Source organism: Pseudoalteromonas sp. H103 (assembly GCF_001469205.1).
GTDB lineage: Bacteria > Pseudomonadota > Gammaproteobacteria > Enterobacterales > Alteromonadaceae > Pseudoalteromonas > Pseudoalteromonas carrageenovora.
This window is the reverse complement of sequence record NZ_LOFG01000001.1, coordinates 519,043-576,713: the sequence shown is the minus strand read 5'-3', so window position 1 is coordinate 576,713 and position 57,671 is coordinate 519,043. Positions and strand designations below refer to the sequence as shown.

The window sequence follows — 57,671 nt, the reverse complement described above, 5'->3', positions numbered from 1 at the left end:
AGAGATGGCCTTAGCTGAGCTTTTATACGAAACTTCTAACGTTGATATGGATCTTAAAAAAATTACAGATGTTTTTGAGAGAGACGTAAACCTATCGTACAAGTTACTTCGTTATTCTAACTCAGCAGCATTCGCCCGACGCGCAGAGATAAGCACTATTAAACAAGCGCTTATTGTTTTAGGCGCTAACGAAATTAAAAAGTTATTATCACTACTGTTTGCCGCACAGGTGTCTGCCGATAAACCTGTAGAGCTAATTAGGTTATCACTTACTCGTGCTCGCTTTGGTGAGCTACTTGCAATATCTCATGGTCAATTTAAAGATACCGGTATGGCTTTTTTAACCGGCATGATGTCGCTAATGGACGCCATATTAGATGAAAGCATGGAAAGCGTAATGAAAAAACTTCCCCTTTCTAACGATATTAAAGCGGCATTATTGGAAGATGAAGGGTTACTAGCTAAATATTTAAATCTTGTTAAATATTATGAGCAAGCAAATTGGGAAGCAGCTAATGCGCTTACTAAAGAGCTTAACCTTGGTGATAAAGTACCCGACGCCTATCACGAAGCCCTAGGTTGGGTAAGTGAACAAATGCAGTTAATGGTTAACGAATAATAACCTGTAATTTGAAACTAAAAATGCCAGCACATTTGCTGGCATTTTTGTTATGGTTAGCTAAACACTTAAGCCATAATTACGCTTATAGACTTTCTAAGAAGTCTTCATCAAAGTCTTCAGGTTCTTCTTTAATCGGCGGGTTACCGTCATATAGTTCATAAATTTGACGCTGAAAATAAATATCTTTTACAAAAAGGTACGGATCAAGTGAATCATTTAATAAGCCTTCTTGAGGGATAAGTGACGCTCTAGCTTCTACAGCTTTTAATACAAACACTAAAATAGTTTGTGGTGTAGTAAGCGCGACTTCCGGTAAAACAAAGTTATCAACTACGTCACCTGTTAAGTTACGTGCAGTTGTTGGTCCCATTGCAGGCAGCATTAAATAGGCGCCGTCTCCTACGCCCCACACACCTAACGTTTGTCCAAAATCTTCATCTACATGATTCAAACCTAATGAACTAGCTACATCAAATATACCAAATATACCTACAGTTGAATTCACTAAAAAGCGGGCGAGGCTCACACTTGCATTGCCTGGTTTACCTTGAAGGCCAGCGTTAATCATGTCCACTGGTGCAGAAATATTATCAGTGAAGTTCACTATTGAATTCCTAACCGGGACAGGCGTTACTTCAACGTACCCTACAGCGACAGGACGTAGAATATAGGCATCAAGTACATCCATATTAAAGTCGTACAATGGACGGTTAATATTTTGTAGTGGATCTCGTTCATCCACTTTATTTTCTGGTACTTGCGCACACCCTGCAAGTATCAGTAAACACAAAAAAGTAAAACTATGCTTTAACATCTAATGTCCTTAAGGTATTAATGTATCAATTGTAAGTGTGTAGTCACTTACATTTTTACGTGTTAGTTTATCTGAATGCCCTTCTAGCTCACCCGAACTTGGCATAACCGATTCATCTTTAGATATTCGCGCAGATATAACGATATCTTGTGCACTTGATAAGTTTAACCCAGCAACCATTGCATTCGCATCTGTTAATTGCACGCTCATTGGAAAGCTATACTCTTTAAGCTTTACAACAGCCAGCGGCATGGGTGAGCCCTGCGCTGCTTTTGCAAACACAAATAAAATACCACTTTCTGGTTGTTGTTGTTTAAGCTCATCTGTCAGTTTTACTGTTACATTAATAACACTTTGTGTTGTAACGGGTAAAACAGAGCCTTCTGCTTGCATTTGCTCTTCAATATCAGCGATACGTCCTGCTATCATTTCATAACGTGTATCATTTTTTTGCATACTGGCAAGAAGCACTTCGAACGCAGCTTTAGCTTGAGGCCAATCTTTTCGCTCATAAGCTATTAACGCTAATAACGATATTGCATCTAAATTAGTAGGCTCAACTTTTAATACCTTCGAAAGCATACCCGCTGCACGGGTCATGTTAGCTTCGCTGCCCTCAAGCAATAAAACTTGGCTGAAGCTTATTAACACTTGCATGTTATCAGGGTTCATTTGCAGTGCTTTATCAAACGACTGCTGCGCCATATCAAACTCATTAAGTGACATAGCAACGCGGCCTAATAACATCCAAGCAACTTCATCATCGCCTGTTTGGCTAAGCTTTGTTCTAAGTGCTAAAGCAAATGCTTGTAGCTCATTTTGACTAAGTGGCTCTCCTTTTTGCATAACAGCACGTTCACCGTAATCAGCAAGATTGTCCATTGCATCATGCCATGCAGAAATTTGTTGCTCACTTCCGGTAAATGTATAAAACACACCGGTCAAAGCAATAACAAAAGCAGCACCCGTTAATGCAAATATACGGTTATTACCTTTGCTGTTTAACGATTTTTCAGGTGATAGCTCGTTAAGCAAACGGCGTTTTAACTCAATAACCGATTCATTATGATTTTTTAAATCTATACGTTGGTTATCTAAATCGGTTTGTAATTCAACTAAACGCTGCTCATATATACTGATAAGCTCAGCATTAGCGTTGTGCGTAATAGTTTGCACTCGCTCTTTTTGTAAAAAAGGTAACGCCACGAATGCGATAGCAATTAGTGTGAGTAAAGCAAAACACGCCCACATTAAAATCATTAACTTTGCTCCTGACGTTTGTTATCAGCGATTAGCTTTGCAAGCAATGCTTCATCGCTACTGCTCCACGTTTGCTTTACAGACGCTTTACGCTGACGAATTACAATAAAGCCAAAACCAATAATCACTATGAGTACTGGTAACACCCAAAGCACGAGCGTAGCCGGTGTAACAGGAGGATCGTAGTGAACAAAGTAGCCGTACCTATCAATCATGTAGTCAATTACTTCGTCTTTTGTTTTGCCCTCTTTTACAAGTACCAAAACTTTATCGCGTAAATCTTTAGCAACAACAGCATCCGAATCAGCAATATTCTGATTTTGGCATTTAGGGCAGCGAAGCTCTTTAGTTAACTCTTCAAAACGCACTGCTTGCTCATTATTATCAAACTGATAACGATCAAGTTCAGCGTTTGCGGCCATGCTTATAAAAAAACTAAGGCTTAATAGAAAAAATCTCATTAATTTAGCTCCTGCATAACGGGTGCAAATTTAGCGCGCCATACCCGAGGATTTATATCGCCCGTATGATGCAGTAGTATCTTGCCATTTTTATCAACTAAAAATGTTTCTGGCGCACCCGACACGCCTAAATCAAGCGAAAGTGTTCGGTGCAAGTCTAAAATATTAAATTGGTACGGATCACCCGCGCGACCAAGCATATCTGTTACATCTGTGCGCAAAGCCTGCATATCAAATGGGCCATCAAAGTCAGCGTCGTAACCTTGTACATAATAAAGGCCAATAATTTTAACGCCTTGCTCACGTAACTTAGTTAAATAGCCAAGCTCTACCAAACATGTTGGGCACCATGTGCCCCACACATTAAGTAAATACACCTCGCCTTTTAACGACTCGTTAGTCCAGCGTTTGTCGTCTTGCATTAAATCAGGCAGGTTAAACGCTGGCATATCTTGGCCTAGTCGCCCAGTTTGAATCTCTCGCGGGTTTGCAAATAACCCTTGGTATAAAAATACACATACAAAAGCAAACACTAAAAGCGGTGCAATAGCTAAAAGTTTACGATTCATAAAGCACTCTCCGATTCAGCCTTACGCGCTGTTTTAGCTGATGTACGATAGCGTTTATCAAATAAAATCATAAACCCTGCGAATGACATTAGTACACCACCAATCCAAATCCAGCGAACAAATGGTTTATGGTAAATTCTAAGTGACCATGCATCGCCACTAAGCTGCTCACCTAACGCTAAATATAAATCACGTTTAAAACCAGCATCTATTGCAGCCTCGGTCATAAATTGCATTCCGATGTCATATTTGCGTTTTTCAGCGTGTAAACGTGTTACTAGCTCATTATTTTTAAGAACTGATACAACGCCTGCATGACCACTGTAATTTGGCCCTCTAATAGTCTTAACGCCATCAAAGCGATATTCATATTCGTTAAGCTGAGCTATGTCACCTGGTTTCATTGATACATCACGTTCAACTGAATAAGCAGACGTAAGTGATACACCAGCAATAATAAATGCAATACCAATGTGCCCAAGCACCATAGCCCAATAACTTACAGTAAAGCGTTTTAAACCTTCAATTAAGGTGCCATGCACAGCTGCTTTGGTGTAAATATCAATCCCTGTTGATAAAGCAACCCAAACTGCAAGTGTTGTCGCTAATAATGTAAGTGGCTTTACGAGCTCGTAACTTGAGAATAACCAAGCGCAAGTTATTACTACACTCGCTAATACACCCATTAAAATTTTGTTTTGCAAAAAAGCCCATTTATTTTGCTTCCAGCGTAAAAATGGCCCTATTCCCATTAAAATAGCGAAAGGCACTAATAAAATTGCAAACATTTTATTAAAAAACGGTTCACCAATAGAAATGCTACCTAAGCCCATTTCTTTATGGACCATAGGTAATAGCGTACCTAACATAACAATTAATGTAGCAACCACTAAAAATATATTATTAAGCCACAACGCCACTTCGCGCGATACAAACTTGTACCGACCTTCGCTGTATACCTGCGATACACGCAGTGCATACAAGGCTAAGCCGCCACCTACAACAACACCTAAAAAAGCGAGTATAAATAAGCCCCTATCAGGATCTGTAGCAAAAGCATGCACCGATACAATAATGCCCGAGCGCACAATAAAGGTGCCTAACAAGCTTAATGAAAAACCAGCTATTGCTAATAACACCGTCCACGATTTAAATATACCGCGTTTTTCGGTTACGCTTAACGAGTGCAATAATGCGGTGGCTACAAGCCAAGGCATCAGCGCTGCATTTTCTACCGGATCCCAAAACCACCAGCCGCCCCAGCCAAGCTCCGAATAAGCCCACCAACTGCCAATAGTAAGACCTAGGCCTAAGAAACCCCAAGCGGTCATTGTCCATGGGCGTGACCATTTAGCCCATGTGTTATCAAGCTTACCTGTTAAAAGTGCGGCAATAGCAAAAGAAAAAGCAACCGATAGCCCAACATAACCCATGTACAGTAGTGGAGGATGAATAATCATTCCAGGGTCTTGAAGTAGCGGGTTTAAGTCGCGCCCTTCAACAGGAAAATAAGGTAATAAACGCTCAAAAGGGCTTGAAAGTAATAAGGTGTACATCATAAAACCTACACCTAAAAACCCAAGCACGCCCAATACACGCGCACGTAGTACCCACGGCAGCGATTTAGATCGCACAGCTACCGCTGCGGTCCACCCTGCTTGCATAACTAGCCACAATAAAATGGCGCCTTCATGGCCACCCCAGGTAGAGGTAACTTTATAATACCAAGGTAATGTACTACTAGAATGATACGCCACATACGATACGGTAAAATCATCCGTTAAACTGGCATAAATAAGCGCTGCAAACGAAAGTAGTACAAAAGCAAATTGCCCAACAGCTAATGAAGGGGCTGCACGCATTAAACGAAGATTACCGGTATGCGCGCCCCAAAGCGGAAAAATACACAGTAAAACGCTAAGCACCATGGCAAGCGTTAAAGAAAAATAACCAAGTTCTGGGATCATATTAACTACCGCTATCTAGGTTGTATTTTGGTTTTTCGTGCTTGATGCCTTTTACTGCTTCAGCAACTTCTGCTGGCATGTATTCTTCATCATGCTTTGCGAGCACCTCAAAGGCCTCAATTACATTTGGTTCAACTAAAACACCTTGCGCTACAATCCCTTGCCCTTCGCGAAATAAGTCTGGCAAAATCCCCTGATAGCGAACCGTTACTAATGGGCCTGTATCAATGAGCTTAAAGCTTACTTGTAAGCTTTGCTCGTTTCGCTCAACAGTGCCAGGCACGACCATACCGCCAATTCTTAACTTTTGACCTATATGTGGCTTTTCTTTGTTTGGGCCTTTACCGTCAATTAATTCACTTGGTGTGTAAAACAAGTTTATGTTTTCTTGTAGTGCATACAACACAAGACCAATAGAAGTACCTATACCAAACAGTACGGCAATAATCACTAATAGGCGTTTTTTACGTCGTGGGTTCATGATGTTTGTTCCTGCTTAGCTTTTTTAATTCTTTCTTCGCGTATTATTTGTTGCTCTACAGAGGCCATAATACGTTTAGTATCTCTAAGAGAGTTTAATAAAATACCGAGTAAAATAAGTGCGCATGTACCAAAAGAAAGCCATACATAAAATCCATAGCCTCCCATAGCAATAAAATCTGAAAAAGAGTCAAACTGCATAACTACCCCTTATTTAACAACGCTCGCACCCAAGGGCGATGCTTTTCACGTTGTAAAATTTCATTTTTAAGACGAATTAAAGTCACAGTACCTACAAATGCTGCAAACGCTAAAATATTCACCATTAGTGGCCAAAACATACTAGGGTCAATTGCTTTTGTGTCGAGTTTTGTAATAGTTGCACCTTGGTGTAGGGTGTTCCACCACTCAACTGAGTAATGAATAATAGGTAAATTAATAACCCCTACAATTGCTAAAATTGAAGCCGCACGGCCAGCTGATTTTTTATCTTCAAAAGCATGGTAAAGCGAAAGCACTCCCAAATATAAAAACAATAAAATAAGCTCTGAAGTTAAACGTGCATCCCATACCCACCATGCTCCCCACATAGGTTTACCCCATGCGGCACCGGTTATAAGTGCAATGGCAGTTATACACGCCCCGACTGGCGCAATAGCAATTACTGCAAGTTCTGCATTACGTAACTGCCAAACAAGTGCAACAATTGCGGCTATCGCCATTGAGGAATACGCGCCCATGGATAAAATAGCTGAAGGCACATGAATAAAAATAATACGGTAACTATCTTTTTGTTGGTAATCAGCAGGCGCAAAACCTAACCCCCAAACCCAACCAACAATCATAGTAATAACCGTAACGACGGCAAAATAAGGCAGTAACGTATTGCATAGCTGATATGCACGCTCCGCTTTAGCATAGGGATGTAACCACTTCCACATTAACTTACACTCACTTTTAAAGCTGACGATATGGCAATTGGCGCACTTATAATAGCAATAACTAACATGGCACCAAGAATGGCAAGCTGCCCACTATAATCCAGCGACATAGAGCTGGTGTCGATAGCAGACGTTGCAAAAATTAAAACAGGAATATACAAAGGCAATACCAGTAAACTCATTAAAATGCCGCCCTTTTGTAATCCTACAGTCAGGCCCGCACCTATTGCGCCTATAAAGCTTAATAATGGCGTACCTAATAATAATGTTAATACGGTTGCCAGTAATGATTGGCTTTCTAAATTTAGTAATAAGGCAAAAAGCGGAGTCATTAATACAAGAGGTAGCCCTGTTACAACCCAATGCGCAGCCACTTTGCCTAAAACTGATAAAGATAGCGGGTAAGAAGAGGCAATTAACTGCTCTAATGAGCCATCGTTATAGTCATCTCTAAATAACTTATCGAGCCCTAGCATGGTAGAAAGTAGCGCTGCAACCCAGATAATACCGGGCGCCATTCTCGCAAGTAGACCGGGCTCAGGCCCAATTGCTAACGGAAATAACGAAATAACAATCAAAAAGAATAAAATAGGATTAACTATTTCAGCACGCTGGCGAAATGCAAGCTTTACATCTTTACTAAACACCGCGCTAAATAGCTGCCAGTAAGAGTGTTGACGAATCATTAGTGACGATACTCCAACGTAACCGTTTGCAAGTTATCAAAGTGAGTGGTTAAGTCTTGATGGGTCGTTAATAAAATAGCGCCACCGGTTTTTAAATGCTCACCAAAGCGTTGCTGCAAGTAAGCTACGCCGCTTTTATCAAGGGCGGTAAATGGCTCATCTAATACCCAAAGTTTGCAATCACTTAGCCATAACCGCACCAGCGCCACGCGCCTTTGCTGCCCTGCAGAGAGCATTCTTACCGGCACGTCTTCAAGGCCAACCAAGCCAAGCTTTGCTAAAATAGGGTATAAATCGGGAGTGTCTTGATAGCCATTAATTTGCAACCAATATTGTACATTTTCAATTGCGGTGAGCTGCGTATTAACCCCAGTTTTATGACCGATGAATAGCAGCTCTTGTGCATACTCTTCATAGTACTTATTAATTGGCTGCTGATTGAATAAAACAGCGCCTTCGTCAGGCACAGAAAAACCCGCGACAATACGCAATAACGATGTTTTACCAGCCCCATTAGGACCCGCTAATTGCATGATTTGACCGCTATTAAGGCTAAAATTAAGATCCGCAAACAAACAACGATCTTGCTTGATGCAGGTGACGGACTTAATGTGTAACAAGATGACGATTCTCTATGCCAAAAATTAGGCGTTAGTCTACCATAATGATAGGGTAATACGAATATTGCTTTATAATCGATTAACGAAAACTTGATTTAAAATAATGAATACACCAACGCAAATAACATTATCTAATTCATTGGTTAACAATCAAACGACCAACAAGCACACTAATGAATTAACACAATTACCAGATGAGGTTATTGCGGCCAAAAACATTCAATTTAGTAAAAGCTCAATCACGCTTGATGTATTTGTAGATAAACATTGGCAAACAATTAGATTGGGCACCTCAAGTGAAGCACCAAGTACCCAAAAAATAGCAAGTGCAAATATTCAATTAAGCCTCGATGGTAAACAACTCACTATAACGCCAAATAATACAACAGTGTCATTAAACCAGCCTGCGCAATTACAGCGTTTACTTAATTACATAAATACAGGCACCGAGGTAGAAAGCAAACCTATGCCAGCACAAATAGTGCTTTCGCCTTCACCTAAGCTAGTTATTGAAAAACTCAATGCCAGTATTGCTATAAATAAAGACGTGGCGCAAATACTTTCATCGGAGCAACCTTTAAAAGTAATCGTGAGCACAAATAATAAAGGCGCTCAACTTAATGTTGTAAATCGTTTTGCAGATACCGTGCATTCACAGCCCTTAGCGCAAACAAAATTAGCTAAACTACTAACGGCTTTATTACCAAGTGCTGAGCTAAAAACAACACCCAAACTTGCTATTTTAACGCATCCACAAAAACAGGGCTCATTCACAATACCTTTAAATAACAAACAAGTGAGCGAATTGCCGAACACCCCTTTAAAAGTAGGCTTGTCCAATCAAGCCGACAAAGTTTTAATAAAAACACAAATAAATACAATGCAAGTAACCCTTAATAACTCATTTACTAAGGCGTTTAACAACATTGTGAGTGCTCAACCAAGCGCTTTACCATCTGAGGCTTTAAACAATACGCTAAGCCCTTTAGTTGGCACGAACAGCCCTATAAAGTCGTGGCTACAAACAAGCTTTAGTGATTTTAAAACCCGCATTAACGACGCTGTTAAATATTTTGAAAGCAGACCTTTTACTGACAGTTCAAAACTCTCATTGAGTGCTAATACCACTGAGCAAAACCAAACCACATCAACTCAAGATTTAAAGCAACTAGGTAAACCTTTAATTACGCAAATAAATATTACTGACCATGTAGATAACACACTAAATAAAGTTAAAAACCTGGAAGCACCACCACTACAAAAACACTTTAATCAACTACCTGCTTTAATGCAGTTAACACAATTAGTTAAAGCAAGGGTAAATGTTTGGCAATCCTCTTCACACACTGTTCAACCAAGTCAAACACCTTTAAATACGCTACAACACAACACAGTTCACACACCCGCAATAACTAAACCCGTTGATGAAAAAATTGCTGTTGAGCAAAAGGCCGCACCATTAATTACAAAAATCCCTGAACTGCAGCCTAAAACATTACAAGGCTTGCAAAGTCAGCTAACCGTTGCTGTGGCTGATAACCAAAAACCATCAATGTCACAGTCAACTCAAGCGAGCGTTAAACAATTTTTACCCGGAGAAATGCCTTCACGAAGCCAAATGTTACAGCCTATTGAAGCTAAGCTTTTCAGTAAATTATTAAGCTTACCAGTAACATCGCCAAATATAGTGACTGATAAACCTTTGCTAAGTAGCCAAATTGCAGAAATAGCACATAAAGCCACACAGAACACTCCTGATCTAACTCGCCTAGTTAATCAGGCATTTAATAGAATGGTATCGAGTAGCAATATAAATCCTGCGACTGTTCAACGTGAGATATTAGCAACCATACAGCCAACATTCCTTTCAAGCGAATCATTGCAAAGTAGCTTTAGTAAAGGACTTGAGCAAGTGGCTGTTAGTATTTTAGCTGCCCCTATTATTAGCCAATCAATCACGCCTTTGACCTTTAATAATCAAACTGGTTTAGATGCCCTAATGCAAGTACTCATCCCTACATTTAAAACAGGTAATACTGGCCCCAAAATACTTGAGCAATTACAACAAGCTCAAGTACAAGCATTGGCAAGCGAAATAGTACAAGTAAAAAACACGCTTACTCAAGTTAGTGCGCTTACTCCTAATCAACAAATTGATACAAACCCGCTAGCGCAGTTTTTGTTTCCTATGAAACTGCCACCAGAAGCTGGGCAAACCGAAATAACCCTAGGGCAATATAAAAAACCAAGTGCAGATAAATTAGAAGATAAAAATGTATGGTTTGTAAGGCTAAATTTTGATTACGCGCAACTTGGGCAACTACAAATAACGGCAGAGTTAATGGATAAAGCACTTGATTGCCAGCTACTCGCCTCAAGCCAAGAGGTAAGTGCTATTGCTCACCCGCATTTAGATAACCTACGTTCAAAACTGGCTAAGCACGGCTTACAAGTTGGTGAGCTAAATTTAAAAAGAGGCGATGCTAAACACAGCGATTTTTATAAATCTCACGCCATTATTAACATTAAGGTTTAATTATGAGCAATGCATCTAACGATAAATCAGCCATCGGCCTTTTATACGAAGCAGGCAACTCACCTACAGTCAGTGTAAAAGGTTTTGGTGAATTAGCAGATGAAATAATAGCAGCGGCTAAGCAAAAAGGGATTATGATCCACCAAGATGAGGCGCTCGCTAAAACACTCTCACACTTAAAACTTGGTGAAGAAATCCCCAAAGAGCTCTATTATGTGATTGCCGAGTTAATTGCTTTTTCGTATGTGTTAAGAGGGCAATTTCCACCTGGATGGCAAGACTTTCAAGGTAAGTTAAACGTAAAAGCATAAATAGGCGCTAAGCGCCTATATGAGTTAGAGCTACTTAGGTAAGTTAGTTATTTTTTTCTGCTCTAGCATTTCTTTCCAGTGCATAACTTCGCTTGGTAAAATAGGAGTTTGGCCTTCAAAACCAGCTACTTCAAGCATTTCTTCAATACTTACAATACCTTTTTTATTTTTAAACACACCTCGTACATATGCAACAGCATGTAAGCCACGCTCTGAATGAAACTTTTGTTCTATGTAAAAATATTTATGATCCCAGCCCACTAATTTAGTGCTTATTGTATAGCGCTGCATAGGCTTAATATCACGAATATAAGTAATAGCTGTGGCATTTAATATAGGAAACCAACGACGTTTCATTACTTGTTTTAATAAGCCAATTCTTTCGATCATCCACGTACGAGATAAATCCATCATCGCAAGATAGCGAGAATTTGTTAGATGCATATTAATATCGCAATCAGTAGGCAACGCTTTGTAATCAATATCTACTGTATCGAGTAAATCTTGATAATGCTGATTGCGTTTAATTTTAAAAAATAATAATAAAAGTCGAATATATAGGTTCACAACAAAGGTCTTACCAGTTAATTTTACACGAGTGTAGCACAGCCACTTGCTAACACGAATTTTCTAATTTAATCTTAAATCATTATTATAATAAAAAGTAAAATCATGAAATTAAATATTAATGTTATTGCTGGGATTGTGTTGTTAACACCTAGCTATAGTGCGCTTGCCGATTTTTCGTTACCGGGCAAAGGAACTGTAACTTACCCAACTGGCGTGGTTAAAGAATTTGAATTTGGGTTTAAATGGCAGCAACAAGCTGAAAAATTCAGTATAGGCTCAAAAAGTTACAATATGGAGCAAATTCCTAGCTCTTACTCTGTTGCAATCACACTTGCTAAAGATGATAGCCAAGTATGGGTACAGGAGTTTAACAACGGCTTTATTAAAGAGTTTGAATGGCACATTGGCGATCATAACGTTGTATTAAAAAAGCAGCAGTTTAGCGATCCGGTAAAAGGTGACTATGTTATTGAACTCAATGGTCGTAGTTACTTTTTTACCCGTAACAACGCAAGTATAGTGATGAACTTTAATGAAGGCGGTATAGAAACAATAGCTATAGATGGGGTTACTAAAAATATGGGCACTAAAAACTAGTGCCCATGAAACTTATTATTACACCTTTACACCTTTACGGTTTTACGGTTAATACCGTAATCACGCAATTTATTTGCCACTGCGGTATGGCTTAAGCCTAAACGCTTGGCCAACTGTCGTGAACTTGGATAAGCAGGATAAAGCTTACGAAGTAAAGTAGCTTCAAAGCGTTTTACTGCTTGATCTAAGGAGCCTTCAAAGTCTGATTCTAAATACCCTAGGTCATGAGTAAAAGTAGGCAATTGTAAATGCTCTACACGTAGCTCACTGTCATCCAACAATGATACTGCGCGGTAAATTGCATTTTCAAGCTGGCGTACATTCCCAGGCCAAGGATATTGCTGTAAAAAGCTTAAACACTCTTGTGAAAGCAATGGAATTGCATGACCATTTTGCTGTGCGTACTTTTGAATAAAGTGCTCAGCCAGCGGCCCAACATCAGCTTTTCGGTCTCTGAGTGGCGCTATTTCAAGGGTTAACACATTGATGCGATAATATAAGTCTTCCCTAAAGACGCCCTCTTGAACCATTGCTGGTAAGTCTTTTTGAGTCGCTGCAATAATGCGTACATTTACTTTAACTTCGTTTTCATCGCCAACTTTTCTAAACGTGCCGTCTTGCAAAAAGCGCAGTAACTTAGTTTGTAATTGAGTCGACATTTCGCCAACTTCATCTAAAAACACAGTACCACCATCAGCTTGTTCTAATACGCCACGTTTAGGCGCTGTGTTTTCTTCATATCCGGCGTAGCCAAATAATTCAGACTCAGCAACATCATCAGGAAGTGACGCACAAGAAAGCGCAATAAAAGGCTTAACAGAACGATTAGATGCATAGTGGCAAGCTCGAGCGAGTAACTCTTTACCCGTACCTGTTTCGCCAGTAATTAAAATGGGAGCTTCTAATTGCGCCATTTTACGTGCTTCACGCACAACTCGACGCATCGCGGTACTAAAATTGTGAATAGTTGCAAAGCTTTCTTGTCCGTAGCGCCTAAAGGCACTTACTTGCTGACCTAGTCGGCTTTGCGATTTAATATTAATAACTGCACCAGCAAGTACATCACCTTCGCCACCTTGCGGCACTGCGATAGGTAAAATGTCGGCAATAAAGTCTTCACCAGCAACTTCAACGCGTGTGGTTTGACCAAGCACCTCTTTGCCTTCTAACCAGCGCGTAAAGTTAAACCCTTTGAGCAAGTTATTAATATTTGCCCCGATAACTTCTTTTTCGATAAGTTGTAAGTCTTTACATGCGGCGTCGTTACATAAACGTACCCAACCTTTAGCATCAATTGATATAACACCATCGGGTAATGCACGCAGTAATGTATTTAGTTCGTTGTGCTCACGTTCTGAGGGCAAAAATGCAGTCGTACGCACATCATGAACGCCATCTATTAAACGTATCGAAGGCATGATTTTTTGAAATTGTTCAAATTCAATTTCAGGAAAGCTCACGTACATACGGCAATTAACAGAATCGACTTCAATCCCTTTTAAATCAACGCTGTAGTTAACTAATATATTAAGGATTTCTTGGGCAATACCCATTCGATCAGCACAGTGAATATCTAGACGCATACATCCTCAAAGAAGGAAAAACTATATTAGTCGAATAATACGCTAAGTCGCTGTGAGAAGGTAGCTTAATGTAAACATTTTTGGACAAAGAGGTATTACTAAAATCCGCTCACTCAAACAATACTGCCTTTTAAAAGTAGTGTTTAAGTGAGCACGATATTAATTACCTTGAGGGTACGCTGTCCAGTCACCGCCATCTAATTGTATGTATGGACGCTGATTTACATACATCATAATTGTATCGGCATTTTCAGCAACTTTAGGGGCTTTAGGTAGGTTTTCAAGTAAGTTAGCAACACTGTTTTTCCCGCCAAAAACATCGCTTTGTAGTGCCTTACTAACAAGCTGTGATAATGCAAAATAACTGGTTGAATCATCGACAACAATTTGTGAGTAGTTTTGTACGTCAGGGCCTATAAACTTAATAGCAACAGGCACCGAGACAATAGAAGGGCTCGGTATTTCACGCAAACCGGCAAATTGCACTTTATCACCCTTTAGTGCTGCGCCGTGCTCTGGCACTATCATTAGCATTACATTACGACCACGGCTCTCAAGATTTTTTACAAACGTATTGATATCACTAAACAAGTTTTTATGTCTTATAGGGTAACTCTGTTGGCTGTTCATACGAGCTCGATTAGCTAGTTGATTGCCATCATGTAAACTTGTTGTGTTGTAATACATAGCACAAGGTTTACAGTCTTTTGCTTGAGTGTCTAACCAACCATTTAGTACTGCACCATCAGAATAAATTGGACTGTCATCAAAACCATATTGAGCAACTGGCATAGAGTCTATATTAAACGGTGTACTATTTAAGCCGCCGTACTTATTAATCAAGCCTTTAAATTCATCAAAATGACCGTCATGGTTCATTACAACATTGTTTTGATACCCTAGTTTTTCTAAGTTTTTAAACAAGTAACATTGCTCTGGTGCGTCTTTAAATAATGCTGTTTGGCTTGTTTGTCCGCAACTTGCGCGTAGTAATCTAATTGCAGCAGGACCACTGTATGAGGTCGCTGAGTTAAAATCAGAAAATACCACATCAAAATCTTTATACATGTCTGTTATATCTACGCCAATAGCTTTTAAATCCGCAACTGCCATTGAGCAAACATTCAATATAATTACATCAAACAACTCACCACTCACCTGGCTTGGAAAGTTACTCGTTAATAAACTTTGTTGTTGATAAAAGTCAGCCAGTTTTTGATCTGGAGATTGTATAGCTTCAGTAATTACTTGTGCTTGCGTAGAACTTTGAGTTTGTGCCACTGCGGCAGAGTTTGGTGTATTACTCACAAGGTGTGATTGAGAATCGCCACTTTGCCAGCCCATCACTAAAAGTCCTACAACCGTTACTGTAGTAAAACGTATCCACTGAGATGTATACCAAAAACATATACAAATAACGAATAAAGCTAATATCATATCAACATTAATAACGCGGGTTATTAACTCTATAAAGTAACCAAAACTAAAATCTTTAACATTTCCCGCTTGCTTAGTTAATCGGTTAATTGGTGGCAGCCATGAGTCTTGATAAAGCAGTACCACGGATAACACACCACCTAATAGATGTTTGGCTTTTTCGATTAATGGCTTTTTAAACTCAATAGCTAGCATTGCAGCTAAAGCTGCATTTGTAAGTACGTTAAAATCTATTGCGCCATAATAATAAAGGGCAAATTTAACTAAAAAATAAAGGTTCCACACCCCTAAGCCTGACAATTTCACTGCTTATCCTTTTTTATTTTATTTGGTGTATAAGGTTCAAGTACTTCATGTTTAAAAGTAAGCTTATAATAATATTGTTTTATACGTGTGAGTAAGTGCGTACCAAACAAGCACAACACAACACCTAAAATCATCGCCAAAAAGGCTGTCAAAAAAAGTTGATTAATACTCATACACTACCTTTTAATTTCATTGTAAAAGGTTTGGCGTCTGCTCTGCCCTTATCAATAAACTCGGGTGTTTCTAAGTCATCTATAACGCTTTTAGCCATGTCCGGCGCAAACTTGTAACTATCATTTTCTGCCAATTGCTTAGAATAATCTACAAGGTTTTTGCCAGTGTAAAAGCGCCTGAGCTGCTTACACTCTTGTTGAATATAAAAATGATCAGAGATTACATTTTGCTGTGCAAAAAAATCACTCGTTGTTAATTTAAATAAATGCTTAATTGCATTATTTACATCATTTTCTCTACATGCATGTAAATACAAATACACAGTATTTTCTGCAATACTAAATACATCTCCTTCACGCTTAATATGAAATAAATGCAGGGGATGAATTGGATCTATTCTTGGTAAAAGCTCTAATTTAACTAATACCCCACTCACACCAAGGTTAACAGCGGAGTCACTGTGTATTTCTACTTGCTTAGTAAATTCGTTAAAAGGTAAATAACCCTTAGAAAACGTGTTTTCAGTGTATTTTAGCACATGCTCTACTGAAGGAGGCAGCGGCCTAGTGTACTGAAAGCCTTGGATTGATTGTACTTGCGATAACAACCTCGACGGCTCTGATGAGCTATATAAAATAAGGTTTACGCCAAGCGTTAAAAGTAAGCATTCATCTTGATGACGGATCACACCATCTACATTTTGAATAACTAACTTTAACCAACGGCCGCAGTTTTTTCTTAATTCAAAACATTGTTTGCCTAATAATGCTAAGTCGGTATAGCGTGTAACTGCAAAAATTAATGTCGCTGCTTCTACTTTTGGGCCTTTATTAAATAGCTCATTGTTATCTTTTAGGCTTTTATAATGAGCTGGTAACTTAGTCCCCTCTGGCACTACATTTTGAACTAGCCACACCTCATCCTCATCAGTAAAACCAGACTCTTGAAGTGTTTTATTTTTGTTATTTAAAGCTTCTTGTACTATCAATTGATGATTATCTATCGATAATTGAAACTGTTCACTCGCTAATATTCCTCGACTGTGACGCCAGTAGTCATATTCGAGTACACGCACTGCGGAGTCGTTATCAACAAACATCAATCCATCTAGATATTTATTTAAGCGCCTAAATAAAAAACGATAATTAGCTACATCAGGACCCGATATTAAAAATAATAATGTAACGCCCGTTTTTTGCGCAAACGTATAATAATCCCTCATTATTACTTTCAAACTAATATCATCAACACTATTAATTTGTGCAGTATTAAAATGAATAAATACAAGTGCCTTGTTTAGACGCTTATAAGCACTGATCTCTTTTATTATATTTTTATTAATATGCTGAGCACTATATTGTTGCGTGCTTGAGGAAAGTGAAAAGGGATGAACTCTATTTTTTTCATATGCTGAGTTTAACGCTTGAGAAAAGGAAGAGTCAAAAAATGATTCAATTTCTTGAGAAACTATAAATATATCATTAACCAAGCTAGGGTTAATTGAATGTAACGCCAGTTCAATCACAAAATTGTCTAAAGGGGCCAAAACAGCATAACTTGAAGCCGATTTTAACTCTTTTGCTGCAGGCTCTAATCCCGTTATGTTAAAGTTATGCACTTAAAACGCCCTATAAAAAAATACTTTTTTACTAGTTTTACCCGCTATTCTATATATAATAGCCAAATATTGTCCACTTTTAATAAAAATAATTAAAATATTATATAAAGGTTATGATGCGCAGTTTAGCTTATAAAGACTCACAAACGTTAACATCTAGTGACATAGAAAACTTAGCGCGCCGCTTTGGTGGCAAAAGCGAAGATTACATAGAGATTGTAAATAAACAAAAAAACACCCAAACAATCAATAAATATGCTTTATTAAAAGAAATAAATAGCGAACTAAACACATTAATAAGTTCAAATAATAGCGAGTAATGTAACGTTGCAAAGAGTTTTTGTTAAAGGTATCAAAGGTGGGTTGGGTAGCACTTCTGTTGTTGCTAACCTTGCGTGCGTATTAAAAAAATCTGATGCAAATGTTATTGCTATAGACCTAGATGCAAAAAGTGATTTGGGTTTACACTTTGGTCTACCTTGGAAGTCAACTAAGGGGTGGAGTAACGAAGGCAACTTTGAAGATGCACTTGTACACTTTCATCAAGATAGTGACGGAGTCATATTTTTACCTTTTGGTGATAATAAAGCTGACCAAAACGAAATTATCAGCACAATTAACAATTGCGAAAAGTTGGATTGTCCTCAAAATACTTGGTTCTTGTTCGATTGCCCTTCTTATATTTATTTAGAGCGTTTTCCTCTAAAACCGAATGATATAGTTATTGAGCTTATAAATTGCGATGCTATTTGCCACAGTCTAATTTACAAGCGACTACAAAAACTAAAAAGCTCAGAGTCTAACTGGAAGCATTATTTTTTAGTTAATCGTTATAATTCAGCTTCTGTACTCGAGTTTGACTTATTTTCACTTTGGCAATCAACTCTCCCTCTTATGGCACCATTTTTTATTAACAGCGATGAGGTTATTAAAGAATCAACTGCTTATAGAAATGTTGCACTTAACTGTGCGCCGTACAGTATTGCCAATGATGATTTTGAAACACTCGCTGGTTGGCTTGTTAGTAAAGCGGCTTTATAACAATGAGCTTTACTTTATTTTATAAACGCCCCATACACAGTACCTTATACATACTGTTGAGTATTTTATTTACCGATAAGCTTGTACGTTATATTTTATTTAAATTTCACAGCTACTTTAACCAACATAAAGTAAATGTAATTGAGGCTTTTCTAATGCCTTTCATTACTTTATTCAGTTCACTGTTTATAAATATCAAAAAACATAAACTTGATTTTGAATTGGTACTTTACAGTTACTACCCGCACTTGAGATTGCCTTACAGGACCTATATTTACTCAAATATAATACGCTTTATTATTCAAAGCCTGTTTTTAATATTTTTTAAAAATAAGCCCAAAGCAAGCTCGTACTCTATAAAGGAAACTGCAACAGACTACTTTTACGACCGAGTTAGCTATATTTTAAGGCAACTGCGCTGGTTCGATTTAAAGCTAGGTAAACTAATTAGACGCTTACTTTCAAAAAATAAAAAAGCTCCTAAAAAAAGCGCATTTAAAGCAATGTCTGAAGCGCGTATTTGGCAAAATAAACTCATAAAATATTTGATGCTCGCATTTATTTTATTTTTATTAGCCATTTTTATCACTATTCCATTTAGCCTAGAAGCGCAGGCCGTTTTTATCAGCTTTATATTACTAGTTGCATATGCCCTTAAGCGCGTAAAAGGTCAAATGGCTACCATTGTCATGATCACTCTCTCTGTAACAACTTCTTCTCGCTATTTATGGTGGCGTTATACTGAGACCTTAAATTGGGATGACCCTGTAGCACTTGCTTTAGGTGCTGGTTTATTACTTGCAGAAACCTATGCGTGGCTGGTGCTTATTTTAGGCTTTTTTCAAACTATAAATCCGCTTGAACGTAAACCTATTCCTTTACCTAAAAATACAGATTTATGGCCTACAGTTGATGTTTACATACCCACTTACAATGAGCCTTTAAGTGTTGTAAAACCAACTACTCTTGCGGCATTAAGTATTGACTGGCCTGCAGATAAATTAAACGTTTACATACTTGATGATGGTAAACGCCCTGAATTTGGCGAATTTGCCAAAGAAGTCGGCGTAGGCTATTTAACTCGACCAGATAATAACCATGCCAAAGCCGGTAACATGAATAGTGCAATGCGCTATACCGATGGCGAATATATTGCTATTTTTGATTGTGACCACGTCCCTGCTCGCTCATTTTTACAAATGACTATGGGGCAATTTTTAAAAGACAGTAAAGTATGTCTAGTACAAACACCGCACCACTTTTTCTCTGCTGATCCATTTGAGCGAAACCTTAATAACCATAGCCAAATCCCAAATGAAAACATGCTATTTTATGGACTTATTCAAGACGGTAACGACATGTGGGATGCCACTTTCTTTTGTGGTTCTTGTGCGGTATTAAAACGAGAAGCGCTTGAAGATATAGGGGGTTTTGCTTTTGAAACGGTAACAGAAGATGCACATACAGCACTTCGTATGCAGCGCGCTGGATATAAAACGGCTTATATAAACATTCCACAAGCTGCGGGTCTTGCTACAGATAGCCTTTCAGCTCATATTGGCCAACGGATCCGTTGGGCCCGAGGTATGGCACAAATTTTTAGACTCGATAATCCATTAATGGGTAAAGGCTTAAGTGTTCCTCAGCGTCTGTGCTACATAAACGCAATGCTGCATTTCCTCTCTGGTATTCCTCGTATTGTTTTTTTAACAGCACCACTGGCACTTATATATTTTAACGCATATATTATTTACGCCCCATTTTTAGCCATATTCATTTATGTTGTGCCAACACTTATCCAAATAAAAGCAACCAATTCGCGTATTCAAGGCAAATATAGATACTCATTTTGGGGAGAAGTCTACGAATCTGTACTTGCTTGGTATATTTTAAAACCAACTACCGTGGCACTTTTCAACCCAAATAAAGGTAAGTTTAATGTTACTGAAAAAGGCGGCCTAAACGATGAAGAGCATTACGATTGGGGTATCTCTAAACCTTATTTGATCCTCTTAATGATTAACTTACTTGGTATACTTGTAGGTATTTTAAGACTCGTTCTGGGCGATCCGAGCCAAATAGGCGTACTTGTAATAAGTATGGGCTGGGCTATTTATAATATTGTTATTTTAGGTGCTGCCGTTGCTGTAGCAGCCGAGGCAAGACAAGTAAGGCAATCACATCGTATTAAAGCTAATTTTCCGGCGGGTATTCGATTAGCTAATGGGCATACCTTAAAAGTTAAAATTACAGATTACTCCGATAATGGTGTGGGTATTGAAACTGAGCATGCACACTTATGTCGTGTTAACGATAAAATAGAGCTCTTAATGAGCCGCGGTAATAAACAGTTTTCGTTTACAACCCACGTATGTAATACCCGTAAAAAACAAATAGGTTTAACAATTAAAGATTTATCGCTTGAAAAGCAACGTGCCTTTATTCAATGCACATTCTCAAGAGCGGATGCATGGCTAGATTGGCAAAACAACTTTAGACATGATCGTCCGTCGTATAGCTTTAAAGAAGTACAAAAAACAAGTTTGAGGGGCTTTAGTAATTTATTATTTCATGCTCCAAGGCCGTTACAACCTATCATTAAGTTTATGACTAATATTGTCATTTACGTAAACTCATTCACTCCAAAAAAACCGATAGTGCATAATAATTATGATTAAAAAGCTGCTTAATACATTTCTGACATTGTTACTCATTAGTAGTGCTTATCAGGCTCTTGCTATAGAGCCGATGCATGATAAATCTATGTTTATAAATGGATATCCCGAGAGTGCGCAGGTTTCAAGCCTACGTTTAGATTTTGAGGCATTAGGTTTTAATGGCTACAAGCTAGATGGAATAAATAATAATTCACGCGTCGATTTTACAAATAGAATTGATAAATTAAGCACAAATTTAAAGCTTAATTTTTCATACACTAACTCGCCTTCATTAATCGCTAATGTGTCGCATTTAAAAGTTTATTTTAACGATAATCTAGTTACCGTTTTACCAATAAACGATAAGTTAAGTGTTGTTAAGAATACGGTTAACCACAGCTTAAGCCTTAACGCAAAATACGTTCAAGACTTCAATCAGGTTCGCTTTGAGCTTGTTGGTTACTATGATTTACAATGCCAAGACTACTTTAGCCGCTCTATTTGGACTGAAATAAACAAGTCGAGTAATATCACGCTTGATCAAAAACAATTAGCAATTGATAGCCGTCTTGAATATTTACCAGAGCCATTTTTTGATGCTAAAGACTACAGCAAATTAAATTTACCCTTTATATTTGCAACAACACCAGGTACTAAAGCCATTGAAGCAGCTGCTACATTATCTAGCTGGTTTGGTGCACAAGCAGATTGGCGAGGCGCGAACTTTCCGGTAGTGTTAAATAAAGCACCACAGCAGCATAGCATCGTATTTATTACTAACGATTCTAAACCTGATTTTTTAAAAGATTACCCTGATGTCGAAAAGCCAACCATAGAACTTATCTCAAGCCCTATCCATAGATATAACAAAATGTTGTTAATACTTGGCCGTGACGAAGAAGATTTAAAAACAGCAGTAACAGGCCTTGTGTTTGGGCACAAAATAATGACCGGCAGAAGCGCAAGTATAGAAGCAATAAACAAACTGCCCCTGCGTAAAGCATACGATGCTCCACGCTGGCTTCGAGGTGACCGCCCAGTTCACTTTGATGAATTAACTGACTACCCAACTCAATTACAAGCACAAGGCCTAAATAATGGCCCGATTAAATTAAATATTCGTTTTGCGCCCGATTTATTTACGTGGCGTGAAAAAGGCATTCCTATTACGTTGCAATACCGTAATACACCTGAAAGTGAAACCTTAGACTCGCGCTTAAATATGCTAATAAACCAAGAGTTTATTAATGGCTTTTTATTAGAAAAAGACGATTCATCGCTCACAACAACCAAAACATTACTGCCATTAATAGCCAATACAGATACAACTCAAAGTGCTGAAGATTTTTCTTTAGATGGCATTAAGCTCGCTAACCGAAACGAGCTTAACTTTGACTTTAGATTTGCAGTGCTGCAAAAAGGAGAATGTCCAGCCGCCCCTCCTGGTGGTGAGTTTGGCGTAATAGATGGAAACTCTAATATTGATGTGAGCGGGTTTGATCACTACATTGCATTACCGGATTTAAATGTATTTGCTAACAGCGGCTTTCCATTTACTAAATACGCTGATTTACAACAAACCCTCGTACTTATTGACGAGAAACCGACTCCAGAAGTAATTTCGGTACTGCTTAATTTAACAGGCCATTTTGGTGCAATTACAGGTTACCCAACGCATAGAATGAGTGTTGCACACTTAAATCAAAATGCTGACTTAGATGATAAAGATATTTTAGTGATTGCTAAAGCAAGCAGCGTTGCTAACGAACTTGATGAAAATGCACAAACTAATATCTTATTAAATGGCAATCAACGTGCTATTAAACAAGCTATTTACAACGGTGCCTATGATGAGAACGAATCTGAAAAAGTACAAGTGAGCATAAAAAGTAGCGGCGATATGGCCGTAATAACAGGCTTTCAATCTCCGTTTGATTCTGAGCGTTCGATTGTTTCGCTAAGCGCGACTTCTCATAATGGATTTGGCTTGTTAAATAATGCACTAATGAATTCACAAACTCTTGCCCAAATAAAAGGCAGTGCAGCAGTTATTAACTCACAAGGGATCAAAAGCATTAAGACTGACGAGCAGTACTTTGTTGGTCATATTCCAGTGCATACCTTAATCTGGTTCCACTTATCAGATCATCCATTTGTACTTGCACTGCTCTCAATTTTAACGCTGCTATTGATCTCATTTATTATATGGCGATTACTACAAGCGCTTACCTATAAACGCTTAGCTGAAGGAGATAAATAATGAAATCACTCATTAATATATTTTTAACTGTGATTGCATTAATAACCTTTAATGCCAGCGCGCAAATAGAACAATGTAAGCCATGGGGCGCATGGCAAACATTTAAAAATAACTTTATAAGCCAAGATGGACGAGTTATAGACTTAGGTAGCGAGAAAAACATAACGACTTCTGAAGGGCAATCTTACGCGTTATTTTTTGCTGTAATTGCCAACGATAAAGCAACGTTTGACTTAGTCCTGGATTGGACTCAAGAGCATTTATCTGAAGGCGATTTAAGTACGCGCTTACCTGCATGGCAATGGGGAATTAATAACGATAATGAGACCGGAATTTTAGATTCAAACCCTGCTTCCGACTCTGATTTGTGGATTGCCTACAGCCTATCGCAAGCGGCTATGCTTTGGGATGACCGTCGCTACAGTATTTTAGCTTCAGTGGTTGCACAGCGTATAATGCGTGAAGAAACAGCGTATATTTCAGGTCTAGGTTTATCACTATTACCCGCTCCATCAGGTTTTGAATTTGATAATGAGCGCTTTAAACTAAATCCCAGTTACTCTCCTTTATTTATTTACCAGCAGTTTAAAAAATTATACCCACATTCTCCTTGGCACCAGCTACATGAGGGCTCTGCCAAGCTAATTTTAGATACTGCTAAACAAGGCGTTAGCCCTGATTGGGTAATGTATGATGCCAATAATGGCTTTTACTATGATAAAAAAACAACTGATTTAGGTAGCTATAATGCAATTAGAGTGTATTTATGGGCTAGCATGATGGCAAACAACGCGCCTTATAAAAAAGAGCTATTAGCACAATTTAAACCTTTCATTGAAACTATTAATGAGCGTGGCTACGTGCCTTTAAATACTTTTGCTAAATCAGGGAAATCTGAAAAAAGAGGCCCACTTGGCTTTAGCTCAGCACTTATGCCTTTACTTGCTACAAGCAGCGATGACTCCTTAGTGATGGCTATTCAACAAAAGCTGATGGTCGATAAATCATTTACTCAAACACGTTATTACGACAGTGTACTTAACTTATTTGGTACTAGTACATTTAACAATCGTTTTTCAATAACAGCAGATGGGACGCTACAACCAGCATGGAGCACTGAATGCCGTTAAGGTTTGCCCTAGCATGCACATTAGCGCTTAGCTCTGGATTAAGTGCTAATACAGTCAACGATATTGATACACAGTCTGTTGATTGGTTGTTAAGCCAAATAAGCATTGGCGAGGCACAGCAAAACAAAAAGCTTGTTGAAGATAGCTTACGCAAGCTCGTAGCTATCGCGCCTGCTCGTATTGAAACACAATGTGCTGTTGCACGTTATGATTTTGCTAACGGCGAATCTGCAAAAGCCAACCAGCTGCTAAGCAAAATAGATAACGGACTCACAAAGCAAGCCCCTTGTGTTGAAAAGCTTAAAATACTTTCTCGTATTGAGAGTAAAGATAAATCTTTAATTCAACAAGCTAGGCTACTTTCTCGAGCAGGGCGTTACGAACAGGCTCGCGAAATATACAATAAAATTTTTAAAAACACCTACCCTACGCTTAATTACGAGCTAGAGCACTTAAGTTGGTATGGACAAGACAGCGAGCAATGGGCAAGTGTTAAAAAGGGTTATGAAAAGTTATTAAAAAGCTACTCTAATATAGGTTTGGTAGAAATAGCTTATGCAAGGCATCTACTTAGAAAAGACCCTAATGACCAAGTTGCAATAGAGCTATTAGGTCGATACGGCTCTACATCATCGTTTAGTAACGAAGTAGAAGAAATTTGGCTTAGCGCATTAGCTAGCATGCCAATAAATAGACAAACCGATAGTCAGTTTAAAAAGTATTTTTCTATTTACCCTTTTAGCAGCAAAGGGGAGCTTCAATATCAGGACTTCAAAAAAGATTTAAAAGCGCGTCAAACACTCCTTGCAGATCCTGCTTATCAACTATGGGTAAGAGGCGACAAGTTACTTGAAAAGAATAAACTAACCTCTGCTGAGCCTCTACTTTTAAGCGCGTTAAAAGGTCGCCCTAAAGATGGAGCTATTATGCGCAGCCTTGGAATTTTATACCTAAGGGTTGGTGATAATACTAAGTCATACAGATACTTTACTAACGCGCAAAAATATACAGCAGACTTTGCTGAACGTGAAACATTAAAAGGTTTAGCAAAAACTGCAAAGTTTTGGCTATATATACGCCAAGCTAAAGATGCAATTAATAATGAAGAGTATAAAACTGCAAAACTAAAGCTAGATTTAGCTGATTCTTTAGAGCAAGACTCAGATATCGTTCTTTATAACAAAGGCTTATTACAATTTGCTCAAGGTCAGTATTCACAAGCAGCACTGACCTATCAAAGCGTTTTAAAAAGCGATCCACTCAATAGTAGTGCGCTAATTGGTTTACTTGCAATAGCAGAACTTGATCAAAACGATCGAGCTCTTACCTCGTTTTATAACAGTTTATCGTATGCTCAGAAAAATCAAATTAAAGACTCATACTCAGTATCTTTAAGCAGCCAATACCGCTCAAAAGCGACCACTTTAGCTCAAGCTGGGGATTTAGAGCAGGCTGAAAAAGTATTAAAAGACGCCATTGAAATAGCACCACAACAACCTTGGCTCTATTACGATTTGGCGTTTATTTATCAGCAAAAAGGCCTAACTGAAAAGGCCCGCGCTTTGTTTAATAATGTGCTGTGGCAATTTCCGCTAAACTCGCAAATTCGATATAGCCACGCGCTTTTTTTACGCTCTATAGATGATTATCAAGGCGCAATTAAAACCTTACAATACATTCCTTTTAAAGCTAGGGATGAAGAGATCATTGCACTTGAGCAACAACTTCAACTTAGTCAGTCTTTAACTCAAAGTGAGCGCCATTTAGACACTAAAAATAAAGCTACGTCAATTTATCACTTAAGTAACTTAGAAGCGCAAAATTTAACGCCTGCGATGCAAGCCGAGTTATCACGTAGCTGGTACGCTATTGATGAGAAAAAACACGCCCTACAACTTATCGATAAAGCATTAATCGCCGAGCCTACGCTTTCATCATATTGGCATACGCTTTTCGGTGAGTGGCTTTTAGAGCAAGGCGACGAGAAAAAAACTAAACAGTGGTTTGAAAATTACGTTTTACCAGAGAGCGCCTCTGAAGACGAAAAAACACAATATGTTCAATTACAAAATAGCTATATTAACCAGTATTACAGTGGCAGCGATTTAATTGCGAAGCTTAACCAGCTTGACCAAAAGTATAAAAATACCCCTGCGACTACTACTGCACTTATTAATGCAAACCTAGCACTAGAGCAACGCGAAGCAGCAGTTATTCTATACCAACAAAAAGTTAAAAATAATCAAGTTATTGAACCTCAAGCATTACTTGCAGTTGCAAGTGCTTACAGAGAGCTTGGCAATGACTTTCAAGCAAAAGAAGTAACTAAGCAAGCAATAGTACAAACTACATCGCAAGAAGATTACTTACAGCGCCAAATAATGTCGTCACTCAATGAGTTTAATTATTCAGGCGATGCGCTTTTTTTAGCTAAGCAACTTATTAATAAATCCCCTAACGATCAAGAGCTTCGTTATTTGGGCGCACAGGTAGCTAGTAACTTTAATGAATCAGAGCAAGCTCAAACTTGGTATTCGCAAACGCTTTCACCTGATCGAACTCTAAACGATAAAGAGCTATATGGGTCCCTTTTAAAAATAGATGAAAACGACCCTTGGTATATAAATGGCGCTAAACGCGAACTAATAAATGAGCAAAACAAAAATCAAGCATATATAGCGATAGGCGTAAACTTTAGCGGCCAAACAAGTACTGAAAGTGACGCTACACTTGGCGCTGGCTCAGTACCTATTGAAGCTTACTTTCCGCTTTGGCAAGGCCAAGGGTTTATTAAAATAGACCCTACCAGTATTAGCGCACAAACCACACGTTTTGATGAACAGTTTGCAGGCAGCCGCTACGGGCAAGGTGCACTGTGTATTTTTACCTGTGCAATAGATGAAGTCACACCAGAGGAAAGCGGTGTAGATGTAGGCATTGGCTGGCAAAATGAAAATTGGCGCGTTGATGTAGGCACTACCCCACTTGGTTTTTTAATTGAAGATATTGTATGGGGTGTAAATTATGCAGATAGTTTTGGTGACTTTGGTTATAGCCTAGAACTTGAAAAGCGCCCTGTAACAAGTTCAGTACTCTCTTATGCAGGCCTTGAAGATATAAACACCGGTGAAGTTTGGGGCGGAGTTCGCTCTACTGGCATTACTGCTAATGTTTCACACGACTTAGGCGGCAATTGGGGATTTTGGTCAAGTGCTGACTTTACCTTATACAAAGGTCAAAATGTTAAGGATAACCAACGCTATAGAGTAATGGGTGGTACATACTACCGTGTAATTAGTAACCAAGAGCGTGAGTTTACTGTGGGTGCAAGCCTATTACATTGGGCTTATCAGTTTAATTTAAGTGAAGAAACTTGGGGTCATGGCGGTTATTATAGCCCTCAAAACTATGTAGGCTTGTCAGTTCCTTTAAGTTATGACGCACGGTGGGGTGATGATTTTGTTTATCGCTTAAAAACCGGTGTATCGTATTCACAAACCAAAACTCAAGCGATTGACTTTTTCCCTAACGATCCCGACCTTCAATTACAAGCTTATGAGAGAGAGCTAACCACTAGCGTTGATCCTGTGTTTGCAAGTGATGACAGCTCAGGGGTCTCGTATAATATAGAAGGTAGCTTTGAGTATCGTGTAACACCACATTGGTTTTTTGGTGGTTACTTAGCTATTGACCGCTCTGACTTTTACGAGCCGAACTTTGGCCAGCTGTATATCCGTTACTATTTTAACCCTGTATACGGTACATTAGAGTTTCCGGGCACGCCGATTATTCCTTACGCTGACTTTTAACGCGGTAGGCGGTGATACATCGCGAATGCTTCCCCTCGCACTAAGGTATATGTATACTTGAGCGCAATTGTAACTAGGATAAGGGTGTGTCTCTTACCTTGTGGTGTTACTACCATATAGCAAATCATTATCTTAGCTACAAATAATATACTGATGGTCGAGCATTTTAGTACGTACAAATCCTAAAATAGCTAAAGCAAAAAATTATAAGGCCATCAAAACAATACTTAAAGTTAGGAAGTAAATATGAGTTCAGCTCCAGATAGTGGCTGGTTTGGCCACCCTAAAGGACTTTCAACATTGTTCTTCACTGAAATGTGGGAACGAATGAGTTATTACGGTATGCGAGCTATGCTCGTATTGTTCATGACAGCAAGCTTACAAGAAGAAGGCCTTGCCTTTACCGTTGCATCAGCTGCTGCAATTTACGGCTTATACACAGGCGCGGTATACTTTTTAGGTTTACCTGGTGGTTGGCTTGCCGATAGATTATTCGGTGGCCAAAAAGCAGTGTGGTATGGCGGTATAATCATTATGATTGGTCATATTATTTTGGCTATCCCACATGATTATTCATTTTTTATCGGTTTAATATTTGTAGCAACAGGTACTGGTTTACTTAAACCAAATATCAGTGCAATGGTAGGCCAATTATACAGCGATGCTGATGAGCGCCGTGATGGCGGTTACGCTATTTACTACATGGGTATTAACTTAGGTTCTTTAATTGGTTACTACGTATGTGGTTACTTTATGGAAAACGTAGGCTGGCACTGGGCATTTGGCGCGGCAGCTGTAGGTATGGCTATTGGTTTAATACAGTACAAGCGTACACTTAATAATTTACCTGAACACAGCGCTTTACCTGCAAATCCATTAAGCGCTAAAGGTACAACTCGTACATGGGGTGCTATCGCATTGTTCGTTGCTGTTGTTACTGGCGTTACAGTCGCTGCGATGACTGGTGCAATTATTATAAACCCTTCAGTTGTAGCGGGTTATACAGCCGTTATATTTACTGTTATATTTTTTGTATATTTTGGGCTTATCTATTTCAAAGGTAATTTAACCGGTGAAGAAAAACAAAGAATGTGGGCACTATTTTTAGTGTGTGTTGCTTCTGCGTGTTTTTGGTCTGGTTTTGAGCAAGCGGGTTCATCACTAAACTTATTTGCCCGTGATTATACAGACCGTCTTATCGGTACATTTGAAATTCCAACAACATGGTTCCAGTCGTTAAACTCGCTGTTTATTATTGTTCTATCGCCGTTTTTTGCAGCGCTTTGGATTAACCTTTCAAAGAAAATGATATCACCAACTTACAGCGTAAAATGTGCATTTGGCTTGATTATTATGGCTTCGGGCTTTTTAGTTATGTTTATGGCTGCTCAGTACGCTGCTGAAGGTTTAAAGGTTGCACCTTACTGGCTTGTTACTACTTACTTTTTACATACTGTGGGTGAGCTTTGTTTAAGCCCTGTAGCATTAAGTGCAGTAAGCAAGTTATCGCCTCGTCGCTATACAGGCCAATTAATGGGTGTGTTTGTATTAACTTATTCTATTGGTAATGTTATCTCGGGCATACTAGCAGGTAACTTTGATCCGAATAACGTTCAAGAAATCCCTAACCTATACCTACAAATTGCATTATTTAGCATTGGTGTTGGTATTGTTTTAGTACTTATGAGCTTTAAAGCTAAAGTATGGGAAAAACAAGGCTTAGAAGAAAAAATCGCTTAATATTTATCTGCAATTCAAATAAATATTAATAAAACCTCCCCCATAGCTCCTATGGGGGAAATTTCCTCAATTTTCTATGTCACAGCGGTGTTAACTGGTATTATCTCCTGATTAATTTTTAACTAGATTCAGGGAAGCAGTACATGCGCTTGTTAACTTTATCTCGCACCACATTTTTGACTTTATTTATTCTTTTATTATCTGCCTGTGGTGGTTCAGATGATCAAGTTACAACTAATCCTAACGATCCAGTCGAGCCAGAGCCAAGCGAATTAACTGTATCTGCAAGTGCAGGCCTAAATGTAAGCCTTGATGAAGGAAGCTTTTTACTCACAGTACCTGCCAATGCAGTATCGCAAAGCACTGAACTTACCTACGAAAAAACCGTTTTAGATGATGCTAATGCACTGCTAAATATTATCTCTGATATACATGTACTCACTCCAAGTACAGTTTCTTTTAGTAACCCAATAACAATTACCATAAAAATACCAGATGATTACCAGCTAGGCGGACAGCTATTTATTGCTAGTCAATCGGGCGATTCATGGACAGTTATTGAAAACTCTTACGTTGAAGATGGATTTGTAAGCGCTCAAGTAACCACGCTTGGCACATATGCCATTATTATGCAGCGCAACGAAGCCTTTGGCGATATTGGCCCAACTTGTGATATTAACGCGACTGAGCAGTCAGTAAGATTTATTCATGTTGCCGATTTACACGCACGATTTGGTTATGAGGAGCAGTATTTTAGCCGCATAAAAGCCTACTACAACCAAGCGTTAGCGCAAACGCCGCACACCCTTTTTACCAACGGGGGGGATGACTACGAAAAAGGCACTGTTGCCGAGCAACTATCACAAGGCAGCGCAACTGAAGAAGCGATAAAAGCAATGCAGTTCGACTTGCGTGTTGTAGGTAATCATGACTACGCATGGGGGCCAGAAAAATTACTGAGCTACTCACAAGATGACAGCGCCATTGTACTTGCTAGCAATACCCGCTATGAGGGCGAACAGTTACAAGACTTTGCTGCGGTAGGCTTTGCTAAAGTGCAAGTAGGTTGTGTTACCTTGGGCGTATTTGGTATGACCTCAGTACCATGGAACGAGCTAGATGAACCTATAGACGATGAGCCAATTCCTGATTTTATCAAACAGTTTAAAATGAGCTGGCAGTGGCAACAAATAGCACAAAGTATAGTAAGCCAATACCAAGACGACGTTGATTATATGGTAATGCTAAGCCATTTAGGTGAAGGCCTAGATATTGATATGGCAACCGATGTTACCGGTATAGATTTAGTTTTAGGCGGACATACCCACGGCGGTGAAAGTTATACTACGCTCGAGAATGGGAGCGTTGTTATACAGCCAGATTTTTATGCAAAAGGTATTACAGACGTAACACTTACCTTTAACACTCAAGATAAAACGTCGCCTACAATTAGCTACAGCACAATTGAAACCGACAGCGTGACAGAACTTGATGAGCCGACTAAACTGGCAATTGATGAAATTATGGGCCGTTATGCCCCTGATGCAGATACAGAAATTGCTATTTCTGAAAACTATCCTGGTAGTTTAGAGCTTGCAGAAATAACCGCTTTAGCAGCTGCTCACTCGAGCAATATCACTGCGGCACTTTTAAATCCTGAACTTGTGCAAACCCGCTGGACACCGGGTACATTAACACAAGAAGACTTTCATAAAGCCTATTATGTAGAAAGGCAGCCTTCAAATACGCCTGGGTTTAATGCGCTATACAGCGTAACGGTTACAGGCCGCGATTTAAACACCATGTTTACCAGTCAACCAGATTGGTTTTTACTAAAGCCTGATGATATACAAGCCTCAAGCACATACCAGGTCGCTTTATTTAAAGGTGCTGCGCTTAATCCTGAATTATTTTTTAACGGTGTAACGTTTTCAAACGTAGAAGCAATTGACGAAGCATGGTGGTTACTAGATCAATACGCGCGCTTTAGAACAAGCCAATGCTTATACCTAGATACCGATAATCAATTATTTTCATGTAATGAACAGAACAACATCACGGTGTGGAATTTTGACGATGCAAATAACCCTTTAACTGCAGATTATGGCCCTTCAGTATTGAGCTACTTTGATCCAGAACAAACAAACTGGGGTCCTGAAGAAACACAATATAATACAACTCAAGCACTTGGTATTTCAGATTTAAGTGACGCAAGCTCAGGTGTTATGGCGTTTTCAAGGCATGCTCCCACTGAAGGGTTATTAATTACATTAAATACACCCGCTAATGGCGATTATGCAAGTGAAGGTATGGTGTCAGACTACACCTTAGTAATGGACTTATATTGGCCAGAAGAAGGGAGAGATATTTATCGCGCGGTTATGCAGGCAAATACCCAAGACTACCTAACTGATGATGCCGATATGTTTATCGACCCAAGTGGCGGCTACGGTAAATCAACCAGCGACAGCGGCTATTTTGGTGATACACAACCGCAAAATTGGCATCGTGTTGCATTTGTATTTTATACCGCACCAAGTAATGGCGTGTTTGAGGTTTATATAGACGGCGAGTTAGCTGGCGTAAAGGAAGATGGTGAAATTGATAGCACATGGGCATTAAACTCAGCCGTTTTATTATTTACAGACAATAACTTTGAAACAGAACCCGGTTATTTAAATGCGCTTTTATATGCCGGACGTGCAATGACCCGAGATGAAATTAAAAGCATGGGCAACGCGCAATCGAAACTTACTTTTGAACCTGCGACACGTGTGTTAAATCAAACTATTGAACGTCACTATCAAGCAGCCCCTGAGATAAAACCTAACGCATGGTTGGAGCAACGTAACAAGTTTTTTAACAGTGGTACACAAGCTGTAAATAATTAATTACAAAAAACGTCATAAATAACAATCACTAAAAGAGGTTTTAATCATTTAAAAACCTCTTTTTTATTTATATAAAACAATGAATTAAATCTAAGCCACACTGTTAGTCGCAGTTAATTTTGCCTCTAGTATTTCAAACCGTAATGTAAAAAACGAACATTTTAGTAAACGTCTTATTTAATTTACAGTTCGGTTATTTACTAAATATTGACCCCCTCTTCCCCAAACCTAAAATCTGGTTGATTATCTAGCTCAATACGACAACAACACATAATCGCAGTAGCAATATTTATTGCAGGAGTAATAAAAAATGAGTGAAGCAAATAATCCACTAGGTTTAGTTGGTATTGAGTTTACTGAATACGCAACACCTGACGCAGACTACATGGATAAAGTGTTTACTGATTTTGGTTTTTCAAAATTGAAAAAATTCAAAGGCAAAGATATTGTCTACTACAACCAAAACGACATTCACTTTTTACTAAACAATGAACGTGATGGCTTTTCAGCAGAATTTGCTAAAAGTCATGGTCCGGCAATCTGTTCTATGGGCTGGCGCGTTAACGACGCGCAGCACGCATTTGAAACAGCGGTAGCTCGTGGTGCAAAACCTGCAACCGATTCAACACACAAAGATTTACCCTATCCTGCCATTTACGGTATTGGCGACAGTCTAATTTACTTTATTGAGCAGTTTGGGGATAAAGGCACTATTTACCAAAGCGACTTTGAAGATTTAGCTACAGCAAACATCGTTGATGATAAAGGGTTTATGCGTATCGACCATTTAACTAACAACGTTTATAAAGGCACAATGGAAACATGGGCTAACTTTTATAAAGATGTTTTTGGTTTTACAGAAGTCCGTTATTTTGACATTAAAGGTCAAAAAACAGCGCTTATTTCGTATGCACTTAAGTCACCTTGTGGCACCTTCTCTATTCCAATTAATGAAGGTAAAGGCAACGACAATAACCAGATTGATGAGTATCTAGGCGAATACAACGGCCCTGGTGTTCAGCATTTAGCGTTTTTAACTGATGATTTAGTTAGCTCACTTGATAAGCTTGATAAATCGACCATTGCTACTTTAGATATTATTCCTGAATACTACGACACTATTTTTGACCGTGTACCTTGGGTTGCAGAAGACAAAGAAAAAATTCGTGAGCACCAAATATTAGTCGATAGCCAAAGTGAAAATTGCTACTTATTACAAATATTTTCTAAGAATTTATTTGGGCCAATTTTCATTGAAATGATCCAACGTGTTGACGATGGCGGCTTTGGCGAAGGTAACTTCCAAGCGCTGTTTGAATCAATTGAACGCGATCAAGAGCGCCGCGGCGTTTTATAACTTTTTTGAGTAAATTAAAAGCAGCGATTTTCGCTGCTTTTTGTCGTTTTAAATTTAAAAAGTATTGTGCCAAGCACTAGTATGATTAAATAAACCATACCTTGTCGCCATACAGTAAAAATAAAAAGGAAATGTAATGAGCCTTATTAACGAAACCCATGATATTAATTTAACGAGCTGGGTAAGCTCTGCAAATAATGCAGAGTGTGATTTTCCGATTCAAAATTTACCTTTTGCAGAGTTTCGCACCAAAGGCACTGATGAGGCCTTTCGCGGCGGTGTGGCAATTGGCGACCAAGTTATCGATTTAGTAAAATTAAGCCACTTAAACATTTTTACCGGTGATGCTAAAACAGCGCTTGATGCAGCAAGCGAATCTACATTAAATACGTTTATGGGGCTTGGCCAACAATATTGGTCTGCACTACGTTTAGCACTTTCAAAAGCACTTCGCGAAGGCGCACAACAACAAAAAGAAATTGAAAGTACATTAATAACCCAAGCTGATATAGAGTTTTCACTCCCGTGTCGCATTGGTGATTACACCGACTTTTACACCTCAATTTACCATGCAACAGCCGTTGGTAGCTTATTCCGCCCTGATAACCCATTACTGCCTAACTATAAATGGGTACCAATTGGCTACCATGGTCGCTCTTCATCTATTGATGTATCAGGGCAAGCATTTCATCGCCCTAAAGGGCAAACAAAAGCGCCTGATGCAGATGTCCCTTCTTTTGGCCCATGTAAACGCCTAGATTATGAGCTAGAACTTGGTATTTACTTAGGCAAAGGTAATGCACTTGGTGATGCTATCGCCATCGAGAATGCTGAGAATCATGTATTTGGTTTTTGTGTATTTAACGATTGGTCAGCACGTGATTTACAAGCATGGGAATACCAACCTCTGGGCCCATTTTTAGCAAAAAACTTTGCCTCAACCGTATCTCCTTGGATTGTAACCACTGAAGCACTAGCCCCTTATAGAACAAGCTGGACACGTGATGAAAACGATCCGCAACCTATGGAGTATCTAGAGTCTGCAGCTAACCGCGAGCAAGGTGCATTTGACATTCAAATGGATGTTAAAATTCAGACTGAAAAAATGCGCAGCGAAGGTCACTCACCTACCCGCGTATCAACCTCTAGCTTTAAGCACTCTTATTGGACAGTGGCACAAATGGTAACGCACCACACAGTAAATGGTTGTAACTTTATGCCCGGTGATATGCTGGGCTCTGGTACTCAGTCAGGCCCAACGCATGAAGAAGCGGGCTCTTTATTAGAGCTCTCTCGTGGTGGTAAAGAAAAAATAACACTCAGTAATGGCGAGCAACGCAGCTTTTTAGAAGATGGCGATAACGTGATTATGCGCGGCTGGTGTGAAAAATCAGGTTTTGCACGAATTGGTTTCGGCTCTGTAGAAAGCACTGTTTTAGCTGCAAAATAATTAAAACGTTAAAAAATTAAACTTTATAAGGGTTGCATAAGCAGCCCTTTTTTATTAAATTTTGAACAGTTACAATTTTTTTCTGGCTTTTTAAGCTCAGATTGATACATTAATTCGGTTAATAGCCAGTATTTATATGCCATGTCAGTATCTATAAAGTCTTTTTATAAAAAATTATTCCCAGCTAGACAGCTGCTTATTCGCCAAAACGGCGAAGTTAAGCACATTGTTTTAGCCTCTTGGTTACAACTTTTCGTAGTAATTCTACTTTTAGCGACTATTGCCTGGGTTAGCATTTCAAGTTTTCGTGTTTATACGCAAACGAACCAAATTTCTAATATAGAAAAAAATCAATTAAACAAACAAACTCTTTGGCAGCAAAAAGCCAGTGAGCAGCAAGCCTTACATGCAAAACAATTAGAACAACTCGCAGTGCTTGAGCAAAAACAAGCGCTACTGCAAAGCATGATTGAATCGCTCCCCGCTTCAATTAGTAAAGAAACAATTAAAATTGAAGATGAGCTTCAGTCGCCAATTAACGATGATAAAGGTGAGTTTCATGAGCCTTTAATTGATGAAGAACAAGAAAATAAGCATGCAAATTTAATAACTCCTATTACGTTTGCAGCACGTGCTCAGCAATTAACACAACATTACGAAAACAATTTTGCGCTACTTGATAGCGAAATAGATAAACGCCACAGTGCTATTTTAGCCATGCTTAAAGGCGCAGGACTTGAGTCTGCTTTAGAGCAACATTTAACATTAAGTGCAAAAACAGCTGCACAAGGTGGTCCACTGGATTTATTTGATGAAGCTAAAATTCCTACGCAATTTTTAGCGATTGCCGATAAGCTATTATTATTAAATAACCTAGAGAACTTTTTAACTGAGTTACCAAACTCATTACCTTTAGATGCCGCTAAATACTACATCTCAAGTAATTTTGGACTTCGTAAAGATCCAATGAACAGCCGCCGAGCATTTCATAAAGGGGTTGATTTAGCAGGTTGGCACAAAACAAAAATATTTGCTCCTGCGGATGCTGTAGTCCTTCGTGCTGGCCGAAACGGCGGTTATGGTAACTTTATAGAGCTTGAGCACAAAAATGGCTTAGTGACTCGCTTTGGGCACTTAAATAAAATTAAAGTTAAAAAAGGCCAAACCATTGCTAAAAATGATGTTATTGGTTTAATGGGTAGCACTGGCAGAAGTACAAGCACGCACTTACACTATGAAGTACTAATTGATGGCAAACACGTCAATCCTCTAAAAATAACAAAGGCGCTTTCTCTTGTTCGGTAAAAAAAAGCAAAACACAAATAACACTAGCTTAAAAAGAGTTAACCATACACCTTCAATTATATCTGAAGACGTGCGCTTAACGGGCACTTTAACAAGCCAAGGTGAAGTTCAGCTAGATGGCCGTATTGACGGCGATATTAAAGCTGAACATTTAGTTATTGGTTCAACAGGGATTGTTGAAGGCATAGTTGAAGCTAAAAGTGTCATTGTCAAAGGTAAAATTATTGGCTCACTTAACGCAAGCGAAGTTAAAATTCAAAGTAGTGCTCACGTTCACGGTGATGTATTTCACGATACGCTAAGCATTGACGCTGGCGCTATTATTGAGGGCAGCTTAAAGCAGCGGTTTGAAAAAGAAGAACCCGAATTAATTAGTAATGATTCAAAACCTGCAAAAGAAGTAAAGGCATTACTTGATGATAGCGATAGCGACTTGTCGTTTGTTAATAAACAAGCCGCAGACAAAACTAAATAGAGTTTAGAGCTACTTTTTTTCAGTAATATACATTGTAATATCTGCAGTGAACACCAGTTCATTGTGGGTATTGTAAAGCTTAACCGGCACAATTAAATCTTCTTTATCTACCCACACATGCGGTAAATCAATCTCGGCAATTGCTGTCACATCAGTATCTACTTTCGCTAAATATTGAACGGTCATCCCTTTTGGGATCCAGCGATGAGTTTTTACAGGTACAGTTGCATCAACCATTACGCCTGCACACAATTCAGCTAAGTTACACTGTGCAATAGCGTGAATAGTGCCAATATGATTGTGTACGCTGCGACGGTTTTTGACTACAGCGCTACAGTGTCCCTCTTTTAAATCAAGTATGTACGGTTTCATTGAGCCAAAATAAGGCGCCTTAAAGCATACCGCTTTACTAAACAACCAATTCCCACATGGCAGGCTTTTAAATTTTTGCCATGTTTTTAAAAGTGCGGATTTATTACTCATTATTATTTCCAAACATTTATATATTTTTCAAAATTAACACATCAGACCAGTTTAAAAAAGATAATTGAAGCGTCTATTTGTAGCTAATTAAGTAAAAAATACGAATGACGACGTATGCAGGGGTCATAAGCCCTTTCTTTTTTATGGGTGGACACCTAAAATACCCAGCAAAAGGAGACTCAATGCAAACACGCCCAGCTAAACCCAATTTAGTATTACTGCTCATTTTAGCGCTACTCGTTATTTTTTGCCCAATGGCAATCGATATTTACCTACCTGCCTTTCCTACTATCGCAGAGCAATTTGCTGTATCAGAGCAACAAGTACAACAAACCGTCGCTATTTTTATGTTAACCGTGGGTTTAGGACAGCTAATTGCAGGTCCACTTGCTGATAAATTTGGCCGAAAACCTGTCGCTATAGTTGGGGTTAGCCTTTATGCGGGTTCGGCATTACTCGCCTACTTTGCTCCTTCGTTTGAAATTTTAATGGTGGCACGTGCGCTACAGGGCTTAGGGGCGTGTGCCACATTTGTTGTTGCATTCGCTATTGTACGCGATAAATATGGCAGCGAACGCAGCGGACAAATGATCACCTATTTAAATGGTATTGTATGCTTTATACCCGCTATGGCCCCTATTTTAGGTGCGTGGCTAACCGTGCAATTTGGTTGGCGAATGAACTTTATGTTTTTAACTGCTTTTGCCATTGTAGGTTTACTCGTTACTTTGCTGTTTTTTAGAGAGACGCGCCCTGCCGATAGCCATTACCAAGGTCATATTTTAGATTTACGTCGTTTTAAACCTATTATCAAAACGCCCGTGTTTTTGTTCAATAGTTTACTGTGCATGGTCGCTATGTCAGCCATATTGGTTTATGTAACACTCGCCCCGGGCTGGATCATTACTTATTTAGGTGGCACCGTTACCGACTTTACTTTTTGGTTTACTTTAAATGCAGTACTGAGCATAGTGGCAAGTTTTATCACCCCACTGTACATAAAACGTAATAGCCAACGGGCTTTGCGTTTAGGGGTAAGCCTATTGGTTTTTTCTGGTATTTTAATGCTTGCCTTAAGCCATATAGAAACAGCTTTTGCTCTTATGTTACCCATTTTAATTTCAGCTTTAGGTTTTGCGTTAAGTTTGGGCTCAGCAGCAGGTATGGCACTTTCAAGCTTTCCTAAGCAAGCTGGTACAGCGTCTGCATTACTTGGAGCAATGCAAATGAGTGGAGCAAGTATGCTGGTATTTTTAACTCAATACTTAGGGTTAAGTACACCTTGGCTCATTGCATTTCATTTATTGCTGCTAGCACCGCTATGGCTTATTTTAATGAGTAAAAAAGCCCATACGTTACACCCTGCTAAAACATGATTAATCCCGATTTTTTAGTTTCTTTTTTATTGGCTAGCTTTTTAATGGCTGTCGCACCTGGGCCATCAAATGCATTTTTGATGGCACAAACTTTTGCCAATGGCAGAGCGGCCGGTATGCAAAGTGCTTTTGGCTTTGCTTTAGGTGGGGTTGTACATACCTTTTTTGCCGTGATTGGTTTAAGCGCAGTGTTAAAAGCCTCAGCCACGGCCTATAGCGCGGTGCAATATGCTGGTGCTGCTTACTTATGTTATTTAGGGTTTATGATGATCAAGGACACATTAAAGCGCACTACTTCCACAACCGACTGCGCTGGCAAAGAAAAACCACACATTAGTACAAGTAAAAAATCTAACGTGATGTTTCAGGCCATGATGACCGAAGTGTTAAACCCTAAAGTTGCATTGTTTTTTATTGCGTTTATACCCCAATTTGTAGATCCAACTTTATCATCAGCTACTTTTCAGCTCGCTTTTTTTGGTTTGCTCTATCCTATTTTTGCTTTTCCGATTGACTGCACGTATATTTATTTTGGCGATAAAATTGCCCAGTTTTTTAGGAATCACCCAAACAGTCAGCTTTGGATTGATAGAGTCACCGGTATAGTGTTTATTGCGCTTGCCATAAATTTATTATATTAATTACAAATAATTAGTATTGCTTAACTAATAATAAGATGCAGCATGGAACAAAAAACACAGTCGTTACCAGCAAATAAAAATATTGCCTTAGTTGCCCATGACGGTAAAAAAGCCGCATTAAAACTATGGTGCGAAAAGCACAAAAACGCTCTTAGCAAACACACTCTTTATGGCACAGGTACTACAGGACATTTAATTGAAAAAACCACCGGGCTTGATGTAATTCAGCTATTAAGTGGCCCAATGGGTGGGGATCAACAGTTAGGTGCAAAAATCGCTGAGCATGAAATTCATGTATTAGTGTTTTTTTGGGATCCGTTGGCATCGCAACCACATGACCCAGATGTCAAGGCACTGCTACGTTTAGCGGCTGTCTGGAATATTCCGGTGGCGTGTAATGAAGTAAGTGCAGATATGCTATTAAGTTCACCACTAATGGATACTGAACTTGAGCGTACATTGCCAGATTACGAAAAATACCTCGCAACCCGACAAATCAGTCTTTAAATACTCTTTTAAGCTACTTATAAAGCATGCTGGCCCATTTAGTTAGGCCGGCTGTAACACTACCAAAGTGATCCCCGTTCACCATTTTTATATCACCTAAGTGTTCACTTAGCGCCGCTTTAATTAAGGGCGATTGTGCGCTGCCACCTGTTAAGTAAATAACATCTGGTGTTGTTGCTGCATCAGTAATTGCTTGTTTTGCTAAAGTTACTATTTGGCTAATACTACTTTCTACAGCAACTGCTAAATCGCTGACCGATAAATTTTTATTAAGGCCACTATCTAAAAAGCTTAGATCACAATCAAAAGCATCTGCAGACGAAAGCGCAATTTTAGCCGTCTCACCTTGCTGTACAAGTTGATGCCCCTGCTTGTTTTGCTGTAAATGCATTAAACGTTTATAGAGCGCTGGTGCACTTACATCACGTAATTGGGCGCTTAATTCTCGGTAATGATTTTCGCTATAAAATTGGCTCTGTAAATTTACATCATTAATTTTACACGCTTGCCAAAATGGTTGATTAGGCAAAGGGAGGCCCGATTTAAACGTACTCCCTAAACCAAGTAATGGCATTAAGCCATGAAAGCTCAGCGCTATATCTAAATCGTTTCCGCCAACTCGTTTACCACTGTGGGCTAAAAAGTCGCTATCGCGCTCACTCTTACCTCTAAAACTAGGCCCCATTTGTACAAACGAGCAATCGCTTGTACCGCCGCCTATATCAATAACTAATACCTTTTGATCTTGGTTCAAATCACTTTCGTAATCGATTCCAGCAGCCAGTGGCTCATATAAAAACTCAACATCTTTAAAGCCTGCGCGTTTTGCTGCTCGATCTAAAATACCAACAGCTTGCTGGTTCGATTGCTCACCGCCAACGGCCTGAAAGTTAACAGGACGCCCAATAACAGTTTGAGTAAGCGTTTTACCTAAAGAGAGCTCTGCACGCTGTTTAATTTTTAAAATCATTGCGGTTGCAATGTCTTCAAAAAAATTAATTTGACCTTGTTTGAGGCCCGTTGCGCCAAAAAATGACTTAGGGGACTTAACAAAATAGCCTTCCTCAGGAAACTGTACATACTCACTAATGGCTTCACGGCCAATAAAAAGCGTTTCGTCCGAAGGTTGTAAATCAAGATCTGATTTAATACGAGGTAGTGTATTTAATAATGCTTGGCGCTGCGTTAAAAAGTCGTGCTCATGGGCTGTACCATGTATGTGCTTAGCAACAAAATCAACAACCAAAGCGCTGTGATGAGTGTAAAGCGTAGAAGGTAAGTAATGTTTTCCTTGCTCTAACGGTACTAATTGAACCTGACCTTCGTCCATAACACCCATAGCACAATTAGAACTACCGTAATCAAAACCTACAAACATACTTCACCACACATTACCAAAAAGGCCGCGCAATTTAGCACACTTTATAATAATTATAAACGCTATAAAGGCTCTCTAACTCTTAAAAAGCTCGCAAAGCGTGGTAAACCATTTTTTGTTAGGCCATGGTATCGGTACGTCACTGTACTGCCTATTAAAGGCGGACTTTTACGCTGCACGTCGCTAAAACCAGTACCTATTTTAAATTCTTGTCCGTCTGATGTTTTTACTTTTATAGCGCCAAGCATACCTTGATACTTTCCTTTACCAGGTAAATGCTCAATTACAACAGCCTCAGCGTCTAGGTAAGGCTTTAACTTTAATAGCGCATCAGAGCGTCCGCTTTTATACTTAGCACTTGCAAGATGAAGCATAACCCCTTCTGCACCTTGTGTGGTTACGCCTTTAAAATAGCTAGTTAATGATTGAAGGCTATTAAAGCTATGTTGTTTAACCGCTTTAATATGAGGTAAATTAAGCTCCTCAACTAATTGACTGTAATTTTGATAGCGAGTGCTAAAAGGAATGCTCGGATCTGGCATATCAAATACTTGATACGTAACGCTCTGCCAGTCGTGGTTATTAGGTATTTTGGTTCTTACGATACCGCTTACACGTGCAAAATTATTACGCTTTATCCAAAGTTCTCCATCAAGCCAAACCTGTGGCAATGCTTCAGTAAACCAACTAGGTGCATTAATAGCATTTCCTTTGCGAGTTACAAACTTATCACCGGTCCATATTGCTCTTACACCGTCAAATTTTTCACTGACTAAGTAATTTTCAATATTGCCATGTTTAGACTCGTCATATACTTTTGCTAAAAGCACATCTGGCTGAAGCGCATAAATAGCGTGTGTAAACACAACACTTAATAAAATTAAAAGGTACTTTATAAAAGCCATTACTGCATCCCTGCAAAGTAAATAAGGCTTAAACTATAGTTGAGATTGCACCCACTGCCAAAACTCACCTAAATTTTTCATGCAATAAGTCGCTTTGCTAAAGTCATGATCAACCGTATGGTGATTTGCAATCGCAACAACATGAACGTGTGCATTATTTGCAGCGCATACACCGGTAAAGGTATCTTCAACAGCAATCGCATGCTCTGGCGCTACATCAATATGTTTAAGCGCTAAAAGGTAAGGATCCCCTGCTGGCTTTGGGTTAGTTACATCATCTTTAGTAACCACAGTATCAAATAGCTCATAAAAGCCCAGCCCTTTTAATATAGGCATGGCTTCGCTGCGCGCACTGCCTGTAACCAATGCCATTTTTAAACCGCTTTTTTTAACGGCTTTCAGTGTTTGTTCAGCAAAAGGCATAATAGGAGGTAAATTACTTTTTACGTACTCACCAAATAAACGGTACTTTTCGTCTGCTAAAAACTGTGCACTTACTGATAAGTTGTTTTCATTTTTGATATCAATAGCGGCCTCGAGCGTTGGTCGCCCTGAAAATCGCTGGCAAAACTCATCCTCACTATAACGTATGTTGTAAGGCGCTAATAATTGACTCCAGCACACAAAGTGCATGCTTTCTGAATCTACTAATGTACCATCCATATCAAATAATACTGCGTTTAAGCTCATCCTCACTCCTTAAATTTTAGCGTTAAAAAAGGCGCCTAGGCGCCTTTTTTGTATTACTGTGTTAAGCCTGCTGGAGGCTCAGCAAATGCTTCTTCACCGGTTTCAATATCAACTAGCTCGTAACCACGAGTTTTGCGAACAACTTTAAGTACAGGCTTTTCAAACGCTGTGTTTAAACGCATTGAATCATCTTTTAACTCATCAAGCGTTGTACCAAAAGGAGCCGCACCTGTCTCAGACCAGTTGGTCACTTTACCGTTTAGGTTATATTCTACTTCGTGTATCTGATATTGCGCAGCTTCATCTTTCGTTGCTTCACAAAAAATTACACGGTAATTCCAAAATCCAGCCATTTTTTTATCTCTTTAAATTAATTAACGCTACTTTACCAGCTTTATAAAAACATAAAAGCCTGCACAAGGCAGGCTTTTAAAATTAATTTAAGTTAATTTTAGAAAAAGTTAACTTTAAATTCTGCACCAATGTAACGCTCTTCATTAACAATACCCGTATTGTTATTGAAATCTACTGCGCCAATTACTTGCTGCTCATCAAATAAGTTACGAACAAAAGCAGATACTTGGTACTCGTAGTCACCTTCAGCCCACTCATAACCTGCACGTAAACCTACTTCAGTTAATGCTTTACCTTCAAACTCAACAGAATCATATAAAAACATGTTAATTTCGCTACGGTAAGAAATATCACCTAATGCAAAGAAGTTACCGTCGGCAAGTTCTTTGTTGTAACGAAGCGTAAAGTTAGAGATCCACTCTGGAGCATGCGGTAAGCTGTTGCCGTCAAGAAATACTTTACCGTCTACTACAGGGTCTGTAATGTTTAACGTTGAACGACTTGGGGCTGCAATAGTTAGGTTATTATCTTTGATTTCGGTTTTATTGTAGCTTAAGTTGAATGTTGCATTAAACTCATCGCTTAATACCCACTCAGTATCTAGCTCAAAACCATAACCTGTAGTTTTATCAGCATTAACTAAGCGGTTAAAGTTAGCACCACCACCTACAGCTGTAAGCTGTTGGTCATCCATTGTGTAGTAAAATACAGTTGCATTTACACGGCCTTGACCGTCAAGTACATCTGACTTAATACCTGTTTCAAATGAAGTCACTGTTTCTGAATCAGCAGTTGTTACGTCATCACCAAACAAAATACGACCCTGTAAGCTAGGCGCACGGAATGTATTTGCAACACGGCTATACCAGTTTACATCTTCGTTTACTTTGTAGTTTGCAGATAAGTCCCAGCTTACATGGCTGTCGCTAACTTCTTTTTCTATGAATAAAGGACCAACGCCAAATACGCTAAGTGGACTGAGTGTACGGTCTGCCGAGAAATCTTTTTCATCATCAGAGTAACGCAGTCCCGCAGTTACTTTTAGCTTATCTGAAAAAACATAATCTACAGAGCCGAAAATAGCCCATGCAGTTGTATCTTGCTGCTGCTGAACGTAGCCATTTAAAGCACCATTGTTCGCCGTGTCATAACTAAAGTTTTCAATTGTTAGCTCTTCATCAAAGTAAAAAAGACCAACTTGGTAGTTAAAATCACCACTAAAGTTACTTGCAAGGCGTAACTCTTGAGTTAACTGATCGTGATCTGGAATGCCATCTGCACTTTCTGAAGAAAAAGGAATAACACCAGGCCCCATATCAACTGCAACATCATCTATTGTATAGCCGCCGTAACCACCGTCAATATCTGCACGAGAGTAAATTTCTGCACTTTCCCAACCTGAAATAGAAGTTAGCGTGTACTCATCGCTAATATCCCACTCAAGCTTTAAGCTTGCGCCTTCAGATTCTACTTGTTGTGTTGAACGTGAAGCAGCATCTTGATAAACAACATCGTGTTCGTAGTTGTCTACTAAGTCATTTGAACCGGCTTCAATAACGTTTGCACGAAACGCAATTGGTGAGCCGTCTAAATCACGTGTGTGATAGTTTAGTAGTGCAGTAAAGTCATCGCCTTCGTATAAAAACTGAATACGCGCTGCTTTTTCTGTGTAGCCGCCCTGCTCATCTTTAGCTTCAAAACCAGGCGCTTGGTTATCGATGTAATCGTCTTTGTCTTGCCACAGTAATGAAACACGTGCAGATAAACGATCTGTTAATGCGCCACCTACAGCACCTTCTGTATCTACAGCGCCACGACTACCGTAAGAAACAGCACCGTAACCTTCAAATTCTTGACTAGGTTTAGCAGTATCAAATTTAACTAGGCCAGCCGGCGTGTTACGGCCAAACAATGTACCTTGAGGACCACGTAATACTTCTACGCGTTCTACATCAAATACCGGGAAACCTTTTAAAATAGCATTTTCTTGAACTACTTCATCAACAACTAATGAAACTGGTTGTGAAGCATTCAAATCGAAATCGGTATTACCCAGACCACGAACATAAAAACGAGGGAAAGAACGTCCAAACGAAGATTCGATTGAAAGACTTGGAATTTTCGCACTCATAAAGCGAATATCCATACCTGCTGAGCTGTATGCATCTAAGTTATCGCCTTGTAATGCAGATACTGCTACAGGTACTTCTTGCGCATTTTCTACACGTTTACGAGCGGTAACTTGGATAACTTCTAGTTGATTGCTTTTTTTAGCGGTATCTTCTTCAGCAGCGAAAGCCGAAACGGATGTGCCAGCAGCAGATAATAGAGCAGCATTAATAATGGTCGCTATTGCAGTTTTTTTTAATGATTTCATGTCGGGTATTAACCTTTTGTATGCACTCTTGTTCAACGGTTTTTTGTGTTGCGCAATGTATTCATTGCGGGCTCGTACAATTTTTCGCGTCTTGCTATATGGCGCGCGGACCTCATCACCGAGAGTACAAAAACGGAGTAATAAGGCTGAACGAACGGTTAATATTATACCATTGTGTAATAATATTACTGCATAAATATGTGTAAAATTAGAAACTTTTTTGCAACATTTAACTACAAAAACATGCGTTTTTATCTGTTTTTAGATGTAAAAACCTAATAATGAGGACATATGTCCTTTATTGAAGTTCGCGAAGTAAAGTAGGAAAAATGGATTACTTTACATATTAACCCAAAATAGAAACATCATAATTGCTCATAAAAAAAAGTCACCCGCAGGCGACTTTTTATCAAAACTACGACTTTTTAAAAGCAATTTCGCCGTCTATATGAATATCACGCTGTGGAAACGCAATTACAACATCGTGCTTTTCAAATACGTCATAAAGGCTAAAGCGGATATCGCTGCGTACCTTTCTAAGCATGGTTTCAGACTCAGCACAAACCCAAAAAATGGCGTTAAACACTAAAGAACTATCGGCAAAGTCATCAAACATTACCGACGACTTTGGATTAGCTAAAATAGCGTCATGATCATCAAGCACTTGTTGAATGAGTTTTTTAACAAGCACTACATCTGAGCCATAGGCAACACCTACGCTTACCGACGAGCGTGCATTACCATCTATTAGTGTCCAATTAGTTACTGTGTTTTCTAAAAGCTGAGAGTTAGGTATAAGCATATGTACACCATCGTTTCGGCGAATACGTGTAGAGCGCGTATTAATAGTTTCAACTACGCCTTTTGCGTTTCCCACTTCTAAAAAGTCACCAATGCGAATTGGGCGCTCCCACATTAGTATCCAACCGCTGATAAAGTTATTAATAATGTTTTGTGCACCAAAACCTACACCAATAGCAATTGCACCGGATACAAAAGCAAATGCCGTAAGCGGGATGCTGAGCACTTCAAGCGATGTAAAAATTAAAATAGCGATACTTAAAATAAAGTAAATACGAGTAAACAAATGCACTGCGTCTTGGCTTATTTTTTTAGCGAGTAATGTTTTTTTAATAAGCTTGCCAATACGTGTGACTACAAACCACATAGCAAACAATATAAGTGGCACTTGAATTACTTTTGCTACCGTAATATTCACATCGTTGTAAGTGAATATTACAAAGGCTAAGTATTGATTAATTTGTTCGAGGGTCATAAGTGTTCCCAATATCTTTTTTGTTTGTTATTTGTTCACTAAAAATAAGTGTGGTTCAGTTTTCGCTAAGCTTAGCAAGGCATAATATAGCTAAAACGCCAAGTTAATAAGTTCAATATGAATTTTATGAACAATTTATTAACTCTTTATTGCACCGAGTGCTATATAAATAGTGTACAAGCACTGGAGATCACATATGACACAACTTACCTTAAATCAAAGACTCGCTACTTTGCAGCCGCAGGTAGATTTAAAATTGTTTGAAAGCAGCCTAGATTACCGAAATAAAGTTTTGTGCTTGCTAGCCGAACAAGAGCAAACTCTAGCAACTATTAATAAAGAGTTTGGACAGCAATCTAATAGCTTTGGCTCAGAAAGAAAATTTGTTCTTGGTTATAATTAACCGCCTTCAAAACACACAATCGTATAATTAAGTAGCTCTTACGTTTAATTTTAGAGCTACTTTTACCTACCTTAATACTAATTATTAGCTAATTTGCGTTCAAATCCCGCTTAATACCGATAAACTTTATTGTATAAACCCCCAAATTTGATAAGTTAACTAGGTTTTTCGACTCGCAAAGCCTATTTCGGCTAATCTTTTTATGGAGTTATTATGCGTAAAACCCTGATCGCCACTACTATTGCTAGTGCCCTAATCCTATCGGCTTGTTCTTCTAACGAACCTCAAGACATGGCAAAAGAGAGCGCAGCACAAGTGCAAGACATGAACGCAAACAATGTTTTATTCAAACCAAGCCCATTGCAGTACATGGCACCAGAGTTTGATAAGTTTGGTACAAAAGACTACGAAGCCGGCTTTGACGCAGGTATTGCTCAGCATACTGCACAAGTACAAGCTATTGCCAACAACCCAGCTCCTGCAACTTTTAAAAATACATTAGTTGAAATGGAAATGTCTGGCGAGCTACTAAACCGTGTATCGGCTGCATTTTATAACCTTTCTGGTTTAATTTCAGATGATGAATACCAGCGTATAAGTAAAAAAATGGCGCCGGTTTTATCTGCTCACTCTGATGACATTTACTTAAATGGTGCATTATTTAAGCGCGTACAAACAATTTACGACAACAAAGACTCGCTTAACGCTGAAGATCAACGCCTTGTAGATTTTTACTACAAGCAATTTGTAAAAGCCGGCGCAAAGTTAAATGACGCTGAAAAAGCAAAAATGCGTGAAATCAACTCGCAACTTGCAGAGCTTTCTACTGCGTTTTCTCAAAACATTTTAAAATCGTTTAAAGAAGATGTAATTGTAGTTACCGATAAATCTAAGCTTGCAGGCCTTTCTGAAGGTGAAATTGCAGGCCTTGCAGCCGCAGCTAAAAAAGCAGGCAAAGACGGCTACATGATCACTTTAGTGAACACAACACAGCAGCCAATTTTATCAAGCCTTGAAAACCGCGAACTTCGTGAGCAAATTTTTACTGCATCAGCTAACCGTGCAGCCGAGACCAACGGTCCAATTATTATTGAAGAAACAAACTTACGTGCTCAAAAAGCAGAACTACTAGGCTTTAAAGATTGGGCATCGTATGTAATGACTTCGCGTATGGCTCAAACAACTGATAACGTATACGGCATTTTAGATGACCTAGCACCAAAAGCAGTTGAAAAAGCTAAAATTGAAGCCGCTTCAATTCAAAAAGTGATTAACGATTCGGGCGAAAGCTTTGAGCTTAAACCATGGGATTGGGCTTTTTATGCAGAAAAAGTACGTGCTGAAAAATACGACCTAGATCCTGCGCTAGTTAAGCCATACTTTGAAATGAACTCTGTAATTCACGATGGTTTATTCTTTGCGATGAATAAACTTTACGGTATTACATTTAAAGAGCGCAAAGACTTACCGGTTTATCACGAAGATGTAACAGCCTACGAAGTATTTAACGCTGACGGCAGTGCAATTGGTTTATTTTACATGGACCCATATGCACGTGAAGGTAAGCGTGGCGGTGCATGGATGAGTGCATACGTTAGCCAAAGTGGCTTAAAAGGCACTAAACCTGTAATTTACAACGCACAAAACATTCCTAAACCGGCGGCAGGCCAGCCAACGCTAATGACCTTCGATGAAGTGTCTACTATGTTCCATGAGTTTGGTCATGCGGCGCACGGTTTATTCTCAGACGTTAAATACCCAAGCCTAGCGGGTACAGCTACAGCCCGTGACTTTGTTGAGTTTCCATCACAAGCACACGAAGATTGGATGATTGAGCCTACAGTACTTGCTAACTACGCTAAGCACTACAAAACAGGTGAGCCAATTCCTAAAGCATTACTTGATAAAGTACTCGCTTCGCAAAAATTCAACCAAGGTTTTGGTACCACTGAATATTTAGCCGCAGCTTTACTTGATATGGAATGGCACTCGTTTGGTTCAGATAAAAAAATCAGCGATGTACAAAAGTTTGAAAGCGATGCGCTAAAAGCACACGGTATTGATTACTACCCTGTACCACCGCGTTATAAGTCAAACTACTTTAGCCATACTTTTGCCGGTGGTTACTCTGCGGGTTACTACGCCTACCTTTGGACTGAAGTATTTGCAGCCGATGCATTTGCGCATATGGAAAACAATGGTGGTTTAACGCGTGAAAACGGTGACAACTTCCGTAAAGAAATACTATCTAAAGGTAATAGCCGCGACTTAATGCAAAGCTACATTGAGTTTAGAGGCCAAAAACCAACTACAGACGCACTACTTAAGCGCCGTGGTTTAGTTGAGTAAATAACTTAGTTTATTAAGCTCACTTTTTATAAAAGCCCGCTTGCGGGCTTTTATTGTTTATACCCTCACCTATAACAGATAAACTTAACTCAATATTTTTTAAAAGATGATGGTTATGCAGTACTTATTTGCAGTCACTTTGCTTTGGGCGTTTTCGTTTAGTTTAATTGGTGTGTATTTAGCAGGCCAAGTTGACGCATGGTTTAGCGTTTTAATACGTATAGCGTTGGCAACACTTATTTTTTTACCTTTTTTAAAACTCAAAAATACCCCAAAACCCGTTGCACTTAAACTTATGCTAATAGGCGCGGTGCAGCTAGGCGTAATGTACAGCTTTTACTACCATTCGTTTTTATATTTAACCGTGCCAGAAGTACTGCTATTTACAGTAATGACGCCTCTTTACATTACACTTTTAAACGATGGCTTAAACAAACACTTTAACCCCCGCTTTTTTATAGTCGCCTTAATAGCCGTGCTAGGTGCTGTGGCTATTCGCTGGGAAAACCTAAATAGTAACTTCATTATGGGGTTGTTACTCGTTCAAGGCGCTAACCTTAGCTTTGCGACCGGGCAAGTTACTTACAAGCGTTTAATGGCAAATAATAAACTTGATGATAAAACCGTGTTTGGCTGGTTTTTTATAGGCGCACTTATTGTGGCTACAATATGTTATGCGTTATTTGGTAATTCCAACAAATTACCAAGCACTTCTACTCAATGGGGCATACTTATTTACTTAGGCGTTATTGCATCGGGCCTTGGTTACTTTTTATGGAATAAAGGGGCAACCAAAGTAAACGTTGGTGCATTAGCGGTAATGAATAACTTGCTGATCCCAGCCGGAATTATAGTTAACGTACTCATTTGGAATAAAGATGCCGACATTATAAGGTTATCTATTGGTGGGGCTATTATGTTGGCAGCACTAATAATTAATCAAATAGGTACAAATAAACAGAACGTCACATCAATGTAGCTAATTTGTCATTAAATCTGGTTAGGGTTGAGGAAAATAACGTTAAGGAACAAACATGAAACATCTCACCCTAATAATGAGCTCTTTAGCACTTACGCTTCTAAGCGGTTGCGACGACGATGTAAAAGTAGTCGAAAAAGACGTTGTTGTTACCAACACCATCGTCGAAGTTGTCGAAGTGCCTACCCCTGTTATTGTTGAAGTGGCAAAAGGCGATACGCCAGACATTCAATTAGGGACTCGCGCCGATTACCTTATTAATGATATGGCACAGAGCGATTTAAAAACTAAATTAGAATCGTGTAAAGACGGCCCCTTTTATAAAACCGACTTTTCTATTGGGCATCGCGGCGCCCCTATGCAATACCCAGAGCACACTAAAGAGTCTTATACTGCTGCCGCGCGAATGGGCGCGGGTGTTATTGAGTGCGATGTTACATTTACAAGCGACAAAGAGCTAGTGTGTCGCCATTCACAATGTGATTTACACACCACTACTAATATTTTAGCCATTCCTGAGCTTGCTGCTAAATGTAGCGTCCCTTTTACACCCGCAGACTCAGCAAGTGGTATTGCCGCTTCAGCTAAATGTTGTACCAGTGATATAAGTTTAGCGGAGTTTTTAACGCTTGAAGGCAAAATGGATGGGGCTAATCCACAAGCCACTACTGTCGATGAATACATGCAAGGCACGCCCAGCTGGCGCACAGATTTATACGCCACAAGCGGTACTTTAATGACTCATAAGCAAAGTATTGAATTGTTTAAAGCGCTTGATGTAAAAATGACCCCGGAGCTTAAATCGCCGCAAGTAAGTATGCCTTTTGATGGCATGACGCAGCAGCAATATGCTCAAAAAATGCTTGATGAATACACCCAATTAGATGTACCGAGTAATCGTGTTTATCCGCAATCATTTAATCTTGATGATGTTAAATACTGGATAAATAACAACCCCGACTTTGCTAATCAAAGTGTTTATTTAGATGGGCGCGACAGCGAAGCGGGATTTGATCCAAGTAACCCAGATACGTGGCAGCCAAGTATGGAAGAACTGGTTACCGATGGCGTTAAAATTTTAGCGCCCCCTATTTGGATGATGTTAAGTATCAATAACAATAATGATATTGTGCCTTCTCAATATGCTATTAATGCAAAAGCCGCAGGCCTTGAACTTATAGCATGGAGCCTTGAGCGCTCAGGACCACTTAACGAAGGCGGTGGTTATTACTATCAATCAATAGCGGATGTAATAGATAACGATGGCGATATGATGACAGTTGTTGATGTACTGGCACAAGATGTCGGCGTTATGGCTATATTTTCTGATTGGCCAGCAACGGTAAGTTATTACGCTAGTTGTAATAAAATGCCAGCAAGCATTTAAAAAACCAGTATCAGTAGTCGTTTATTTTTTTGCGCTCAGTTACCATAACCTTATTAATTATTTAACTGAGCGCTTTATGATAGTCCAACACCATAATACCGACCTAAACACACCCACTGGTTTAATGCGAACCACCGTATACCGCCCACAAGCACAGGGCCATTACCCCGCTATTATTTTTTACTCAGAAATTTTTCAGCAAACAGCACCAATTGCTCGCAGCGCCGCTATTTTAGCAAGCCATGGTTTTGTGGTGTTAGTACCTGAGGTATTTCATGAGCTAAACCCTATCGGTACTGTACTTGCGTACGACGATGCAGGTAAAGATAAAGGCAATGCCGATAAGTGGGAAAAGCCACTTGAACACCACGATAGCGACACACAAGCGCTTATCGACTTTGTAAAACAGCAAGATTACTGTACAGGTACGCTAGGGGCTATGGGTGTATGTATTGGTGGACATTTAGCTTACAGAGCCGCGTTAAACCCACACATAAAAGCCGCATTTTGCTTATACGCAACCGATATTCATAGTGATACCTTGCCTGCTCAAGCGGGAAATAACTCATTTGAACGCATGGCCGATATTCAAGGCGAAATACACTTTATTTGGGGTAAACAAGACCCACATGTACCCAAGGAAGGCCGTAGCAAAATTTATCAACAATGTGTAGCTACGGATATTAACTACCAATGGCAAGAAGTAAACGCGCAGCATGCGTTTATGCGTGATGAGGGCGAGCGCTACGATGCCGCACTTGCAATCACTATGTATCAGCAAGCTGTTGCGTTATTTAGCCGCACGCTTTAACACAAAGCTTTTTAAACGTTTTTCAGCATGCCCAACGCGGTGTGCTGTTTTACAAAATACGCTTTTAAGTAATCAATAAACAGCCTAAGTTTTTTAGAGCCTGCTGCCCCTGGCGGAAACACACCATAAAGCTCTATATCTTTACTTTTATAGTCATCAAGTATTATTTCTAGCAGCCCAGCTTGTACTTTAGGCCCCGCGTCATAAAGCGGAATACGGCCAAGCCCGTGCCCTGCCTCTACAAATGCAGTACGAGCCGCCGCATTGTTAGTGCTTAAGCCGCCTTGCATTGTAATCTCGTGTTTTTTGCCCTCTTTTTGAAGGGTTAATGTTTTACTGCCCAATTGATAAACCACCCATTTATGAGCAGCTAACGCCTGTGGGGTATTAGGCTTACCAAAATATTCAAAATAATCTGGGGAGCCACATATGCAAGTGCTCATTGTGGTTAATTTAGTCGCTTGTAAGTTAGAGTCACTTAACGCAACACCACGTATGGCAAAATCAAAGCCATTTTTAATAATATCGACCACGTCATCGCTTAGCTGTAAGTCTATGTCAATTTTAGGGTATTGGCGTTTAAACGTATTAATCGCGGGCACTATTAATTGCATACCAACATTAACCGGGCAGCTAATTTTTAATAAGCCCTGCGGTTCACTTTTAATATTTTCTATTTGCTGATTAGCCGCATTGGCTTGCTCTGTGATCACTCTACAGCGCTCGTAATAAGCGATGCCGGCTTCGGTTAGCGCCATTGTGCGGGTTGAGCGGTTAAGCAATGTTACTTCTAACTGTGTTTCGAGTTTTTTTAAATGATAACTTGCCACAGCACGTGTTAAGCCTAACTGTTTAGCTGCGGCTGTTAAGCTACCCTGCTCTACTATTTGTGCAAACACCACCATACTTTTAAGTTGCTCAAACGACACTTTCATAACAAAATCCTGCTTTTGCCTATTCAATGTCATTATTGTATCAATTATTAAACCAATAAAGTTGAATTTATCATCGTTGTTTAAAGTCTTTTAAGTGCATATAGTATTTACAACGCTTTGGTGAAAACCAAACCTAATTAATTTACTCAATAATCGAAGGAATATTGTCATGGCTAAAAAAATACTTATGGTACTTACGTCACATTCGGAGCTTGGTAACACCGGTGAAAAAACAGGTTTTTGGGTAGAAGAATTTGCAGCCCCTTACTACGCATTTGTAGATGCAGGCGCAGACGTAACACTTGCTTCACCTGCGGGCGGTCAGCCACCTATTGACCCTACAAGCACACTTGCTGATTTTGAAACAGATGCAACTAAGCGCTACGATGCAGACAGCGCGGCACAAACTCTAATGGCAAATACTAAAGTGCTAAGTGAAGTAAATGCGAGCGACTTTGACGCGGTATTTTACCCAGGCGGCCATGGCCCGCTTTGGGATTTAGTAGATAACACAGATTCAATTTCTCTTATCGAAGACTTTGTAAAATCACAAAAACCAGTGGCAGCGGTGTGTCACGCTAGTGCAGCTTTTTTAAATGTTAAAGATGCAGACGGCAATGCCTTAGTTGCAGGTAAAAAAGTAACAGGCTTTACTAATTCAGAAGAAGCCGCAGTGCAGCTTACCGATATCGTGCCATTTTTAGTGGAAGACGAGCTAATCAAAAAAGGTGGCGATTATCAAAAAACTGACGACTGGGGTGTATTAGCGCTTGAAGATGGCTTAGTGATCACAGGTCAAAATCCAGCAAGCTCTGAACAAGCCGCTAAAAAATTATTAGCTAAACTTAGTTAATTAAACTTTAAAGAGCGGTAATCAGTACCGCTCTTATACTTTTATAGCACTGGCATTAAATCGCTTTTAATAGCTAAACCTAACTCCTATACTGGTACAAAATAATTCCACTAGGACGTTTAAATGGCCGCTAAGCCTTCATCGTATTCACTTATTAGTAGTACACGCTTTGCAATATTCAGTATTGTATTTATTTGCTTAATATTACAGGTAATTAATAGTTTACCGGGTATTACATTAAATGGTTTAGGTATCTATCCCCGTAGCGTTAAAGGCTTAATTGGTATTTTATGCGCCCCGTTTTTACACGGCAGTTGGTGGCACTTTGCAAGTAACATGATCCCCTTTATTGTATTAAGTTTGCTAATTTGCCAATACAGCGTAAAACGCTTTTACAACGTGTTTATATTTACCGCACTAGTTGGTGGCCTTTTAGTTTGGGCTTTTGGCCGTAGTAGCTTTCATGTTGGTTTAAGCGGCGTTATATATGGTTTATGGGGCTTTATACTTTGCTACGGCGTAGTTAGGCGCTCATTCAAATCTATTATAATTGCAATAGCAGTTGCTGTGCTCTACAGCGGATTTATTTGGGGCGTATTACCACAGCGCTTTCATGTCTCGTTTGAAAGCCACTTATTTGGTGCATTAAGCGGGTTCTTTTTAGGTTATAAGTTAGCAAAATCAGATCGCTTAAAAGGCAGGTAAGGTCTTTTAATTATCCTTTTAGCCCTTACTTATTATTTATCAGTCAATATTTTTCAACAATTGAGGTTTATATGAGCAATGATAACGGATACACACCGGCAAAAGTCTGGACGTGGGAAAGTGAAAGTGGTGGTAAATTTGCCAATATAAATCGTCCTATTGCAGGTGCTACTCACGACAAAAGCCTACCAATTGGTGAGCATGCATTTCAGCTTTACTCATTAGCAACACCCAATGGTCAAAAAGCAACAATCATGTTTGAAGAGCTTTTACAGCTTGGCTGCACCGATGCTGATTACGATGCATATTTAATTGATATTAGTGAAGGCGATCAGTTTGGTTCTGACTTCGTTGATATTAACCCTAATTCAAAAATTCCAGCATTAATGGATCATTCAACAACGCCCCCTACCCGTATTTTTGAATCAGGTTCAATACTTCAATACCTAGCTGAAAAATTTGATGTACTTATTCCAAAAGATTTACAAGCTAAAACGCAGTGTCGTAACTGGCTATTTTGGCAAATGGGATCTGCCCCCTATTTAGGTGGCGGATTTGGCCACTTTTATAGTTATGCTCCGAATAAAATACAATACCCTATAGACCGTTTTACTATGGAAGTTAAACGCCAACTTGATGTACTAAACCGCCATTTAAGCGAAAACGAATACATGGCAGGCGATGAGTACTCAATTGCCGATATTGCAATTTGGCCATGGTATGGCTCACTAGTACTAGGGGATCTTTACGATGCAGCCGAATTTTTAGATGTAGCTTCGTATACGCACGTTATGCGCTGGGCTAAGCAAGTATCGCAGCGTCCTGCTGTTAAGCGCGGACGCCGTGTAAACCGTGTTTGGGGGCCTGAAGAAGAACAAATGGCAGAGCGCCATAACGATAGCGACTTTTAAAAACTAAATCGTATAGTCAATTTTTTAAAGGCCCATAGTAATTATTATGGGCCTTTTTTATTAACGACACTTTTTTCTTTTAAGCTCATAAACTATATTTATTTTTATACCAATAATTAGCACCTTGCGAATAAAAGTGTTTAATACATTTTTATCACTAAAATAAGGTGTATTTTCTTCAAAGCTACAATATTAATAAACGTAGCTTTTGCATAAGGTTTTACTTAGTGCCATATAGAAATTTAAATAGTGAAGAACGTAGAGAAGCAGTTAAAATTTTGTACTCTAATGCTATTTCAGGCATTGCTATTTCCACTGTTGTAAGCTTTATACTGGTATTTGCGTTTGATTTGAGCAACCAACAAACATCACACGAAAAAGGGGTGTGGCTAACTATTATGATTTCCATATTAGCCGCACGCGCTATAGATGTCATTTGGTTCTTAAAGGATAAAAAAAGCAACCCATTATTTTATGCAAATAACTACCTAAAGCGTTTTTCAATTGGATGTATTTTAACTTCTACTTCATGGTGCGGTTACGCACTTTGGTTTCATAGCAGCTCATCCACCATAGAAATAACAACTACCATTGCTATTTTATCTGCTTTTGCTGGCGGCTCTGCCAACTTGTTATCTGGAAGTAGAATTACAGCCGTGCTTTATAGCTTTATTTTATTAGCGC

Annotated in this window: 51 protein-coding genes (2 of these 51 only partly in view); 28 read left to right on the top strand and 23 right to left on the bottom strand. The window is 39.1% G+C overall.

Going from position 1 to position 57,671, the window contains the following annotated elements; all coding sequences use genetic code 11:
- A protein-coding gene (locus tag ATS74_RS02590; RefSeq protein ID WP_058547374.1) for an EAL and HDOD domain-containing protein crosses the window boundary here: on the top strand, positions 1-619 show its 3' portion. 605 nt of this gene lie to the left of the window's left edge; only the last 619 of its 1,224 coding nucleotides appear in the window; its start codon lies off the left edge, out of view; it ends in the stop codon at positions 617-619.
- Positions 620-704: 85 nt separating this feature from the next.
- Here the strand turns inward: ATS74_RS02590 and ATS74_RS02585 are convergent, their stop codons facing one another.
- Genes ATS74_RS02585 through ccmA form a run of 10 tightly spaced genes read right to left on the bottom strand, consistent with a single transcriptional unit; the run spans position 705 to position 8,420 of the window.
- A complete protein-coding gene (locus ATS74_RS02585) occupies positions 705-1,436 on the bottom strand; it encodes an MlaA family lipoprotein (RefSeq protein ID WP_058547373.1) in 732 nt (243 codons plus the stop codon).
- Positions 1,437-1,445: 9 nt separating this feature from the next.
- Positions 1,446-2,696, bottom strand: coding sequence for a c-type cytochrome biogenesis protein CcmI (ccmI, locus tag ATS74_RS02580; protein ID WP_058547372.1), 1,251 nt, complete (start codon positions 2,694-2,696; stop codon positions 1,446-1,448).
- Positions 2,696-3,157, bottom strand: a complete 462-nt coding sequence (locus tag ATS74_RS02575) for a cytochrome c-type biogenesis protein (protein ID WP_058547371.1) — start codon at positions 3,155-3,157, stop codon at positions 2,696-2,698. The genes ccmI and ATS74_RS02575 overlap by 1 nt, the downstream gene beginning before the upstream one ends.
- Positions 3,157-3,726, bottom strand: a complete 570-nt coding sequence (locus ATS74_RS02570) for a redoxin family protein (protein ID WP_058547370.1) — start codon at positions 3,724-3,726, stop codon at positions 3,157-3,159. The genes ATS74_RS02575 and ATS74_RS02570 overlap by 1 nt, the downstream gene beginning before the upstream one ends.
- Positions 3,723-5,693, bottom strand: a complete 1,971-nt coding sequence (locus ATS74_RS02565) for a heme lyase CcmF/NrfE family subunit (RefSeq protein WP_058547369.1) — start codon at positions 5,691-5,693, stop codon at positions 3,723-3,725. The genes ATS74_RS02570 and ATS74_RS02565 overlap by 4 nt, the downstream gene beginning before the upstream one ends.
- 1 nt (position 5,694) lies before the next feature.
- Positions 5,695-6,174 carry a cytochrome c maturation protein CcmE gene (gene ccmE, locus ATS74_RS02560; RefSeq protein ID WP_058547368.1) on the bottom strand — a complete coding sequence of 160 codons (480 nt, stop codon included), beginning with the start codon at positions 6,172-6,174 and terminating at the stop codon, positions 5,695-5,697.
- Positions 6,171-6,374: a heme exporter protein CcmD gene (ccmD, locus tag ATS74_RS02555; protein WP_058547367.1), complete on the bottom strand. Its 204-nt coding sequence runs from the start codon at positions 6,372-6,374 to the stop codon at positions 6,171-6,173. Before ccmD ends, ccmE begins: the two co-directional genes overlap by 4 nt.
- A 2-nt stretch (positions 6,375-6,376) precedes the next feature.
- Positions 6,377-7,114 (bottom strand): heme ABC transporter permease, encoded by a 738-nt coding sequence (locus tag ATS74_RS02550; RefSeq protein WP_058547366.1) that lies wholly within the window; start codon positions 7,112-7,114, stop codon positions 6,377-6,379.
- Entirely contained in the window at positions 7,114-7,800 is a 687-nt protein-coding gene (gene ccmB / locus ATS74_RS02545) for a heme exporter protein CcmB (protein WP_058547365.1), read from the bottom strand. Before ccmB ends, ATS74_RS02550 begins: the two co-directional genes overlap by 1 nt.
- Positions 7,800-8,420 carry a cytochrome c biogenesis heme-transporting ATPase CcmA gene (ccmA, locus tag ATS74_RS02540; RefSeq protein ID WP_104642251.1) on the bottom strand — a complete coding sequence of 207 codons (621 nt, stop codon included), beginning with the start codon at positions 8,418-8,420 and terminating at the stop codon, positions 7,800-7,802. The genes ccmB and ccmA overlap by 1 nt, the downstream gene beginning before the upstream one ends.
- Before the next feature lie 103 nt (positions 8,421-8,523).
- Here ccmA and fliK point away from each other — a divergent pair, with 103 nt between their 5' ends.
- Positions 8,524-10,956 carry a flagellar hook-length control protein FliK gene (gene fliK, locus ATS74_RS02535; protein ID WP_058547363.1) on the top strand — a complete coding sequence of 811 codons (2,433 nt, stop codon included), beginning with the start codon at positions 8,524-8,526 and terminating at the stop codon, positions 10,954-10,956.
- 2 nt (positions 10,957-10,958) lie between these two features.
- Entirely contained in the window at positions 10,959-11,267 is a 309-nt protein-coding gene (locus ATS74_RS02530) for an EscU/YscU/HrcU family type III secretion system export apparatus switch protein (protein WP_058547362.1), read from the top strand.
- A gap of 30 nt (positions 11,268-11,297) precedes the next feature.
- Here the strand turns inward: ATS74_RS02530 and ATS74_RS02525 are convergent, their stop codons facing one another.
- Entirely contained in the window at positions 11,298-11,834 is a 537-nt protein-coding gene (locus ATS74_RS02525) for a thioesterase family protein (protein WP_058547361.1), read from the bottom strand.
- Between the two features lie 105 nt (positions 11,835-11,939).
- Between ATS74_RS02525 and ATS74_RS02520 the strand changes: the two genes are divergently transcribed.
- Positions 11,940-12,434 (top strand): hypothetical protein, encoded by a 495-nt coding sequence (locus ATS74_RS02520; RefSeq protein WP_058547360.1) that lies wholly within the window; start codon positions 11,940-11,942, stop codon positions 12,432-12,434.
- 26 nt (positions 12,435-12,460) lie between these two features.
- Here the strand turns inward: ATS74_RS02520 and tyrR are convergent, their stop codons facing one another.
- The 4 genes from tyrR to bcsE all read right to left on the bottom strand — a co-directional run bounded on the left by tyrR (position 12,461) and on the right by bcsE (position 17,552).
- The gene (gene tyrR, locus ATS74_RS02515; RefSeq protein WP_058547359.1) at positions 12,461-14,017 is read right to left on the bottom strand and encodes a transcriptional regulator TyrR; all 1,557 of its coding nucleotides are present in this window, start codon (positions 14,015-14,017) and stop codon (positions 12,461-12,463) included.
- Positions 14,018-14,176: 159 nt separating this feature from the next.
- A complete protein-coding gene (bcsG, locus tag ATS74_RS02510; RefSeq protein ID WP_058547358.1) occupies positions 14,177-15,760 on the bottom strand; it encodes a cellulose biosynthesis protein BcsG in 1,584 nt (527 codons plus the stop codon).
- Positions 15,757-15,933: a hypothetical protein gene (locus ATS74_RS19985; RefSeq protein WP_171038406.1), complete on the bottom strand. Its 177-nt coding sequence runs from the start codon at positions 15,931-15,933 to the stop codon at positions 15,757-15,759. Before ATS74_RS19985 ends, bcsG begins: the two co-directional genes overlap by 4 nt.
- Positions 15,930-17,552 carry a cellulose biosynthesis protein BcsE gene (gene bcsE, locus ATS74_RS02505; RefSeq protein WP_058547357.1) on the bottom strand — a complete coding sequence of 541 codons (1,623 nt, stop codon included), beginning with the start codon at positions 17,550-17,552 and terminating at the stop codon, positions 15,930-15,932. The genes ATS74_RS19985 and bcsE overlap by 4 nt, the downstream gene beginning before the upstream one ends.
- A gap of 116 nt (positions 17,553-17,668) precedes the next feature.
- Between bcsE and bcsR the strand changes: the two genes are divergently transcribed.
- From bcsR to ATS74_RS02445, 12 genes are all read left to right on the top strand, one after another.
- A complete protein-coding gene (bcsR, locus tag ATS74_RS02500; protein WP_058547356.1) occupies positions 17,669-17,872 on the top strand; it encodes a BcsR/BcsP family cellulose biosynthesis protein in 204 nt (67 codons plus the stop codon).
- Between the two features lie 7 nt (positions 17,873-17,879).
- Positions 17,880-18,593, top strand: coding sequence for a cellulose biosynthesis protein BcsQ (gene bcsQ, locus ATS74_RS02495; protein ID WP_058547355.1), 714 nt, complete (start codon positions 17,880-17,882; stop codon positions 18,591-18,593).
- A gap of 2 nt (positions 18,594-18,595) precedes the next feature.
- A complete protein-coding gene (gene bcsA, locus ATS74_RS02490) occupies positions 18,596-21,271 on the top strand; it encodes a UDP-forming cellulose synthase catalytic subunit (protein ID WP_058547354.1) in 2,676 nt (891 codons plus the stop codon).
- Positions 21,264-23,510, top strand: coding sequence for a cellulose biosynthesis cyclic di-GMP-binding regulatory protein BcsB (gene bcsB / locus ATS74_RS02485; protein WP_058547353.1), 2,247 nt, complete (start codon positions 21,264-21,266; stop codon positions 23,508-23,510). Before bcsA ends, bcsB begins: the two co-directional genes overlap by 8 nt.
- A complete protein-coding gene (gene bcsZ, locus ATS74_RS02480; protein ID WP_058547352.1) occupies positions 23,510-24,640 on the top strand; it encodes a cellulose synthase complex periplasmic endoglucanase BcsZ in 1,131 nt (376 codons plus the stop codon). The genes bcsB and bcsZ overlap by 1 nt, the downstream gene beginning before the upstream one ends.
- Positions 24,631-28,449 carry a cellulose synthase subunit BcsC-related outer membrane protein gene (locus ATS74_RS02475; protein ID WP_058547351.1) on the top strand — a complete coding sequence of 1,273 codons (3,819 nt, stop codon included), beginning with the start codon at positions 24,631-24,633 and terminating at the stop codon, positions 28,447-28,449. The genes bcsZ and ATS74_RS02475 overlap by 10 nt, the downstream gene beginning before the upstream one ends.
- Positions 28,450-28,695: 246 nt before the next feature.
- On the top strand, positions 28,696-30,189 hold the full coding sequence (locus ATS74_RS02470) for a peptide MFS transporter (protein ID WP_058547350.1): 1,494 nt from the start codon (positions 28,696-28,698) through the stop codon (positions 30,187-30,189).
- Between the two features lie 143 nt (positions 30,190-30,332).
- On the top strand, positions 30,333-33,080 hold the full coding sequence (locus tag ATS74_RS02465; RefSeq protein WP_058547349.1) for a metallophosphoesterase: 2,748 nt from the start codon (positions 30,333-30,335) through the stop codon (positions 33,078-33,080).
- A gap of 310 nt (positions 33,081-33,390) precedes the next feature.
- Positions 33,391-34,437, top strand: coding sequence for a 4-hydroxyphenylpyruvate dioxygenase (gene hppD, locus ATS74_RS02460; protein WP_058547348.1), 1,047 nt, complete (start codon positions 33,391-33,393; stop codon positions 34,435-34,437).
- Between the two features lie 136 nt (positions 34,438-34,573).
- Positions 34,574-35,887: a fumarylacetoacetase gene (gene fahA / locus ATS74_RS02455; RefSeq protein ID WP_058547347.1), complete on the top strand. Its 1,314-nt coding sequence runs from the start codon at positions 34,574-34,576 to the stop codon at positions 35,885-35,887.
- Positions 35,888-36,028: 141 nt separating this feature from the next.
- Complete coding sequence (locus tag ATS74_RS02450; RefSeq protein ID WP_058547346.1) at positions 36,029-37,192, top strand: M23 family metallopeptidase; 1,164 nt, start codon at positions 36,029-36,031, stop codon at positions 37,190-37,192.
- A complete protein-coding gene (locus ATS74_RS02445; protein WP_058547345.1) occupies positions 37,182-37,667 on the top strand; it encodes a bactofilin family protein in 486 nt (161 codons plus the stop codon). Before ATS74_RS02450 ends, ATS74_RS02445 begins: the two co-directional genes overlap by 11 nt.
- A gap of 9 nt (positions 37,668-37,676) precedes the next feature.
- Here the strand turns inward: ATS74_RS02445 and ATS74_RS02440 are convergent, their stop codons facing one another.
- A complete protein-coding gene (locus ATS74_RS02440; protein ID WP_058547344.1) occupies positions 37,677-38,150 on the bottom strand; it encodes a hotdog fold domain-containing protein in 474 nt (157 codons plus the stop codon).
- A 182-nt stretch (positions 38,151-38,332) separates the two neighbouring features.
- On the opposite strand from ATS74_RS02440, the gene ATS74_RS02435 reads away from it, so the two are divergent.
- The 3 genes from ATS74_RS02435 to ATS74_RS02425 are packed head-to-tail and all read left to right on the top strand — an operon-like array spanning position 38,333 to position 40,674.
- On the top strand, positions 38,333-39,526 hold the full coding sequence (locus tag ATS74_RS02435; RefSeq protein WP_058547343.1) for a multidrug effflux MFS transporter: 1,194 nt from the start codon (positions 38,333-38,335) through the stop codon (positions 39,524-39,526).
- On the top strand, positions 39,523-40,167 hold the full coding sequence (locus ATS74_RS02430) for a LysE family translocator (RefSeq protein ID WP_058547342.1): 645 nt from the start codon (positions 39,523-39,525) through the stop codon (positions 40,165-40,167). The genes ATS74_RS02435 and ATS74_RS02430 overlap by 4 nt, the downstream gene beginning before the upstream one ends.
- Positions 40,168-40,209: 42 nt before the next feature.
- A complete protein-coding gene (locus tag ATS74_RS02425) occupies positions 40,210-40,674 on the top strand; it encodes a methylglyoxal synthase (RefSeq protein WP_058547341.1) in 465 nt (154 codons plus the stop codon).
- Between the two features lie 13 nt (positions 40,675-40,687).
- On the opposite strand, the gene yegD is transcribed toward ATS74_RS02425, so the two are convergent.
- The 6 genes from yegD to ATS74_RS02395 all read right to left on the bottom strand — a co-directional run bounded on the left by yegD (position 40,688) and on the right by ATS74_RS02395 (position 47,654).
- On the bottom strand, positions 40,688-42,052 hold the full coding sequence (yegD, locus tag ATS74_RS02420) for a molecular chaperone (RefSeq protein ID WP_058547340.1): 1,365 nt from the start codon (positions 42,050-42,052) through the stop codon (positions 40,688-40,690).
- 62 nt (positions 42,053-42,114) lie between these two features.
- Positions 42,115-42,957 (bottom strand): DNA ligase, encoded by an 843-nt coding sequence (locus ATS74_RS02415; protein ID WP_058547339.1) that lies wholly within the window; start codon positions 42,955-42,957, stop codon positions 42,115-42,117.
- 33 nt (positions 42,958-42,990) lie between these two features.
- Entirely contained in the window at positions 42,991-43,647 is a 657-nt protein-coding gene (locus ATS74_RS02410; protein WP_058547338.1) for an HAD family hydrolase, read from the bottom strand.
- Positions 43,648-43,700: 53 nt separating this feature from the next.
- A complete protein-coding gene (locus ATS74_RS02405) occupies positions 43,701-44,000 on the bottom strand; it encodes a hypothetical protein (RefSeq protein WP_058547337.1) in 300 nt (99 codons plus the stop codon).
- A gap of 98 nt (positions 44,001-44,098) precedes the next feature.
- The gene (locus tag ATS74_RS02400; protein WP_058547336.1) at positions 44,099-46,378 is read right to left on the bottom strand and encodes a TonB-dependent receptor; all 2,280 of its coding nucleotides are present in this window, start codon (positions 46,376-46,378) and stop codon (positions 44,099-44,101) included.
- Positions 46,379-46,793: 415 nt separating this feature from the next.
- Positions 46,794-47,654, bottom strand: coding sequence for a mechanosensitive ion channel family protein (locus ATS74_RS02395; RefSeq protein WP_058547335.1), 861 nt, complete (start codon positions 47,652-47,654; stop codon positions 46,794-46,796).
- Between the two features lie 196 nt (positions 47,655-47,850).
- Here ATS74_RS02395 and ATS74_RS02390 point away from each other — a divergent pair, with 196 nt between their 5' ends.
- The 5 genes from ATS74_RS02390 to ATS74_RS02370 all read left to right on the top strand — a co-directional run bounded on the left by ATS74_RS02390 (position 47,851) and on the right by ATS74_RS02370 (position 53,583).
- Positions 47,851-48,057 (top strand): hypothetical protein, encoded by a 207-nt coding sequence (locus ATS74_RS02390; RefSeq protein ID WP_058547334.1) that lies wholly within the window; start codon positions 47,851-47,853, stop codon positions 48,055-48,057.
- Between the two features lie 213 nt (positions 48,058-48,270).
- Positions 48,271-50,406 carry a M3 family metallopeptidase gene (locus tag ATS74_RS02385; RefSeq protein ID WP_058547333.1) on the top strand — a complete coding sequence of 712 codons (2,136 nt, stop codon included), beginning with the start codon at positions 48,271-48,273 and terminating at the stop codon, positions 50,404-50,406.
- Positions 50,407-50,521: 115 nt separating this feature from the next.
- Positions 50,522-51,385: a carboxylate/amino acid/amine transporter gene (locus tag ATS74_RS02380; protein WP_173827041.1), complete on the top strand. Its 864-nt coding sequence runs from the start codon at positions 50,522-50,524 to the stop codon at positions 51,383-51,385.
- Positions 51,386-51,440: 55 nt separating this feature from the next.
- Positions 51,441-52,772: a glycerophosphodiester phosphodiesterase family protein gene (locus ATS74_RS02375; RefSeq protein WP_058547331.1), complete on the top strand. Its 1,332-nt coding sequence runs from the start codon at positions 51,441-51,443 to the stop codon at positions 52,770-52,772.
- Positions 52,773-52,848: 76 nt separating this feature from the next.
- Entirely contained in the window at positions 52,849-53,583 is a 735-nt protein-coding gene (locus tag ATS74_RS02370; protein WP_058547330.1) for a dienelactone hydrolase family protein, read from the top strand.
- Between the two features lie 11 nt (positions 53,584-53,594).
- Here the strand turns inward: ATS74_RS02370 and ATS74_RS02365 are convergent, their stop codons facing one another.
- A complete protein-coding gene (locus tag ATS74_RS02365; protein WP_058547329.1) occupies positions 53,595-54,518 on the bottom strand; it encodes a LysR family transcriptional regulator in 924 nt (307 codons plus the stop codon).
- 169 nt (positions 54,519-54,687) lie between these two features.
- Here ATS74_RS02365 and ATS74_RS02360 point away from each other — a divergent pair, with 169 nt between their 5' ends.
- From ATS74_RS02360 to ATS74_RS02345, 4 genes are all read left to right on the top strand, one after another.
- The gene (locus ATS74_RS02360) at positions 54,688-55,371 is read left to right on the top strand and encodes a type 1 glutamine amidotransferase domain-containing protein (RefSeq protein WP_058547328.1); all 684 of its coding nucleotides are present in this window, start codon (positions 54,688-54,690) and stop codon (positions 55,369-55,371) included.
- 123 nt (positions 55,372-55,494) lie between these two features.
- On the top strand, positions 55,495-56,076 hold the full coding sequence (locus ATS74_RS02355) for a rhomboid family intramembrane serine protease (RefSeq protein ID WP_058547327.1): 582 nt from the start codon (positions 55,495-55,497) through the stop codon (positions 56,074-56,076).
- Positions 56,077-56,147: 71 nt separating this feature from the next.
- Positions 56,148-56,987: a glutathione-dependent disulfide-bond oxidoreductase gene (yghU, locus tag ATS74_RS02350; protein WP_058547326.1), complete on the top strand. Its 840-nt coding sequence runs from the start codon at positions 56,148-56,150 to the stop codon at positions 56,985-56,987.
- 227 nt (positions 56,988-57,214) lie between these two features.
- On the top strand, positions 57,215-57,671 hold the 5' end (the start) of the coding sequence (locus ATS74_RS02345; protein ID WP_058547325.1) for a putative bifunctional diguanylate cyclase/phosphodiesterase. The gene runs 1,484 nt beyond the window's last position; 457 of the gene's 1,941 nt are visible here — the first part of the coding sequence; the start codon lies at positions 57,215-57,217; its stop codon lies off the right edge, out of view.

What these genes read in the sequence shown, in the direction of transcription:
- ccmB (WP_058547365.1), bottom strand. Translation starts at nt 7,800, where the DNA reads ATGATTCGTCAACACTCTTACTGGCAGCTATTTAGCGCGGTGTTTAGT.
- bcsB (WP_058547353.1), top strand. Translation starts at nt 21,264, where the DNA reads ATGATTAAAAAGCTGCTTAATACATTTCTGACATTGTTACTCATTAGT.
- bcsR (WP_058547356.1), top strand. Translation starts at nt 17,669, where the DNA reads ATGCGCAGTTTAGCTTATAAAGACTCACAAACGTTAACATCTAGTGAC.
- ATS74_RS02390 (WP_058547334.1), top strand. Translation starts at nt 47,851, where the DNA reads ATGACACAACTTACCTTAAATCAAAGACTCGCTACTTTGCAGCCGCAG.
- bcsZ (WP_058547352.1), top strand. Translation starts at nt 23,510, where the DNA reads ATGAAATCACTCATTAATATATTTTTAACTGTGATTGCATTAATAACC.
- ATS74_RS02395 (WP_058547335.1), bottom strand. Translation starts at nt 47,654, where the DNA reads ATGACCCTCGAACAAATTAATCAATACTTAGCCTTTGTAATATTCACT.
- yegD (WP_058547340.1), bottom strand. Translation starts at nt 42,052, where the DNA reads ATGTTTGTAGGTTTTGATTACGGTAGTTCTAATTGTGCTATGGGTGTT.
- ATS74_RS02410 (WP_058547338.1), bottom strand. Translation starts at nt 43,647, where the DNA reads ATGAGCTTAAACGCAGTATTATTTGATATGGATGGTACATTAGTAGAT.
- ATS74_RS02370 (WP_058547330.1), top strand. Translation starts at nt 52,849, where the DNA reads ATGATAGTCCAACACCATAATACCGACCTAAACACACCCACTGGTTTA.
- ATS74_RS02415 (WP_058547339.1), bottom strand. Translation starts at nt 42,957, where the DNA reads ATGGCTTTTATAAAGTACCTTTTAATTTTATTAAGTGTTGTGTTTACA.
- ATS74_RS02520 (WP_058547360.1), top strand. Translation starts at nt 11,940, where the DNA reads ATGAAATTAAATATTAATGTTATTGCTGGGATTGTGTTGTTAACACCT.
- ATS74_RS02355 (WP_058547327.1), top strand. Translation starts at nt 55,495, where the DNA reads ATGGCCGCTAAGCCTTCATCGTATTCACTTATTAGTAGTACACGCTTT.
- ATS74_RS02360 (WP_058547328.1), top strand. Translation starts at nt 54,688, where the DNA reads ATGGCTAAAAAAATACTTATGGTACTTACGTCACATTCGGAGCTTGGT.
- ATS74_RS02465 (WP_058547349.1), top strand. Translation starts at nt 30,333, where the DNA reads ATGCGCTTGTTAACTTTATCTCGCACCACATTTTTGACTTTATTTATT.
- ATS74_RS02585 (WP_058547373.1), bottom strand. Translation starts at nt 1,436, where the DNA reads ATGTTAAAGCATAGTTTTACTTTTTTGTGTTTACTGATACTTGCAGGG.
- yghU (WP_058547326.1), top strand. Translation starts at nt 56,148, where the DNA reads ATGAGCAATGATAACGGATACACACCGGCAAAAGTCTGGACGTGGGAA.
- ATS74_RS02435 (WP_058547343.1), top strand. Translation starts at nt 38,333, where the DNA reads ATGCAAACACGCCCAGCTAAACCCAATTTAGTATTACTGCTCATTTTA.
- ATS74_RS02475 (WP_058547351.1), top strand. Translation starts at nt 24,631, where the DNA reads ATGCCGTTAAGGTTTGCCCTAGCATGCACATTAGCGCTTAGCTCTGGA.
- ATS74_RS02565 (WP_058547369.1), bottom strand. Translation starts at nt 5,693, where the DNA reads ATGATCCCAGAACTTGGTTATTTTTCTTTAACGCTTGCCATGGTGCTT.
- ATS74_RS02440 (WP_058547344.1), bottom strand. Translation starts at nt 38,150, where the DNA reads ATGAGTAATAAATCCGCACTTTTAAAAACATGGCAAAAATTTAAAAGC.
- ATS74_RS02570 (WP_058547370.1), bottom strand. Translation starts at nt 3,726, where the DNA reads ATGAATCGTAAACTTTTAGCTATTGCACCGCTTTTAGTGTTTGCTTTT.
- ATS74_RS02380 (WP_173827041.1), top strand. Translation starts at nt 50,522, where the DNA reads ATGCAGTACTTATTTGCAGTCACTTTGCTTTGGGCGTTTTCGTTTAGT.
- hppD (WP_058547348.1), top strand. Translation starts at nt 33,391, where the DNA reads ATGAGTGAAGCAAATAATCCACTAGGTTTAGTTGGTATTGAGTTTACT.
- ATS74_RS02550 (WP_058547366.1), bottom strand. Translation starts at nt 7,114, where the DNA reads ATGTGGAAGTGGTTACATCCCTATGCTAAAGCGGAGCGTGCATATCAG.
- ATS74_RS02405 (WP_058547337.1), bottom strand. Translation starts at nt 44,000, where the DNA reads ATGGCTGGATTTTGGAATTACCGTGTAATTTTTTGTGAAGCAACGAAA.
- ATS74_RS02385 (WP_058547333.1), top strand. Translation starts at nt 48,271, where the DNA reads ATGCGTAAAACCCTGATCGCCACTACTATTGCTAGTGCCCTAATCCTA.
- tyrR (WP_058547359.1), bottom strand. Translation starts at nt 14,017, where the DNA reads ATGCGTCTAGATATTCACTGTGCTGATCGAATGGGTATTGCCCAAGAA.
- ATS74_RS02530 (WP_058547362.1), top strand. Translation starts at nt 10,959, where the DNA reads ATGAGCAATGCATCTAACGATAAATCAGCCATCGGCCTTTTATACGAA.
- ATS74_RS02425 (WP_058547341.1), top strand. Translation starts at nt 40,210, where the DNA reads ATGGAACAAAAAACACAGTCGTTACCAGCAAATAAAAATATTGCCTTA.
- ccmI (WP_058547372.1), bottom strand. Translation starts at nt 2,696, where the DNA reads ATGATTTTAATGTGGGCGTGTTTTGCTTTACTCACACTAATTGCTATC.
- fahA (WP_058547347.1), top strand. Translation starts at nt 34,574, where the DNA reads ATGAGCCTTATTAACGAAACCCATGATATTAATTTAACGAGCTGGGTA.
- ATS74_RS02575 (WP_058547371.1), bottom strand. Translation starts at nt 3,157, where the DNA reads ATGAGATTTTTTCTATTAAGCCTTAGTTTTTTTATAAGCATGGCCGCA.
- ATS74_RS02430 (WP_058547342.1), top strand. Translation starts at nt 39,523, where the DNA reads ATGATTAATCCCGATTTTTTAGTTTCTTTTTTATTGGCTAGCTTTTTA.
- bcsA (WP_058547354.1), top strand. Translation starts at nt 18,596, where the DNA reads ATGAGCTTTACTTTATTTTATAAACGCCCCATACACAGTACCTTATAC.
- ATS74_RS02365 (WP_058547329.1), bottom strand. Translation starts at nt 54,518, where the DNA reads ATGAAAGTGTCGTTTGAGCAACTTAAAAGTATGGTGGTGTTTGCACAA.
- ATS74_RS02375 (WP_058547331.1), top strand. Translation starts at nt 51,441, where the DNA reads ATGAAACATCTCACCCTAATAATGAGCTCTTTAGCACTTACGCTTCTA.
- ATS74_RS19985 (WP_171038406.1), bottom strand. Translation starts at nt 15,933, where the DNA reads ATGAGTATTAATCAACTTTTTTTGACAGCCTTTTTGGCGATGATTTTA.
- ccmE (WP_058547368.1), bottom strand. Translation starts at nt 6,174, where the DNA reads ATGAACCCACGACGTAAAAAACGCCTATTAGTGATTATTGCCGTACTG.
- fliK (WP_058547363.1), top strand. Translation starts at nt 8,524, where the DNA reads ATGAATACACCAACGCAAATAACATTATCTAATTCATTGGTTAACAAT.
- ccmD (WP_058547367.1), bottom strand. Translation starts at nt 6,374, where the DNA reads ATGCAGTTTGACTCTTTTTCAGATTTTATTGCTATGGGAGGCTATGGA.
- ATS74_RS02450 (WP_058547346.1), top strand. Translation starts at nt 36,029, where the DNA reads ATGTCAGTATCTATAAAGTCTTTTTATAAAAAATTATTCCCAGCTAGA.
- ATS74_RS02400 (WP_058547336.1), bottom strand. Translation starts at nt 46,378, where the DNA reads ATGAAATCATTAAAAAAAACTGCAATAGCGACCATTATTAATGCTGCT.
- ATS74_RS02470 (WP_058547350.1), top strand. Translation starts at nt 28,696, where the DNA reads ATGAGTTCAGCTCCAGATAGTGGCTGGTTTGGCCACCCTAAAGGACTT.